The sequence below is a fragment of the Lentzea rhizosphaerae genome, assembly GCF_042649515.1.
Taxonomy (GTDB): domain Bacteria; phylum Actinomycetota; class Actinomycetes; order Mycobacteriales; family Pseudonocardiaceae; genus Lentzea; species Lentzea aerocolonigenes.
Genome location: NZ_JBHRZI010000011.1, coordinates 1,222,096 through 1,277,837 on the forward strand (window position 1 = coordinate 1,222,096; position 55,742 = coordinate 1,277,837).

At 68.3% G+C, this 55,742-nt stretch carries 54 protein-coding genes (1 of these 54 running past the window's edge); 26 read left to right on the forward strand and 28 right to left on the reverse strand.

The annotated features are described in order from the left end of the window. Positions 1 to 475: 475 nt before the first annotated feature. The 4 genes from ACFOWZ_RS13610 (at position 476) to ACFOWZ_RS13625 (ending at position 2,686) form a co-directional block, all read left to right on the forward strand. Positions 476 to 1,102, forward strand: coding sequence for a hypothetical protein (locus ACFOWZ_RS13610; protein WP_382372221.1), 627 nt, complete (start codon positions 476 to 478; stop codon positions 1,100 to 1,102). After that, positions 1,096 to 1,512, forward strand: coding sequence for a roadblock/LC7 domain-containing protein (locus tag ACFOWZ_RS13615; RefSeq protein ID WP_382372222.1), 417 nt, complete (start codon positions 1,096 to 1,098; stop codon positions 1,510 to 1,512). The genes ACFOWZ_RS13610 and ACFOWZ_RS13615 overlap by 7 nt, the downstream gene beginning before the upstream one ends. 221 nt (positions 1,513 to 1,733) lie before the next feature. Beyond that, positions 1,734 to 2,105 (forward strand): hypothetical protein, encoded by a 372-nt coding sequence (locus tag ACFOWZ_RS13620; protein WP_382372223.1) that lies wholly within the window; start codon positions 1,734 to 1,736, stop codon positions 2,103 to 2,105. 86 nt (positions 2,106 to 2,191) lie between these two features. Then, on the forward strand, positions 2,192 to 2,686 hold the full coding sequence (locus tag ACFOWZ_RS13625) for a DinB family protein (protein WP_382372224.1): 495 nt from the start codon (positions 2,192 to 2,194) through the stop codon (positions 2,684 to 2,686). Here the strand turns inward: ACFOWZ_RS13625 and ACFOWZ_RS13630 are convergent. Beyond that, entirely contained in the window at positions 2,672 to 3,088 is a 417-nt protein-coding gene (locus ACFOWZ_RS13630) for a hypothetical protein (protein WP_030465786.1), read from the reverse strand. The genes ACFOWZ_RS13625 and ACFOWZ_RS13630 overlap by 15 nt on opposite strands. Positions 3,089 to 3,178: 90 nt before the next feature. Between ACFOWZ_RS13630 and ACFOWZ_RS13635 the strand changes: the two genes are divergently transcribed. Further along, a complete protein-coding gene (locus tag ACFOWZ_RS13635) occupies positions 3,179 to 3,634 on the forward strand; it encodes a hypothetical protein (protein ID WP_382372225.1) in 456 nt (151 codons plus the stop codon). Here ACFOWZ_RS13635 and ACFOWZ_RS13640 read toward each other — a convergent pair. Continuing rightward, positions 3,529 to 5,040, reverse strand: coding sequence for a sodium:solute symporter family protein (locus ACFOWZ_RS13640; RefSeq protein ID WP_382372226.1), 1,512 nt, complete (start codon positions 5,038 to 5,040; stop codon positions 3,529 to 3,531). The genes ACFOWZ_RS13635 and ACFOWZ_RS13640 overlap by 106 nt on opposite strands. 243 nt (positions 5,041 to 5,283) lie before the next feature. On the opposite strand from ACFOWZ_RS13640, the gene ACFOWZ_RS13645 reads away from it, so the two are divergent. Further along, complete coding sequence (locus ACFOWZ_RS13645; protein ID WP_382372227.1) at positions 5,284 to 5,922, forward strand: response regulator transcription factor; 639 nt, start codon at positions 5,284 to 5,286, stop codon at positions 5,920 to 5,922. Here ACFOWZ_RS13645 and ACFOWZ_RS13650 read toward each other — a convergent pair. After that, positions 5,884 to 6,462, reverse strand: a complete 579-nt coding sequence (locus ACFOWZ_RS13650) for a TetR/AcrR family transcriptional regulator (RefSeq protein WP_382372228.1) — start codon at positions 6,460 to 6,462, stop codon at positions 5,884 to 5,886. The two genes, ACFOWZ_RS13645 and ACFOWZ_RS13650, sit on opposite strands and share 39 nt — an antisense overlap. Positions 6,463 to 6,544: 82 nt before the next feature. Here ACFOWZ_RS13650 and ACFOWZ_RS13655 point away from each other — a divergent pair, with 82 nt between their 5' ends. Together ACFOWZ_RS13655 and ACFOWZ_RS13660 are read left to right on the forward strand one after the other, a co-directional pair. Beyond that, positions 6,545 to 7,582, forward strand: coding sequence for an FAD-dependent oxidoreductase (locus ACFOWZ_RS13655; protein ID WP_382372229.1), 1,038 nt, complete (start codon positions 6,545 to 6,547; stop codon positions 7,580 to 7,582). Positions 7,583 to 7,733: 151 nt separating this feature from the next. Continuing rightward, positions 7,734 to 9,569 (forward strand): acyl-CoA dehydrogenase, encoded by a 1,836-nt coding sequence (locus tag ACFOWZ_RS13660; protein WP_382372230.1) that lies wholly within the window; start codon positions 7,734 to 7,736, stop codon positions 9,567 to 9,569. A 67-nt stretch (positions 9,570 to 9,636) separates the two neighbouring features. Here the strand turns inward: ACFOWZ_RS13660 and ACFOWZ_RS13665 are convergent, their stop codons facing one another. The 6 genes from ACFOWZ_RS13665 to ACFOWZ_RS13690 form a co-directional block, all read right to left on the reverse strand. Further along, positions 9,637 to 10,365, reverse strand: coding sequence for a DUF1206 domain-containing protein (locus ACFOWZ_RS13665; RefSeq protein ID WP_382372682.1), 729 nt, complete (start codon positions 10,363 to 10,365; stop codon positions 9,637 to 9,639). Between the two features lie 109 nt (positions 10,366 to 10,474). Continuing rightward, positions 10,475 to 12,259, reverse strand: a complete 1,785-nt coding sequence (locus ACFOWZ_RS13670; protein WP_382372684.1) for a VanW family protein — start codon at positions 12,257 to 12,259, stop codon at positions 10,475 to 10,477. A 285-nt stretch (positions 12,260 to 12,544) separates the two neighbouring features. Continuing rightward, entirely contained in the window at positions 12,545 to 12,838 is a 294-nt protein-coding gene (locus ACFOWZ_RS13675; protein WP_081901890.1) for a GroES family chaperonin, read from the reverse strand. A 36-nt stretch (positions 12,839 to 12,874) separates the two neighbouring features. Continuing rightward, positions 12,875 to 14,740: an NHL domain-containing thioredoxin family protein gene (locus tag ACFOWZ_RS13680; protein WP_382372231.1), complete on the reverse strand. Its 1,866-nt coding sequence runs from the start codon at positions 14,738 to 14,740 to the stop codon at positions 12,875 to 12,877. Next, a complete protein-coding gene (locus ACFOWZ_RS13685) occupies positions 14,740 to 15,141 on the reverse strand; it encodes a DUF4259 domain-containing protein (RefSeq protein WP_382372232.1) in 402 nt (133 codons plus the stop codon). Before ACFOWZ_RS13685 ends, ACFOWZ_RS13680 begins: the two co-directional genes overlap by 1 nt. Positions 15,142 to 15,415: 274 nt before the next feature. After that, positions 15,416 to 15,943, reverse strand: a complete 528-nt coding sequence (locus ACFOWZ_RS13690; protein WP_382372233.1) for a hypothetical protein — start codon at positions 15,941 to 15,943, stop codon at positions 15,416 to 15,418. Positions 15,944 to 16,058: 115 nt separating this feature from the next. On the opposite strand from ACFOWZ_RS13690, the gene ACFOWZ_RS13695 reads away from it, so the two are divergent. Continuing rightward, positions 16,059 to 17,078: an NAD(P)-binding domain-containing protein gene (locus tag ACFOWZ_RS13695; RefSeq protein ID WP_382372234.1), complete on the forward strand. Its 1,020-nt coding sequence runs from the start codon at positions 16,059 to 16,061 to the stop codon at positions 17,076 to 17,078. Here the strand turns inward: ACFOWZ_RS13695 and ACFOWZ_RS13700 are convergent. Continuing rightward, the gene (locus ACFOWZ_RS13700) at positions 17,075 to 17,743 is read right to left on the reverse strand and encodes a dienelactone hydrolase family protein (protein WP_382372235.1); all 669 of its coding nucleotides are present in this window, start codon (positions 17,741 to 17,743) and stop codon (positions 17,075 to 17,077) included. The two genes, ACFOWZ_RS13695 and ACFOWZ_RS13700, sit on opposite strands and share 4 nt — an antisense overlap. Continuing rightward, the gene (locus ACFOWZ_RS13705; protein WP_382372236.1) at positions 17,727 to 17,978 is read right to left on the reverse strand and encodes a hypothetical protein; all 252 of its coding nucleotides are present in this window, start codon (positions 17,976 to 17,978) and stop codon (positions 17,727 to 17,729) included. Before ACFOWZ_RS13705 ends, ACFOWZ_RS13700 begins: the two co-directional genes overlap by 17 nt. A 390-nt stretch (positions 17,979 to 18,368) precedes the next feature. Here ACFOWZ_RS13705 and ACFOWZ_RS13710 point away from each other — a divergent pair, with 390 nt between their 5' ends. Beyond that, positions 18,369 to 19,142: an HAD family hydrolase gene (locus ACFOWZ_RS13710; RefSeq protein ID WP_382372237.1), complete on the forward strand. Its 774-nt coding sequence runs from the start codon at positions 18,369 to 18,371 to the stop codon at positions 19,140 to 19,142. Positions 19,143 to 19,343: 201 nt separating this feature from the next. Here the strand turns inward: ACFOWZ_RS13710 and ACFOWZ_RS13715 are convergent, their stop codons facing one another. The 5 genes from ACFOWZ_RS13715 to ACFOWZ_RS13735 all read right to left on the reverse strand — a co-directional run bounded on the left by ACFOWZ_RS13715 (position 19,344) and on the right by ACFOWZ_RS13735 (position 23,696). After that, positions 19,344 to 19,685: an NTP pyrophosphohydrolase gene (locus ACFOWZ_RS13715; RefSeq protein WP_382372238.1), complete on the reverse strand. Its 342-nt coding sequence runs from the start codon at positions 19,683 to 19,685 to the stop codon at positions 19,344 to 19,346. A 15-nt stretch (positions 19,686 to 19,700) separates the two neighbouring features. Beyond that, entirely contained in the window at positions 19,701 to 21,071 is a 1,371-nt protein-coding gene (locus ACFOWZ_RS13720) for a S28 family serine protease (RefSeq protein ID WP_382372239.1), read from the reverse strand. A 52-nt stretch (positions 21,072 to 21,123) separates the two neighbouring features. After that, on the reverse strand, positions 21,124 to 21,975 hold the full coding sequence (locus ACFOWZ_RS13725; RefSeq protein ID WP_382372240.1) for an NAD(P)-dependent oxidoreductase: 852 nt from the start codon (positions 21,973 to 21,975) through the stop codon (positions 21,124 to 21,126). A 230-nt stretch (positions 21,976 to 22,205) separates the two neighbouring features. Next, complete coding sequence (locus ACFOWZ_RS13730; protein ID WP_167969512.1) at positions 22,206 to 22,352, reverse strand: hypothetical protein; 147 nt, start codon at positions 22,350 to 22,352, stop codon at positions 22,206 to 22,208. 150 nt (positions 22,353 to 22,502) lie between these two features. After that, the gene (locus ACFOWZ_RS13735) at positions 22,503 to 23,696 is read right to left on the reverse strand and encodes an AAA family ATPase (RefSeq protein WP_382372241.1); all 1,194 of its coding nucleotides are present in this window, start codon (positions 23,694 to 23,696) and stop codon (positions 22,503 to 22,505) included. A gap of 142 nt (positions 23,697 to 23,838) precedes the next feature. On the opposite strand from ACFOWZ_RS13735, the gene ACFOWZ_RS13740 reads away from it, so the two are divergent. Further along, positions 23,839 to 24,453 (forward strand): SIMPL domain-containing protein, encoded by a 615-nt coding sequence (locus tag ACFOWZ_RS13740; protein ID WP_382372242.1) that lies wholly within the window; start codon positions 23,839 to 23,841, stop codon positions 24,451 to 24,453. A gap of 106 nt (positions 24,454 to 24,559) precedes the next feature. Here the strand turns inward: ACFOWZ_RS13740 and ACFOWZ_RS13745 are convergent, their stop codons facing one another. Genes ACFOWZ_RS13745 through ACFOWZ_RS13755 form a run of 3 tightly spaced genes read right to left on the reverse strand, consistent with a single transcriptional unit; the run spans position 24,560 to position 27,124 of the window. Next, positions 24,560 to 24,838, reverse strand: a complete 279-nt coding sequence (locus tag ACFOWZ_RS13745) for a hypothetical protein (RefSeq protein ID WP_382372243.1) — start codon at positions 24,836 to 24,838, stop codon at positions 24,560 to 24,562. Between the two features lie 48 nt (positions 24,839 to 24,886). After that, positions 24,887 to 25,858 (reverse strand): serine hydrolase domain-containing protein, encoded by a 972-nt coding sequence (locus tag ACFOWZ_RS13750; protein WP_382372244.1) that lies wholly within the window; start codon positions 25,856 to 25,858, stop codon positions 24,887 to 24,889. Positions 25,859 to 25,918: 60 nt separating this feature from the next. After that, positions 25,919 to 27,124 (reverse strand): acetyl-CoA C-acetyltransferase, encoded by a 1,206-nt coding sequence (locus tag ACFOWZ_RS13755; protein ID WP_382372245.1) that lies wholly within the window; start codon positions 27,122 to 27,124, stop codon positions 25,919 to 25,921. 53 nt (positions 27,125 to 27,177) lie between these two features. Here ACFOWZ_RS13755 and ACFOWZ_RS13760 point away from each other — a divergent pair, with 53 nt between their 5' ends. Next, positions 27,178 to 28,413, forward strand: a complete 1,236-nt coding sequence (locus tag ACFOWZ_RS13760) for a 3-oxoacyl-ACP reductase (protein ID WP_382372246.1) — start codon at positions 27,178 to 27,180, stop codon at positions 28,411 to 28,413. Beyond that, the gene (locus ACFOWZ_RS13765) at positions 28,413 to 29,174 is read left to right on the forward strand and encodes a MaoC family dehydratase (RefSeq protein ID WP_382372247.1); all 762 of its coding nucleotides are present in this window, start codon (positions 28,413 to 28,415) and stop codon (positions 29,172 to 29,174) included. The genes ACFOWZ_RS13760 and ACFOWZ_RS13765 overlap by 1 nt, the downstream gene beginning before the upstream one ends. Here the strand turns inward: ACFOWZ_RS13765 and ACFOWZ_RS13770 are convergent. Continuing rightward, the gene (locus tag ACFOWZ_RS13770; RefSeq protein WP_382372248.1) at positions 29,163 to 29,798 is read right to left on the reverse strand and encodes a TetR/AcrR family transcriptional regulator; all 636 of its coding nucleotides are present in this window, start codon (positions 29,796 to 29,798) and stop codon (positions 29,163 to 29,165) included. The two genes, ACFOWZ_RS13765 and ACFOWZ_RS13770, sit on opposite strands and share 12 nt — an antisense overlap. A 101-nt stretch (positions 29,799 to 29,899) precedes the next feature. Here ACFOWZ_RS13770 and ACFOWZ_RS13775 point away from each other — a divergent pair, with 101 nt between their 5' ends. Then, complete coding sequence (locus ACFOWZ_RS13775) at positions 29,900 to 30,529, forward strand: SCP2 sterol-binding domain-containing protein (protein ID WP_382372249.1); 630 nt, start codon at positions 29,900 to 29,902, stop codon at positions 30,527 to 30,529. A 15-nt stretch (positions 30,530 to 30,544) separates the two neighbouring features. Continuing rightward, positions 30,545 to 31,759, forward strand: a complete 1,215-nt coding sequence (locus ACFOWZ_RS13780; RefSeq protein ID WP_382372250.1) for an acyl-CoA dehydrogenase family protein — start codon at positions 30,545 to 30,547, stop codon at positions 31,757 to 31,759. 45 nt (positions 31,760 to 31,804) lie between these two features. Here the strand turns inward: ACFOWZ_RS13780 and ACFOWZ_RS13785 are convergent, their stop codons facing one another. After that, the gene (locus ACFOWZ_RS13785) at positions 31,805 to 32,200 is read right to left on the reverse strand and encodes a hypothetical protein (RefSeq protein ID WP_382372251.1); all 396 of its coding nucleotides are present in this window, start codon (positions 32,198 to 32,200) and stop codon (positions 31,805 to 31,807) included. Between the two features lie 113 nt (positions 32,201 to 32,313). Between ACFOWZ_RS13785 and ACFOWZ_RS13790 the strand changes: the two genes are divergently transcribed. Next, a complete protein-coding gene (locus ACFOWZ_RS13790) occupies positions 32,314 to 33,039 on the forward strand; it encodes a thermonuclease family protein (protein ID WP_382372252.1) in 726 nt (241 codons plus the stop codon). Between the two features lie 98 nt (positions 33,040 to 33,137). Then, the gene (locus ACFOWZ_RS13795; protein ID WP_382372253.1) at positions 33,138 to 33,638 is read left to right on the forward strand and encodes a hypothetical protein; all 501 of its coding nucleotides are present in this window, start codon (positions 33,138 to 33,140) and stop codon (positions 33,636 to 33,638) included. Here the strand turns inward: ACFOWZ_RS13795 and ACFOWZ_RS13800 are convergent. From ACFOWZ_RS13800 to ACFOWZ_RS13810, 3 genes are all read right to left on the reverse strand, one after another. Then, on the reverse strand, positions 33,635 to 33,961 hold the full coding sequence (locus tag ACFOWZ_RS13800; protein WP_382372254.1) for a hypothetical protein: 327 nt from the start codon (positions 33,959 to 33,961) through the stop codon (positions 33,635 to 33,637). The two genes, ACFOWZ_RS13795 and ACFOWZ_RS13800, sit on opposite strands and share 4 nt — an antisense overlap. Before the next feature lie 68 nt (positions 33,962 to 34,029). Then, on the reverse strand, positions 34,030 to 34,950 hold the full coding sequence (locus tag ACFOWZ_RS13805) for a helix-turn-helix domain-containing protein (protein ID WP_382372255.1): 921 nt from the start codon (positions 34,948 to 34,950) through the stop codon (positions 34,030 to 34,032). A 44-nt stretch (positions 34,951 to 34,994) separates the two neighbouring features. Beyond that, positions 34,995 to 36,500 (reverse strand): carboxylesterase/lipase family protein, encoded by a 1,506-nt coding sequence (locus tag ACFOWZ_RS13810; protein ID WP_382372256.1) that lies wholly within the window; start codon positions 36,498 to 36,500, stop codon positions 34,995 to 34,997. Between the two features lie 243 nt (positions 36,501 to 36,743). On the opposite strand from ACFOWZ_RS13810, the gene ACFOWZ_RS13815 reads away from it, so the two are divergent. Both ACFOWZ_RS13815 and ACFOWZ_RS13820 read left to right on the forward strand, forming a co-directional pair. Further along, complete coding sequence (locus ACFOWZ_RS13815; protein ID WP_382372257.1) at positions 36,744 to 37,376, forward strand: hypothetical protein; 633 nt, start codon at positions 36,744 to 36,746, stop codon at positions 37,374 to 37,376. A gap of 9 nt (positions 37,377 to 37,385) precedes the next feature. After that, positions 37,386 to 38,648 (forward strand): pentapeptide repeat-containing protein, encoded by a 1,263-nt coding sequence (locus tag ACFOWZ_RS13820; RefSeq protein WP_382372258.1) that lies wholly within the window; start codon positions 37,386 to 37,388, stop codon positions 38,646 to 38,648. Here ACFOWZ_RS13820 and ACFOWZ_RS13825 read toward each other — a convergent pair. The 3 genes from ACFOWZ_RS13825 to pdhA are packed head-to-tail and all read right to left on the reverse strand — an operon-like array spanning position 38,642 to position 42,260. Further along, positions 38,642 to 40,024 (reverse strand): dihydrolipoamide acetyltransferase family protein, encoded by a 1,383-nt coding sequence (locus tag ACFOWZ_RS13825; RefSeq protein WP_382372259.1) that lies wholly within the window; start codon positions 40,022 to 40,024, stop codon positions 38,642 to 38,644. The two genes, ACFOWZ_RS13820 and ACFOWZ_RS13825, sit on opposite strands and share 7 nt — an antisense overlap. A gap of 14 nt (positions 40,025 to 40,038) precedes the next feature. Beyond that, positions 40,039 to 41,064 carry an alpha-ketoacid dehydrogenase subunit beta gene (locus ACFOWZ_RS13830; RefSeq protein ID WP_030465748.1) on the reverse strand — a complete coding sequence of 342 codons (1,026 nt, stop codon included), beginning with the start codon at positions 41,062 to 41,064 and terminating at the stop codon, positions 40,039 to 40,041. Next, positions 41,064 to 42,260, reverse strand: a complete 1,197-nt coding sequence (gene pdhA / locus ACFOWZ_RS13835) for a pyruvate dehydrogenase (acetyl-transferring) E1 component subunit alpha (protein WP_382372260.1) — start codon at positions 42,258 to 42,260, stop codon at positions 41,064 to 41,066. Before pdhA ends, ACFOWZ_RS13830 begins: the two co-directional genes overlap by 1 nt. A 354-nt stretch (positions 42,261 to 42,614) precedes the next feature. Here pdhA and ACFOWZ_RS13840 point away from each other — a divergent pair, with 354 nt between their 5' ends. Beyond that, the gene (locus tag ACFOWZ_RS13840; RefSeq protein ID WP_382372261.1) at positions 42,615 to 44,033 is read left to right on the forward strand and encodes a M20/M25/M40 family metallo-hydrolase; all 1,419 of its coding nucleotides are present in this window, start codon (positions 42,615 to 42,617) and stop codon (positions 44,031 to 44,033) included. Here the strand turns inward: ACFOWZ_RS13840 and ACFOWZ_RS13845 are convergent. After that, entirely contained in the window at positions 43,984 to 46,035 is a 2,052-nt protein-coding gene (locus ACFOWZ_RS13845; RefSeq protein WP_382372262.1) for a hypothetical protein, read from the reverse strand. The two genes, ACFOWZ_RS13840 and ACFOWZ_RS13845, sit on opposite strands and share 50 nt — an antisense overlap. Before the next feature lie 136 nt (positions 46,036 to 46,171). Here ACFOWZ_RS13845 and ACFOWZ_RS13850 point away from each other — a divergent pair, with 136 nt between their 5' ends. The 6 genes from ACFOWZ_RS13850 to ACFOWZ_RS13875 all read left to right on the forward strand — a co-directional run. Further along, entirely contained in the window at positions 46,172 to 48,826 is a 2,655-nt protein-coding gene (locus ACFOWZ_RS13850) for an MGH1-like glycoside hydrolase domain-containing protein (RefSeq protein ID WP_382372263.1), read from the forward strand. 241 nt (positions 48,827 to 49,067) lie between these two features. Then, on the forward strand, positions 49,068 to 49,880 hold the full coding sequence (locus ACFOWZ_RS13855; RefSeq protein WP_382372264.1) for a basic amino acid ABC transporter substrate-binding protein: 813 nt from the start codon (positions 49,068 to 49,070) through the stop codon (positions 49,878 to 49,880). 76 nt (positions 49,881 to 49,956) lie between these two features. Further along, positions 49,957 to 50,760 (forward strand): amino acid ABC transporter permease, encoded by an 804-nt coding sequence (locus tag ACFOWZ_RS13860; RefSeq protein ID WP_030465743.1) that lies wholly within the window; start codon positions 49,957 to 49,959, stop codon positions 50,758 to 50,760. Further along, positions 50,757 to 51,524: an amino acid ABC transporter ATP-binding protein gene (locus tag ACFOWZ_RS13865; protein WP_382372265.1), complete on the forward strand. Its 768-nt coding sequence runs from the start codon at positions 50,757 to 50,759 to the stop codon at positions 51,522 to 51,524. The genes ACFOWZ_RS13860 and ACFOWZ_RS13865 overlap by 4 nt, the downstream gene beginning before the upstream one ends. 5 nt (positions 51,525 to 51,529) lie before the next feature. Next, positions 51,530 to 53,632 carry a hypothetical protein gene (locus ACFOWZ_RS13870; RefSeq protein WP_382372266.1) on the forward strand — a complete coding sequence of 701 codons (2,103 nt, stop codon included), beginning with the start codon at positions 51,530 to 51,532 and terminating at the stop codon, positions 53,630 to 53,632. 63 nt (positions 53,633 to 53,695) lie between these two features. Beyond that, positions 53,696 to 55,742, forward strand: partial view of an NEW3 domain-containing protein gene (locus tag ACFOWZ_RS13875; protein WP_382372267.1) — the 5' portion only. Its footprint extends 122 nt past the window's final position; 2,047 of the gene's 2,169 nt are visible here — the first part of the coding sequence; its start codon is at positions 53,696 to 53,698; the stop codon falls past the right edge of the window.

Below are 55,742 nucleotides of genomic sequence, written 5' to 3' on the forward strand. Positions count from 1 at the left end.
CGGCAGCTGGCGGTGGGGCATCAGCCTTGTGCTGACCGACGGCTCGAGCGTGCCCCCTCGGTATGGCGCCGACTCGCCACAGCCACCCTCATGGCCGATCAGATTCATTTATTTGGAATGAACGTTCCGTCGTGGCGTTGTCAGCAAAACGTCCGTCCGGCTTTTTGCTGCGCGAATTGGAATGTTTCACTCGATCCGGTGACGTGCGTCTCAGATGGGCACTAACGACAGGTAAGAAGTACGCCTGGCGTCGCTCTTTCGATAACGCTGAAGTACTCAGTCGGATGGTTCGCCAGTTACCGCTCTGTAGGCCCGAATTAACCGGGAGTGACCTCTGAGACCCGACGATCGAGCCTCGTTCGGCGTCCTCGCGGACGCCCTGGCGCAGGCCCACGCAGATCGAATCACCGGCGCGTTGTGCGTTGCCGGAAACGCAGGCGGATTTTTCCATTTGCGCGACGGCGCGGTGGTCGCGGTGGACAGCCCCGGTTCCCCCGGAGCGGACGTGCTGCTGGTGAGCTCGGGAACGATCGGACGAAGCGACTGGACCGCGGCCCTGGTGGACAGTGTCGAGTTGCGGTCGCTCGAGGCGGCGCTCGTCTCCAGGGGGATCGCAGCCACCGAGGTCCAGGACATCGCTGCGGCCGCCGTCCGGGACGGGACGTTCGCCGTTGCGGCCGGCGACATCGAGCGGTGCTTCGTCGACGAGTCCGTCGACGAACCCCTGCTCCCGGTGTCGACCGGCGTCGCCCCGGACGTGCTGCTGGCGGAAACGGCCGTCCAGCTGGACGTTCTGGTCTCGGTGTCGCCCTACCGGGACCGCGTGGTGGCCACGCCGGAGCGCAGCGGCTCGACCGAGGAGGAGCGCGAGATCATCGCGCTCGCCACCGGCAGGCGCAACGCGCGGGACATGGCCTTCGCCCTCGGGCGCGGCCTCCACCCGGTGACGGTCGCGATCGCCGGGATGCTCGACGACGGACTGCTGGAAATCGCCCCACCCGACACATCGTTCAGTTTTTCGCATTGGGGGCTGGCTGCACTGCGTCCTCGGACAGGAGCGGAGCTCCTGCCCCACCCCAGGCCGCGGGAGGTGGAATGTTAGTCCTGAGCGGTTCGGCTTTTCCAATTCAGGAATGGAGTGAGTTGAACTACGACGCCCTGGGCGCCGAACTCCAGAAACTTCGAGAAAACGTTGCCGGAGTGACCGACACGGTGCTCGCCGCGTCCGACGGAATCCCCATCCTCGCCGACGTGGCGAAGAACGTCGACCCCGCGCACATCTCCGCACTGGCCGCGGCCGGCCTCGGAATCGCACGTCAGACCACGGAGGTGGTCGGCCTGGGCGCACTCGGCCAGACCGTTGTGTTCGGCAGCGAGGGCTACATGGCCGTGTACGCCATCGGCAGGCTGTCGCTGATGGTCGTGCTCGGGGACAAGGGGCTGAACCTCGGCCGCCTTCTCCACGAGTCCCGCCCCGTGATCGAACGGGTCGGCGCGATCCTGGCCGCCTGAGGCCGGGTTCTCGCAACGCTCCAATTCGGCGAAAATTGGGAAGCTCTCAACCGGCGTCAGGTGCACACAACTCCGAAAAATGGTCGCAGCACATGTCCACGCTTGGTTCATTGCTCTCAACAAAGATTTTTTCCGCCTGGAGGCGTGTCCGCATGCCATCGAGACACCGAAAAGCGGCCACGCCGTCCCAACCACCAGTTGACTCAGGGAAGTGGGTTTTGATGAACATCGATGTCGCGTTGAAAGAGGCCATGTCCATCTCCGGCGCCGTTGGTGTCGCGCTGGTCGACCACGACAGCGGAATGTCGCTCGGCACCAGCGGCGGGGGCGACTGGCTGAACCTGGAGATCGCGGCGGCCGGCAACACCGAGGTCATCCGGTCGAAACTCCGGGTGATGCAGGCGCTCGGCCTCAACGACAGCATCGAGGACATCCTGATCACCCTGCACCGCCAGTACCACCTGATCCGCCTGATGGGCGGTGTGAAATCCAGGAGTTCCCTCTTCCTCTACCTCGTGCTGGAAAGGGATGTCGCGAACCTCGCGATGGCCCGGCACCAGCTCAAGCGCATCGAATCCGACCTCCAGGTTTAGGCGCATCGGCGCGGAAAAGGCTGACAGACCTCCTGGTGACGGTCGTCAGCCTTTTTCGCTTGCGCTGACCGGATAGTTTCAGGAGCGTGACCGTTTCCCAGCGCGACCTCTTGCACTGGCAGTGCGACCTGACGTGGTCGCTCTTCGAGTACCACCTCGACCTGCTCGACCCGGCCGACCTCCTCTGGGAGCCGAAGAGTCCCCACGTCTTCACGATGCGGCACGACGGCACGACGTGGGAGCGGGACTGGCCGACGCCCGAGCAGGAGTCCGCGGGCGTGGCGACGATGGCCTGGCTGACCTGGCACATCGGCTGGTGGTGGACGGCCGCGATCGACCACGTCCGCAACGACGAGCCGCGCGAGGTCGTCTGGCCGGGACCGGATGGAGCCGTCGGCTGGCTGCGCGGCCTGCACGAGGAGTGGCGCGAGGCGCTCGACGGCGCGGATCTCGACGCGAAGACGACCTACCCGTGGCCGGACGGCTCCCTGACGGTGGCGCACACCGCCGCGTGGGTGAACGCCGAGCTCATGAAGAACGTGGCCGAGATCGGTCAGCTGCGACGCCTAGTCGACCGGTAGGCCCCACGGCCGCCGGTCGAGCTCCACCCAACCCCCGCCCCTGGCCAGCGCCGCCCTCACCCCGGCCACGTGCTGGGCGAACGACGCGAGATCGCCGTGCAGCAGCTCCGCGCGCTCCACGTCCAACGGGTGCGTGTCGTCGTGCCAGAGATCGACCGGGAACGAAGCCACGAACGGCATCGACTGCAACAGCTGAAGAAGAGCCACCGAGGGTCGCGTCGACTCGGCGAGGTAGTCCAGCCGGATCGACTCGCAGGCCGCGAGCAGCTCGCGCACCTGGCGAATGGCGTCGGCCGGCGTGCCGTTCCACGACGGGTCCGGCCACACGCGGTCGCTCAGCTCCAGCCAGAGCCGCCAGCCCGCGGCCAGTTCCGCGTCATCCGCGGGACTCCACTTACCCATGCATCCACTGTGCATGCGTGACCGCGCATGAGTCTCGTGACGATGACGCACGCCACGGAACCATCGCGCCACACACGCGTCTTGAAGCGCATGACGAATACGTGGCAAGGACGAACTGCGCTGCGGAGTCTCGCCATCGGGCTCGCGCTGGGGACGGTCCTCACGCTGCTCGCCCTGCCGGCGCTCAAGTACGAGATCGCCGACCACGCCAACCTGCTGACGCGGGTGCTGGCCTACGGCTTCCTGCTCGTGCCCGTCGCCGTCATCACCGTGCTGAAGAGCGACAGCCCCATCACGCACACGACCGGGCTCGTGGCCGGTGCGACGGTGGTGCTGGCCACCACCGCCCAGACCTACACCGGCACGCCGATGCCCTACGTGTGGCTCGCGGCGACGACCCTGTTCGGGTGCGCCGCCGCGAGGATCATCAGGAACGAGCGTTACGCCTTGACGGCCGCGACGTCGGGCTCGTCGGCCTTCAACGAGTCGATCAACGCGTCGCGCTCGGCCGTCGGTTCGGGCTTCGCGAAGCCGATCACCAGGTAGAGCACGAGCGAGACCAGCAGCGGCGTCGAGACGATCAGGGCCTGCGAGACCGTGAAGTCCTTCAGGAACTGCTGTTCGACGTAGAGGAACACCCAGGTCGCCAGGCCGCCGACGGTCGAGGTCAGTGCGGCGGTCGGGCCGACCTTGCGGAACCACGGCAGCAGGCCGAGCATCAGCGGGATCGCGATCGGGCCCATCGTGGCCGCCACCAGGGCGATCACGACCTTCAGCACGAAGCCCTTGGTGTCCGCGGTCAACGCGATGGTCATCGACAGACCGATGAACAGGAACGTGGTGATGCGCGCCAACCGCAGTTGTGCGTCTGCGGTCATCGTCCGCGCGCCCTTCCAGATGCGCGGGAGGATGTCACGGGTGATCACGGCGGTGATGACGTTGGCGTCGGAGGAGACCATCGCCATCGTGTGCGAGAAGAAGCCGGCGAGGACGAGGCCCACCATGCCCGCGGGGAGCATGGCCTTGCCCATCTCCACGTAGGCCTGTTCCGCGTTGGCCTCCATGCCCGGCACGATCAGCGGCGCCGCCCACATCGGGAAGAACAGCACGAGCGGCCACACCAGCCACAGCGCCGCGGACAGCAGGGCCGAGCGCTTCGCGGCGAAACCCGACGGGGCGGCCATGTAGCGCTGGGCCAGGTTCCACATGCCGCCGTTGTACTCGAGCGTCTTGATCAGGAAGAGCGCCATGAAGAACGTCAGCGTGTAAGGGCCGGTCAGCGGGTCGCTGTGGCTCTCGGGGAGCTTGTCCCAGATCGTCCACATGAAGTCGATGCCGCCGAAGTGCGACGCGACCGCGAAGAACATCGCGAAGCCCGCGAGACCCTGGATGATGAACTGGCCGAAGTCGGTCAGCGCGTCGGCCCAGAGGCCACCGAGCACCGAGTAGACCATCGTGACGACACCGACGAGCGCGATGCCCCAGCCGATGGGAACGCCGGCGAAGCCCTGCAGCAGCAGTGAGACCGCGACCCACTTGGCCGCGATGTCGACGACCTTCAGGCCCGCGCCCGCCCACGCCATGACCTGCTGGGTCGGCACGTTGTAGCGGATGGCCAGGTACTCGAGCGGCGACTTCACGTCGTGCTTGGCCCTCAGCCGGTTCCAGGCGGGCGCCCACAGGAACGCGCCGATGCCGACACCGAGACCGATCGTCAGCGACCACCAGATGTAGACCGTGAGGCCGAGCCGGTACGCCTCCGCCGCGAACGCGACGAACATGACGGCGCTGTACCCGGACATGTGGTGGGAGATGCCCGACAACCACCAGGGCATCTTGCCGCCGGCGGTGAAGAAGTCGGCGATGTTGTTGATCCGCCCGCGGGACCAGAGCCCGATGCCGACCATCACCACGAAGTAGCCGGCGACCACGACCCAGTCGAGGGTGCCCATGTGACCTCCTTGCGTGCACACACGTGTGCCCGCGAGAGCACCAGGCCTCATGGCGGCGGGAACCTGGCACATCCGCACGGGATATGTGACGTAGGTCTTACGAGACTGTTGCCGTGGGACGGAAGACCTTCGCCGGTCTTGAATCACATTCGTGACCCTTGTTCATCTACATGAACCGACTATTCCGCGTCACACGTCCGAGGGAACGACGTCTCACCTCCGGATGCACGAACGGAGGTGCTGATGCTCCCGCCCAGCCGGCCTGCTCCCGGCGTCGCGCTGATCGACCCCGTACCGCTCTACCGCGAGGGCCTGTCCGCTCTGGTCCGGCGGACCGCCGGCCTGCGCTGGCTCGGTTCGACGGGCGATCTGCACGCCGCCGTTCGCCTGCACGAACGACTGCGCCCCGACGTGCTCCTCGTCGACTCCGTGCTCGATCCCGTCGGCCACCTGGCACGGCTCCTGGTCGAACGCGACCCGACCCTGCTCGTCATCGGACTCGTCCGGGACGCGCACTCGCACGCGAACTACGTGACGACCGCACTGGAGGCCGGTGTCCGCGGCGTCGTGCCGCGCAGTGCCCAGCCGGAGCAGATCGTCCGGGTGATCGCGGAGACCTGCCGTTCCCGCGGCTACGTGCACCCCGACCTGCGCCCCAAGGAACGGCCGACGCTCACCCGGCGCGAGTACGAGGTCCTCACGCTCATCGCGGACGGCCTGGAGAACCAGCAGGTCGCGGACGAGCTGATCGTGTCCGTCGAGACCGTGCGGACCCACGTGAAAGGCATCCTGCGCAAGCTCAGCGCGCGCGACAGGACGCACGCCGTGTCGCTCGCTTACCGGTCAGGACTCCTGATCGGCCGCCCAGCCGTGCTCGAGTAGGCCGAACACCTCGTCGGCCGCCTGCTCGCGGTCCTCCCGATCGAAGATCACGTCACGTGACTCCAGAGCGAACCGGGCCAGCGCGACACACCTGACGTCGTCCGCCGGCACCCCGACTTCCTCGGCGATGGCGCGAGCCAGCCCCTCCTGGTGGCGCATCCACATCTTGTGCTCGTACGTCCGCAACGCCGGTGTCTCCTGCACCAGCCGGTTGAACGCGCCGAACAGCGGATGGTCGACGTGGCCGTACGACATCCGCACGAAGTGGTCTCGCAGCGCCCGCGGGATCGACTGCCCCGCCGGCCGGTTCCGCACCGCGCCCACCAGCTCGGCCTCCTGCTGCTCGTCCTCGTCGAAGAGCAGCGACTCCTTGCTCGGGAAGTGCTTGAACAGCGTCGTCACCGACACGTCCGCGCGGTCGGCGATCTCCTTCACGCCCACGTCGTCGAACCCGCGCGCCAGGAACAGCTCCAGCGCCGCGTCGGCGATCGACTGGCGGGTCTGCAGCTTCTTGCGCTCACGGCGGCCGAGTTCGGTCACCGCACGATCGTAGCGCACCGGTGTAACCACTTCAAAAGTTGAGTGATTGCACTTTTGTAGTCGATGCGCTTTCATCGACGGCATGACCACACCACGCATCGCCATCGCGGGAGCCGGCCTCGGCGGCCTCACCTGCGCCCGCGTCCTCCAGCTGCACGGCCTCACCGACGTCACCGTCTTCGAACGCGAGAGCTCGCCCGACGCCCGCCAGCAGGGCGGCACCATCGACCTGCACGCCGGCAGCGGCCAGGAGGCCATCCGCGCCGCAGGTCTGTTCGACGAGTGGCGGGCGCTCGCCCGTTTCGAAGGCCAGGAGCAGCGCAAGGTCGACCACGCCACCGCCGCGTTGATCGAGCACGAGCCCGCGGAGGGCGACTTCCGGCCGGAGATCGACCGAGGCCAGCTCAGGAACCTGCTGCTCGACTCGCTCACGCCGGGAACCGTCAGCTGGGGCCTCGGCATCAGCTCCGCGGCGCCGGGCGGCGAAGTCACGTTCCTCGACGGGTCGACCGCGACGTTCGACCTGGTCATCGGCGCGGACGGCGCCTGGTCACGGGTGCGCCAGGCCCTGTCGCCGGCCGTGCCGCAGTACACCGGCGTGATGTTCGTGGAGACCCGTCACGACAACGACGAACGCCTGCTCGACCTCACCGGCCAGGGCACGATGGTCGTGGACCACGAGGGCCTGATGCTGTGGGCGCAGCGCAACAGCGGCAATCACATCCGCGCGTACGCCTGCATGCGCGCGCGTGAGGATTGGAGGCCCTCCAACGCCGAGTTGCTCGACCTGTACGCGGACTGGCACCCGGACCTGAAGGCGTTCCTCGCCGGCGAACTGATCCACCGGCCCCTGTACGCGCTGCCCGTGCCCCACACGTGGGAGACCACGCCCGGCGTGACGCTGCTCGGTGACGCCGCCCACCTCATGCCGCCGCTCGGCGTCGGGGCGAACCTCGCCATGGAGGACGCGGCCGAACTCGCGGTCGCGATCGCCGAGCACGGTGTCCGAGACGGCGTGCGAGCCTACGAATCGGTCATGTTGCCGCGCGCGACCGACGCACAGGAGCGCACGAACGCAGGTCTTCTGGACATGGTCCCCGAGCGCCCGATACGCGTCTGACCGGCACTCATGCCCGATTCAGGTCGCCAGGAGGACTGTCTACTTCGCCACCAGTGGGTGGTCGCCCTTGCCGGGGTTACTGTCGAGTAATACCCTGTTGTTACCGGTCAGTAGGCGACCCCGCCGCGACCCTGAGGAGTGAGCTGACGAGATGGGCCACTACAAGAGCAACGTCCGGGATCTCGAATTCAACCTGTTCGAGGTCTTCAACGTGCAGGACCACCTCGGCAAGGGGCCGTTCGAGCAGTCCGACGAGGACACCGCGCGCGGCGTTCTGTCCGAGATGAAGACTCTCGCGGAGGGTCCGCTCGCGGACTCGTTCGCCGATGCCGACCGCAACCCGCCGAAGTACGACCCGGCCACGTTCTCGGCGACCCTGCCGGAGTCGCTGAAGAAGTCGTACCAGGCGATCTGGGACGGCGAGTGGTACCGCATGTTCCTGCCCGAGGCGCTGGGCGGCTTCGGCACGCCGCCGTCGGTCGCGTGGGCCGCGTCCGAGATGATCCTCGGCGCCAACCCGCCGATCTACATGTACCTGGCCGGCCCGAGCTTCGCGACGGTCGTCTACAACAACGGCACCGAGCGCGACAAGCACTGGGCGCAGATCATGATCGACCGCGGCTGGGGCGCCACGATGGTGCTGACCGAGCCGGACGCCGGTTCGGACGTCGGCGCGGGTCGCACCAAGGCGATCAAGCAGGACGACGGCTCCTGGCACATCGAGGGCGTGAAGCGGTTCATCACGTCCGGTGACCAGGACCTCACCGAGAACATCATGCACATGGTGCTGGCGCGTCCCGAGGGCGAAGGCATCGAGGCGAAGCCGGGCACCAAGGGCCTGTCGCTGTTCCTCGTGCCGAAGTTCCACTTCGACCCGCAGACCGGTGACCTGGGCGAGCGCAACGGCGCCTTCGTGACCAACGTCGAGCACAAGATGGGCATCAAGGCGTCCACCACGTGCGAGCTGACGTTCGGCCAGCACGGCGTCCCCGCCAAGGGCTGGCTGCTGGGCGAGGTGCACGACGGCATCGCGCAGATGTTCGACGTCATCGAGTACGCCCGCATGATGGTCGGCACCAAGGCCATCGCGACGCTGTCGACCGGCTACCTGAACGCGCTGTCCTACGCCAAGGAGCGCGTCCAGTCCGCCGACCTGACGCGCATGACGGACAAGACCGCCCCGCGCGTCACCATCACCAACCACCCGGACGTGCGCCGCAGCCTGATGCTGCAGAAGGCGTACGCCGAGGGCCTGCGCGCCGTGTACCTCTACACCGCGACGTTCCAGGACAAGGTGATGCTCGGCGGCGACGACGCCAAGCTCGCGGCCCAGGTGAACGACCTGCTGCTGCCGATCGTCAAGGGCGTCGGCTCGGAGCGCGCGTACGAGCAGCTGGCGCAGTCGCTGCAGACGCTGGGCGGCTCGGGCTTCCTGCAGGAGTACCCGATCGAGCAGTACATCCGGGACTCGAAGATCGACTCGCTGTACGAGGGCACCACGGCCATCCAGTCGCTGGACTTCTTCTTCCGGAAGATCATCCGCGACAAGGGCCAGGCGCTCGCGTTCATCAACGGCGAGATCCAGTCCTTCCTCGACAACGAGGGCGGCAACGGTCGCCTGAAGGAGGAGCGCGCGCTGCTCAAGCAGGGTCTCGAGGACCTGCAGGGCATGCTGGGCGCCCTGGTCGGCTTCCTGACCTCGTCGCAGGAGGACGTCCGCAACCTCTACAAGGTCGGCCAGAACTCGGTCCGCCTGCTGATGACCGCGGGTGACGTGCTCGTCGGCTGGCTGCTGCTGCGTCAGGCCGAGGTCGCGCTGCAGAAGCTCGACGGCACGCCGTCGGCCAAGGACAAGGCGTTCTACGAGGGCAAGATCGCCGTGGCGTCGTTCTTCGCGAAGAACGTGCTGCCGGAGCTCACGTCCCGCCGCAAGATCGCCGAGTCGACCGACAACGCTCTGATGGACGTGGACGAGAGCGTCTTCTAAGAATTTTCAAGCGCTGCAAGGACAACGGGTCCCCGCACCTCCTGCCCGAGGTGCGGGGACCCGTTTCTCATTCCTTGAGGGCGCGTGCGGCGACGAAGCAGTAGACGCCGAACGCCGCGATGCCGATCGCCACGGCGGTCAGCAGGAACACGCCGAAGGGCTGTGCTGCCAACGTGTGCAGCGCCTTGTCCATACCGCCGGACTGCTCCGGGTCCGCGTAGATCGCCGCGAGTCCGACGAGGACACCGATCACGCCGTACGCGACGCCCTTGCCGATCCAGCCGGCCCGTCCGACCGGCTCGATCCACGACGGTGCGCGGCTCATGTCGAGGTCCTTCTCGAAGGACTTCTTGATTCCTTTGTAGACGATCACGCCCGCGGTGATGAGCACGCCGATCGCCACCGCGCCGACGAGCAACTGGCCGCCGGGCCACGCCAGCACCTGCGCGGTCAGTTCCTGTTGCTGCTCCGTGGCGTCGCCGGCGGAGCCGCTGGTCGTGTACTTGAACGCACCCAGCGCGATCGCGGTCGCCGTGATGGCACGGGCAGCGGAACCGATGCGCTTGGAGATCCGCTTCCGCTTCTTCTCGACGTAGGTGTAGCCCACACAGGCCAGGATCAGCTGCCAGATCGCGAAGAACACCAGACCGATGCCCACCGTCCACAACAGCCAGGCACCGTTCTCCGCGAGCTCCGTCAGCGCGCCCTTGGAATCCGTCCGTTCGGCGTCGCCGCCGAACGCGACCTGGAGCGCCAGCCACGCGATGAGCACGTGGACCGCCCCGTACACAACCATCCCCACCCGCCCCAGAGTCTGGACGACGGGGTGTCTTCGCGCCTCATGCGCAACAGTGGCCACGAACGGGTGAATACCCGCGCGTGGCCACTGTGAACCGGGCTTTGTCTCAGCCGCCGGGTGGCGGCTCACAAACGATCTTGTACTGCGGGTCGTAGCGAACCGTGCGCGACTCGCTGCGGGTCTGGCCGGTGCGACGGTCCTTGATCGTGCGGGTGTCCGTCACCGAGAAGCCGGGGACGCCGTTGCTCGGCGAGCAACCGGCCTTGTTGACCTTCTTCTCCTGCGGCTGGGTCGGGTTGAACTCGCCGCTGGTGGAGCCGGTGACGTCGTAGTTCTTGGTGCCCCACAGCTTGATCGTGATCGAGGACGGGGTCCAGATCGTCTGGATGGCGACGCCCGTGTCGTCCGGGTTCGTGAACGCGATGTCGATCAGGCTGTTGCCCGCGCTGTCCATGAACACGGTGGCCTCACGACCCTTCGGGTACCGCGTGATCCAGTAGCTGTGCTCCTTGTGGCCCGCGTCCTTCATGCCCGCGTTGTAGCCCGCGTTGTAGAGCGTGGTCGCGAACTGCGAGATGCCGCCACCGACCGCCTTGTCCGGGATGCCGTCGTTGATGATGCCCGCCTCGACGTAGCCCTGCGCGGTGCCGCGGGGGCCGGTGTACTTGTTGAGGCTGAAGGTCTCGTGCGGCTTGACGATCGCGCCGTTGACCTTCTCGGCCACGATCCGGATGTTGGTGCCCGAGGTCGCGGCGAAGCCACCGGTGGTGAACTCGCCGATGACCTCCTTGATGCCCATCTTGTTCGCCTGCTCGGTGGTGACCTTCGCGGGCGTGTGCTTGTACTCGAACTTGAGCTCGCGCGCGTCGGTCTTCTTCAGCACGTCGAAGTAGGGCTGGAGGTTCTTGTCCCAGTCGACGCCGAGGCCGTCCACCGACTCCTTGACGACCGGCTTGCCGCCCTCGAACACGATCTGGGCGTCCTTGCCCTCTTTCTCCGTGCTCTTGAGCTGCGGGCCGACCGCCTCGACGAGCTTGTCCTTGTTCGGCGCGACGTTCAGCGCACCGCCATCACCGGGCGTGAACGCCAGCGTGGCGCCGATCTGCTCCGGAGTGAGCGTCGCGTCCTTGCCCTCGCCCTTGATCGTGACGGGACCGGACACGGCCGTATTGACGACCTCGTTGAGCGCCTTCTCGACGCCTTCCTTGGTCGTCTTCACCGGCGTGAAGTCCATCGGGATCTCGACCGGGTTGCCGGACGCCCAGTTCGCGACGACCGCGCCGGCGGCCTGGTCGGCCTTGAGCTTCTGGCCGTCGTGCGGGTCCACGGCGACGGGCTTGGCGCCCTCGAACTTGATGGTGCCCTCGATGGGGTCGTGGTCGAGCTTCGGCCGCAGGGCCTCGAGCGCGCTGGTGACCTTCGCGTTGTCGCCCTTCGTCGCGACACCGACCTCACGGCTGGTGAAGAACGAGGTGACGCGCGTGACCGGGCTGAGCGGCTGGCTGCCCGCGCGGTCGATCGTGGCGTCCCAGTCGAGCTCCAGACCCGCGGCCTTGGGGTCGAGCTCGGCGTTGACGTCGCCGGCCTTGAGCGCGACGGGCTTGCTCAGCCGCGGGCCGATCTCGTCGCGCAGCTTCTTCTCGGCGTCGTCGTGGCTCATGCCGCCGACGTCGACGCCCGCCACGGTCACGCCGCGGGGCACGTTGCCGCTGGACACGAGGATGTCGAGGCCGTAGAGCAGGCCGAACGCGCCGACCACGGCCGCGGCCACGATCAGCGCCTTCTTCTTCGTATTCTTCGGCGGGGTGTCGTCCTCGCCCGGCTCGATCATCACGGGCCCGTAGACGCCCGAGTCCTCCGGCTGCGGCGCCGGCGGTGCCACCGGCCGCATGTACTCGGTGGCGTCCTCGCTGGCGGGGAACCCGACGTTGGGCACGGCCGCCGTGACGGTCGGCTCGCTGGTGTCCGGCTCCTCCGACGGCCACGCGTCGGTGGCGGCGTCCGCCTGGACCGGGTTGATCTTGGTGGTCTGCTCCGAGGACGTGCCGCCGGGACCCACCGGAGGCATCGCTCTCGTCTTGTCAGCGTCGTACGGCACAGCTCTCCCCGTTGCCCTGTCTCTACTGAGGTGGCATATGTGTGTGTAGCTATCAGGCGCAGATCACGAACCGGCGGCTCATAGGTACAGACCAGTACCGTGCTCGGTGAGCTCCGATGCAACGGCGTGCAGGTCGCGTTCCTTCATCACGAGATACGTGGTGCCCTGCACCTCGACCTCAAGCTGATCTTCCGGGTTGAACAGAACCCGGTCGCCGACCTTCACGTGCCGCACGCTGGTACCGACTCCGAACACATCACCCCACGCCAACCGCTTCGCCATCTGGGCCGTAGCGGGGATCACGATGCCTCCGCTGGAACGCCGCTCGCCGTCCTCCGGCGAGATGCGCACCATGACGCGGTCGTACAGCATCTGGATCTCGAGCTTGACATCAGGCACCCGCAGAGTCTACGTGGCCTCCCGACCGGCTTCGTCCATGCCGCCCATGAGCAGGGGCAAGCGGGTAGGTGCATCGGCAACAACTCGAACTGGCACCCCCCAGTCCTGCCTGGTCAGACGGCAGACCGGGTGTTCGTCGGAAGGATCGTCACTGCAACTGGCCGCCTGCGCTACGACGTGCAACACGCCGTTCGTGACCTGATCGTTGATCCGCAACGCCCGTACCAGATCGGTGCCGACGCCCGCACCCTCCAAGATCAGCTCGGGGGGTGAGCTGGTGATCTCCAGACGAGTGGACGGTCCGTACCTTTCGTCCAGTTTCGCCCCTGTGGGCGGCGTGAACACGACAGCGAGCTCGAACGCGCCCGCGGCGATGTCCGTGCTCGGCCGCTTCACCTCGTGGGCCTCACCGTCGATCTTGGTGGCGGCTGCCGCGAACCGTTCGAGCCGGTGGGCAGCACTCGCCACGACGACCAGTTCGCCGTCGACGAGGAGCGCGTCGGACGGCTCGGCGATGTCGGTGGCGATGGTGGACAGCGTCCTGGTCTCGGGGTCGTAGCGCCTGATCGCGTTGTTGTAGGTGTCCGAGATGACGACGGAGTGGTCCTTGAGGACGGTGACGCCCAGCGGGTGCTGCAGGAGCGCCTCGTCCGCGTCGCCGTCCTTGTGCCCGAACGCGAACAGCCCCTTGCCGATGACCGTGTGGACCTCGCCGTTCTCGAGGTAGCGCAGTGCGCTGGTCTCGGAGTCGACCATCCACAGCCTGTCGCCGTCCGCGGCCAGCCCCGACGTCTGCGCGAAGAAGGCCCCTTCGGCCGGACCGTCGTTGATGCCCTCGACGGTGGTGCCGGCGAGCCTGCTGACGGTGCTCGTCGCGGGGTCGAAGAAGCCGAGCGTGTGGTTGCCGGCCATGGCGATGGCCACGCCACCGTTCCACCAGGCGACGTCCCAGGGGCTGGTCAGGTCGATCTTGTCGGCGGACCCGTCCGTCTCACCGTCCCGCCACTGCTCACCGGTGCCCGCGAGCGTCGTGACCTCACCCGTTTCGAGGTCGATGCCACGCAGGAGGTGGTTGACGGTGTCCGCGACGACGACGTCGTAACCGCGGGTCCTGGGGACCAGCGTGAGGCCCGCAGGCTCGGAGAAGGTGGGGTTCAGACCGTCGGCCCGGCCTCGCTCGCCGGTGCCGATGCGACGGATGACCGTCTCGCCGTCGGCCTCCAGCTCCACGATGCTGTGGTGGGCGGAGTCGCTGACCAGGATCGTGTTGCTCGGCGTGACGACGGCCTTCGCGGGGAACCTGAGCGTGGTGTTCGTGGGCTCGGGCGCGACGTACGGACCGGTGCCGCGGTGCAGCGTGCCCTTGGCGTCGTGCTCCTCGACCAGCTCCCCGATGATCGTCCTGAGCGCCTCGACGTGCCCCTCACCAGCGGCGACGTGCACGACGTAGCCCTCGGGGTCGACCAGCACGAGGGTCGGCCAGGCCTTGACCGCGTAGTTCTGCCAGGTCGTGAGCTCCGGGTCGTCGAGAACGGGGTGGTGCACCTCGTAGCGCTCGACGGCGGCCTTGAGCGCCTCCGCGTCGGCCTCGTGGACGAACTTCGGCGAGTGCACGCCGATCGTGACCAGCACGTCCTCGAACTCGCGCTCGAGGGGCCGCAGCTCGTCGAGGACGTGCAGGCAGTTGATGCAGCAGAACGTCCAGAAGTCGAGCAGCACGATCTTGCCGCGCAGGTCCTTGAGGGCGACGGTGGTGTCACCGGTGTTCAGCCAGCCGCGTCCTACCAGCTCAGGGGCACGGACACGGGCACGGCGCTGCACAGTCGTCACGGCCGTATCCAACACTGTGGACAGTCGCGGTGTTCCGACGTCCATCAGTTGAGAAGGACGGCTCTGAGGTTCGCGACGCTCTGCCTCCACGCCGGCCCGTGCTCGGTGTCGTCCCACAGTTCCGGCAGCTCCGAGTCCGGTGCCAGCACGCGGTCCAACGCCTCGACCGCCAGCGGGCGCAGGTCTGCCGAGAAGGTCGGCAACGGCTTCTTCGGCGCGTACGCCGTGGTGATCGGGGTGCCGCCGGGGCACTGCGCGGCGATCAGCGCGGCGGAGGCGAGCACTTCGCACGCGTCGCTGCTGTCCAGGTACCCGTCGGTCTCGATCGTGCGGATCAGTGCGGCTCTGATGAGGTTCTCGCGCTCGTTCTCCGGCGCGTCGTCCAGGTCGCCGCCGAAGTCCGCGGCCGTGTCGTTGTCGAAGTGACCGATGTCCCACGTTCCCATGGCGGGGATCATGGCAGCCGCCACCGACAATCACGGCAGCTTCAGTTCCGGCCGCTCACGACAGCGGCACGAACTGGACGCTGTTGAAGTGATCGAAGTCGACGTGTGTTCTCGACCGGATGCCACATCACCAGCGGCTGCTCGGAGCCGGTCCAGCCGGAACCACTCCGTCGGCTCGGTGTTCGCCACCGTCAGCGGTGGTGTCGAACAGCCCGCGACCACCACCACCATCAGCAGCAGCGCCCCGGAAATCTCCCCATGGGCCGACGGTGACTCAGGTGCTGGAGTCCCACCGGAAGATCACGTTCGGCGTCACGTCCCCCCAGTGCACGACCACGCGGGTCTGCCCGCCCTTCGTGTGCCGCATTGTCAGCGTGAGCGGCGCCCACGTGCCGCCCGGCTCCGCGGTGCCCGGCGTCGTGCAGGCGATGTCGCGCCCGCCCTCGCACGTCCACCCGTCGCCGCCGACGGTCAGGTCGCCCTCGCCGTCCATGTCCTCGACGACGAACCTGATCCTGGCGCCCGTCTGCGTTGTGCTGGCGGTGTTGCGCGGCTTCAGCGTGAAGTCGACGGGTTGCGACCGGTATACGAACCCCATCTCCTGCGGGGAGTTCTGCCAGTCGCGGACTCCGTTGACGTCCGTCTCGATGTCGAACGGCTCCTGCCTGGGCGGCGTCGGCGGCATGGTGGTGGGCTCGCTCGTCGGCTCGGTGGAGGTGGGCTCGGGGGTGGAGGCCGGCTCGGACTGGGAGGAGCAGGCGGCCAGCAGCAGAACCAGTGCCGGTACCGCGAAGAACCTCATCACCTCAGCGTAATGGCGCTGGCCCGAACTCGCCGGTAGCCGTCATCATGGACGCAGACCGCCCGTCTGAACCTTTTCGCCGTGTTCGGCGTAGAGGAGGCCGGGAGGGTGCGTGATGGTTGATTACCTGGTGATTGGTGCGGGACCGGCCGGTCTGCAGATGGGGCGTTTCCTGCACAGGGCGGGCCGCGACTACGTGATTCTCGAGGCAGAGCCCGAACCGGCGAGCTTCTTCCGGACGTTTCCCCGGCACCGCGTCCTTTCGACGGACGACAACTCGCTGTTCGACGGAGTGCCGTTCTCCAGGTACAGCAAGCGTTCCTTCCCCAACGCGGACGATCTGGTGCGCTACCTGGAGGACTTCGCGCGGCCGTTGAACGTCCGCTACAACACCCCCGTCACCGACCTGGAGCCGTACCAGGCCGGGCACGTCATCATCGCCACCGGCAAGAAGCCGCACGTGCCAAGCATTCCGGGCATCGAACACGCCGAGACGTACGCGAGCGCCAGCACCGACCCGACCGCGTACGCGGGCAAGCGGGTGCTGATCATCGGGCGCGGGCACAGCGCGTTCGAGACCGCCGACAACATCTCGACCACGGCCAGACTGACGCACACGGTCGGCCGAACGGTCCAGCGAATCATCAAGCAAGGCAACGAGTTCGTGGCCACGATCGACGGCACCGGCGAGCTGCGGTACGACAAGGTCGTCGTGTGCGCGGGCTTCCGCAGGGACACCTCGCTCGACGTGCCGCACGCCCACGTGATCAGCGGCGACTCGATCAAAGCGATCAGGCACGCCGCGAGGTCGTTGCACCGCACGCTGGAAGCCCAGCACCACGGAGTGCCGTGGCCGCACCGCAGGCTGCGCAACCGCCCGGACGCGCTGGCCGCCACCATCGCCACGCGCGCCAGCGAGATCCCGGACGGCCTGGCGGACGTCGTTGTGCCACAAGGAGGACACGCGCTGCTCTACGACGAGATGCCCACGACCGAACGCAACGGGTTCGTCGTCACGAGCACCCAGGTCAGCCACTACCGGCGCAACGAGCTGATCGCGGTCGAGCGCCGACTGCACCGCAAGCCGCTGGAGAGGTTCTTCTCGCAGCAGCTCGCGGTGCCGTGCATCTCCTAGGCGGGCAACGTGCGCGCGAGGAACGCAGCGGTCAGGTCCCAGGCCCGGCCGGCGGCCTCCTCGTCGTACCAGGGGCCGAGGTGGTTGAGGAACGCGTGGCCCGCGGGCTCCAGGTGGATCTCGGCACCCTCGTGCGCGGCCACCGCGTCCACGACCTTCTGATACCCGGTGATGAACGAGTCCTCGGTGCCGAAGTGGAACAGGATCGGGCAGGACACCTGGTCCAGCGTCCCGATTTGGTCGGGCACACCGGAACCGTAGAACGAGACGGCGGTGTCGGGGTCCGACGCGACGGCCGCCGAGTAGGCCAGAGTGCCGCCGAGGCAGAAGCCGAGCACGCCGACGCCACCGGTGACCTCGGGCAGCCCGCGCAGGTACTGCACCGACGCGACGACGTCCTGCACGGCCAGCGGGAAGTCGAGGTTGCCGACGACCTCCATCGACTTCGCGATGCCGGCCTCGTCGTGCTCACCGACCCAGCCGGGCTGGAAGCGGTGGAAGAGCTCGGGCACGGCCACGACGTAGCCGAGGGCGGCGAGCTTCTCCGCGACGCCGCGCAGGTAGCCGTCCAGGCCGAAGATCTCCTGGATCAGCACGATGCCGGGGCCTGAGCCGGACTCGGGGAGCCAGACCGGCAAGGGCATGTCGTCAACTCGATGGGTCATGACCCGATCCTGCCTGATGATCGTGGGTGGCCGGCAGCGACTTCGCCCTGCTCGTCCTGGGCGAAGGGCCGCGGCCGCGCCTGGCCGCGCTGATCAGGTCGGCCAGGGCGCGGATGATTTCGGGGCGCTGGCTCGGATCGGTTCCTCGAAGGGCGATCAGGCTGACGACCATCAGCACCAGAGCAGGTATCGCCACCGTCAGAGCAATCCCGATGCCGAGTGAGGTAAGACCCACCGGACACACCTCGCGTTCCTCGCTCCGGTCGAGCAAGGCGCGCAGGCGTCAGCTCGACCAGTCCGTTGACTGGTGAAGCTGAGCAACCTGCCCGGCGAGGTTCTCAGGCAGGACCATCGGCCCTGTCGTGCGTCCGACGATCTCCCGGGACGGAAGGGCGTGCTTCCGTCGTGACGCGGAGGTCTCCTCCAGCCGCTCGGAAACGGCCACCGTCACCGGGAACGCGGCTCGGGGGACAACGCCGGGTTGCCCACCTGCGGTTCCTCAACTGACGACAACGGTGCTCAGGGAGTACTCCCCTCCGGATTGCACGTTCGAGTATGCCGCCCTCCACGGATGCGAAGAGGCGACCGTTCGAGTGAATCGGGATCCCTGCCCGATAATCGGCCGATGATCCGGCTGATCGCGACCGACCTCGACGGCACGTTGCTGCAACCGGGCGGAGTCCTCAGCGACCGCACCCGCGCCACCCTCAACGCCGTCGACGCCGACGTCGTGGTCGTCACCGCGCGGCCGCCGCGGTTCGTGCAGGACCTCGAGCTCACCGGCACGGCGATCTGCTCCAACGGGGCGATGATCTACGACCTGACCAACCGCGAGGTGACCCACGCGCAGACGGTGCCGCTCGACGTCGTGCGCAAGGTGTCGGAGGCCCTCGCGAACGTCATCCCGGAGGTCGGCATCGCGGTCGAGACCGGGCTGGAAGTGCTGTGCGAGCCCGGGTTCAAGGGGTTCAGCGCCAATAATCCACACAGGACACTGGAGTTGCTCGACCACGTTTTCGAAGAGGCGCACCAGGTCGTGCAGATGCTCGCGTGGGCTCCGGACGCCGAGGCCGACCACATGATGGAGATCGCCAGGGAGGCCGTCGGGCAGCACGTCACGGTCACCCACTCCGGTGGGCTCGGCCTGCTGGAGATCAGCCCGCCGGGCGTGTCGAAGGCGGTGACGCTGGAATCCCTTTGCACGGCAAGGGGAATCACCAAGGAGGAGGTCATCGCGTTCGGTGACATGCCCAACGACCTGTCGGTGCTCGGCTGGGCGGGGACGGCGTACGCGATGGGCAATGCGCACCCGCTCGTGAAGCAGGCCTGCACCAACCACGCGCCGCCGAACACCGAGGACGGCGTGGCCCAGATCCTCGAAAGCCTCTTCCGGCTCTGAGCACCAGGCCAAAACTCCTGTCCGCACCGTCGCTGCCCCGGTTTTGGCGCGAAAAGCACGTTCGGGCCGCTAGATCGCCCGAACGTCACGTTCGCTCCCCAGGCCCGTTTGGCGCGAACGTGACATTGGGGCCGATAGATGGCCCGAACGTGCTTTTCGCGCCAAACAGGAGCAGTAGCGGACGGACTCTTGGCAGGACGCTCAGCGGCGCGGCACCGAGGTGGGACCGGCCACCTCGGCGCCCAGCGCCATCACCCGCTGCCGCAGCGCTCGGTCCGCGGTCACCACGGTCACGGCACGTCCCGCCGCAGCACGCACCACCTCGACGATCGCGTCGTCGCCGTTGCCGTCAGCGGCGACCACGCGGACGTCCTCTACTCCGGAAACGTTGCGCGCCTTGCCTTCCACGACCAGGACAACCTCCTCGTCACGGCCGCGCAGGGCGTCGCGGAGACGTTCGGCCGCGCCCGCTCGGTCGCGCCACCACCCGTCGGGCACCGATCCCACGACGTTGGCTGCATCGACCACGAGCAACGGCTTCACGCCCCACAGCGTGCCTCAGCCCCGCCGCGCCCGCAGCGCGTCCAGCGAGTCCGGGCCCTCGTCGTCAACGCCAAGGGCACCAGCAGGAGCGGAGACGCCGGCCCACCGCAGGACCGCCGCCGTCGCCGCGGCGCGTTCCTTCTCGGGCAACTTGGTGATGTTGGCGCCGTGGTTGCCGCTCGGCACCACGAACGACAGCGAGTCGCGCGTGCCCGGCCCGAGGCGGAACGGTTCCGCGCTCCACGGGTCGTTCTGCCCGTTCACGAACAGCAGCCGCGAACCCTGGTGGCGCACCCAGCGGTCGACGTCCTTCATCGCGTGCCGGTCGAAGCGCGGGAACTCGATCGACGCGGGCACCATCGTGCGCGGCACGCTGGAACCGGGGTAGCGCAACAGGTCGCGCACCGCGGACTCGTCGGCTTCCGGCCAGCCGAGCTGCGTGCCCGCCTGGTAGTAGTACGTCTCGTAGGGCGCGACACCGGCGTCGGTGTAGAAGTCCCAGCCGACGGTCTTGTCGATGAACGTCCAGAGGTCGTCGACCGACGCACCCGCGCCGGGCACCAGGGCGCACTGGTCCTGCGTGCCGTACTGCCAGAACGTGAACGGCGTGTCCAGCACCAGGACTTCCAGCGCCCGGTGCGCGCTGCCGAACTGCTTGTACGTGTAGCCCGCGGCCTCCAGGCGGGAGACGATCGCGTCGCGGTTCTGCAGGATCTGCCGCTGCACGCCCTCCAGCCGCCGGTTGCACGACGGGTCGTTGCCGACGTTGCGGATGAACTCGCCGTAGACGTCGCGGTCGTTCACCACGTCGTTCGGCGCGACGTACGCGATGGTCGCGTCGACGTCGCGCGGGAAGAACCTGCGGTGGTAGACCGACGTCATCCCGCCCTTGCTCGCACCGGTCGAGAGCCAGCGAGCGCCGTAGATCTTCTTGAACGCGGCGACGATCCGGTGGTGGTCGTTGGCCGCCTGCCAGATGTTCAGGTCGTCCCAGTCCGCCGGCGACGGCCGTGACGGCGTGAAGAACCGCTGCTCCACGCTGATCTGGTTGCCGTCGACGAGCCGGGCGGGCTCGGACGCGCTGATCGTGCCGGGCAGGTGGTAGCCGGAGGTGTGCAGCACCATCGGCTTCGACTCCGCCTTGTGCAGCAACGAGAAGCGCTGCTCGAACCGCTGGCCGCGCGGCCTGCGGTGGTCCGCCGGCTGCTGAATGCCGAGGACGAACGTCCGCGCGGTGCCGGACGTTCCCTCGCTGATGATCCGCACTCCGGGGATCGCCGCGATGCGGTCCTTGATGTCTTCTGCCGCGGACACGACCGCGGCCGTGGCGATGACCTGCGCCGATACCAGGCCGAACGCCAGCAGGGAGCGTACGAGTCTGTTCACCAAGCCACGTTATTGAGCCCGCACGCCCCGCCGGACCGGCCGATCGTCGGGCTTATTGATAGCTGGCGTAATAAGAAGCTGCCATGTCCTCGTCGCCGTGGCCCTTGGTGACCGCGCGGTTCAGCCGGGCGCTGGAGGCCTGCGCCACGTCGAGCTGCACGTTGGCCAGCACGGCCGCCTCGTTGACGAGCAGCGCGTCCTTCAACGCGGTCTGCACGGTGAAGGCGGGTGGGAAGGACCGTTCGATGATCGCGTTGCCCTTCATCTGCAGGTACGCGCAGTCCATCGCGCCACCGGACACGGCCTCCAGGAACAGCTTCGGATCGAGCCCCGACGACTCCGCCAGCGCCACGGCCTCACCGACAGCGGCGGTCAGCGCGAGCACCCAGCTGTTCGCGACGAGCTTCAGCTTCGAGGACGCACCGGCCTCGCCGACCCACATCGTGCGGGCGCCGATCACGTCGAAGACCGGCTGCACGCGGTCACGCAGCTCCTCCGCGCCGGACGCGAGCACGACGAGCTTGCCCTCCTGCGCCGGTTTCACGCTGCCCAGCACCGGGGCGTCGACGAACTCGAGCCCGAGCGAACGGGCGAGCGCGATGTGATCCTCCGTGGCGGTGACACCGACCGTGGACATCTGGATCCACACCACGTCGTGCGACAGCGAAGGAGCGGCCTCCTGCATGACCGCGGTCACGGTGGGGCCGTCGTTGAGCATCGTCAGCACGATCTCCGCGCCCTCGACGGCGGCAGCGGGCGTGTCGGCGACGGTGACGCCCTGAGAGGCGAGCGGTTCGGCTTTGGCGCGCGTGCGGTTCCAGACCCGGACCTGGTGTCCGGCTGCGGAGAGGTTGGCTGCGATGGGGGCACCCATGAGGCCGGTGCCGAGCACGGCGATCTCCATGTCCCCCAGCAAACAAGAAACCTCGCAGTGCTGCCAGGTCGGGGGTCCGACAGCACTGCGAGGTCAACCGTGACATCGGCGGACCGACGTGCACTGTTACAACGCCATCATACTGTGGCGTGGATCACGTTTGACAGATTGAAACCCCTGGAGCGCGGGAGGTGCTCCAGGGGTTTCCGTTGGGGAGGCACTCGCGACAGGGCGCTGTCGAGCGAGTGCCGGGTCGTGAGTCAGCGCAGGGTGGTGACCTGAGCCTGGGCGATGGCCATCAGCTCGTGACGCATGGCCGGCGTGGTGGCCATGTCGATCGCGCGAGCCACGGCCTTCCGGTTGCGCGCCTCGGCACGACGGGCGCGGAGCTTCGCTGCGAAGTTCATCTCGGTCTGCACTTCCCTCTCGGAGGTCTGTTCTCTGTTGGTGACTCAAGTATGCACCCTTCTACCCACGAACGCACGCGATTATCCGGTGAGTTGGGGCACAGGCCGATGAATCATCGGTCGACAACGTGAACGACCGGACAACAGCAGTCAGTCCTCCCTGCCGAGCAGGAACCGCCCGAAGTGCGGCACGGTGAAGGCGATCTGACCCCGTTCCGCGCTGTAGACCAGGCCTTTCTTGATGAGCGAGTCCCGCGCGGGCGACAGCGACGAGGGCTTGCGCCCCAGGTGGTCAGCCACCTGGGCGGTGTTGACGCCCGCATCCTTTCCGTCGGTCAACTCGGCCATCGACCGGAGATACTCGCGTTCCGCGGGCGTCGCACGCTCGTATCGGGAGCCGAAGAAGCCCACGGCCAGCTCCGCGTCGGCCTCCGGAGCGGCGACGGTGACGTCCAGCGCGCTGATCGGATCGGTCGGCGCGGCGTCCCAGGCGGCCTTGCCGTAGGCCTGGATGAAGTACGGGTAGCCGCCACTCGCGTCGAACAACGCGTCCAGCGCCTCGTCCGTGATGCCGGCGTCCTCCCGTTCGACCGGCGCCAGCACGGCGCGGTCGGCGTCCTCGCGGCTGAGCCGGTCGATGCGGACGTAGCGGAAGAGGCGCTCCGAGTACGACTTGCTCGCTGAAAGCACCGCAGGCAGGTGCGGAAGTCCGGCACCGACCACGACGAGCGGCGCCCCGAGCTGCGAGAGCTCGTGGCACGCCGCGCACAACGCGCTGATGTCGTCGGGCTTGAGGTCCTGCATCTCGTCGATGAGCAGCGCGACGCCCGTTCCGACGTCCTGCGCGAGCTCGGCGACGTCGGTGAAGAGCTCGACCAGGTCGATCTCGATGTCACCGGAGTCCGCGCGCCCGGACGCCGCCGGCACGTCGATGCCGGGTTGCCAGCGATCGCGCAGCTTGGCGCCATCCGGGGCGGCCCTGAGCGCGAACGCCTTGAGGATGCCGAGGATCGCCTCGACCCGGTCGGGAGCGCGGTGACGGACCGCCAGGTCGCGGATCGCCCGGTGGAGCGCGGCCGACAGAGGCCGTCTGAGGTCGGCGTCCGGCCGTGCCTCGACCTTGCCCGCACCCCAGCCGCGTTTGACCGCCATGGACCGCAGCTCGCCGAGCAGCACCGTCTTGCCGACACCCCGCAACCCCGTCAGCACGAGGCTGCGTTCGGGACGGCCGCGGGCCACGCGTTCGAGCACCACCTCGAACGCTCCGACTTCCTTGTCCCGGCCGGCGAGCTCAGGAGGCCGCTGGCCTGCACCGGGGGCGAACGGATTGCGCACCGGGTCCATGGCTCGCACCGTATCCGCGTTTCTAGTGCTCGCCGTAGAGACGCGCAGACGAACGTCGACTGGATCTGTATCCAGCTTTCTAGGATTGAAGCTATAGAGCCTAATAGTTGCGGATGGAGTGGTGTCCCGGTTGGCTGGCCACGTGGCTGAAGTCGTGACGAAGGGGACCGGCGAGGTCGAGCGAACCGCCGACCGCGCCCAGGTGGACGTGACGTTCGAGGCTCTCGGCGCCGAACGCTCCGAGGCGGTGAGCCTGCTCAACCAGCGCATCTCGGCCGTCGAGCCGCTGCTGGAGAGCTTCGAGGTGCGCTCGCGGCAGCTGTCCGTGCACGACGACTGGGACAACAACCAGCGAGTCGGCAGCCGCGCCTCCCAGCAGTACGTGATCTGGGTGTCCGACCTCGACAAGCTCGACGAGCTGCTGGGCGAACTGGTGCAGGCCGAGCCGTCGTGGATCAACGGACCGACGTGGACGCTCGTCGACGACACCGAGGCGATCCGCGAGGCGCAGAAGGAGGCCGTCGCCGACGCGCTGCGGCGTGCCGAGGGGTATGCGGCAGCGCTGGGGCGGCGGCTCGGGCCGTTGCTGCGCATCGGGGACGCCGAGGGTGGCGTGGGGTACTCGCCGCGGATGATGAGCGGGGCCGCGTCGTTCGAGATGGCTGGGCCGGCCGGGATGGTCGACCAGTTGAACCTGAAGGCGCAGCAGATCACGGTGGCGGCGGCGTGCACGGCCGCCTGGTCACTGCTCGACTAACCGAAAACCCCGTCCCCGTTCTTATGGCGCGAAAAGCACGTTCGGGCCATCTATCGGCCCGAACGTGCTTTTCGCGCCATACCGGCCAGCGACGTTGCGGACCTGACTAACTGGCCTGCAACGTCTCCACCGCCGCGTGCACGGCCTCCGCGTCGCGGTCGCCCGGACGCGCTTCGAGCCACTTCTGGAGCCACGTGCCGCGGCGTGCGGCTGCGGTGGCCAGGGTCAGGGTCACGTAGGCGCGGCGTTCCCACTCCCGCGCCGACGCCATCGCGTCGGCGGCGGGGCGCCAGTCGTCTCGGATGGTGCCCGCCAGCGCTCTGGCCAGCACCGGGTCTTCACCTGGATCGACGTCTGCGAGCATCAGCCCCCCCAGAACCGCCACGTCGCGGTCCAGAGAGTGTGCCTGATTGACGGTTCAATTACACAGCTTTTAACGCGCCGCGCAGCGCCAGAAGTCGCGCATGATCGCCAGTGGCGCCGGGCTCGTCATGGCCGTGCGGGTCAACAGGATCGTGACCAGGTCAGCCGACGGGACGACGTGGGCCGCCGTGCCGGAACCGCCTACCCAGCCGTAGCGGCCCTGCACGTTCCACGGGTCGATCTCGGCGATGTCGACGCTGCCGCCGAGGCCCCAGCCCTGGCCCTCCAGAAAGATGTCCGCGGCCTCGCGCTCGGCGGCCGAGGTGGTGTCGGTCGCCAGTTCGGGCAGCAGGTCGCTCGACAGCAGGAACCGGTTGAACGCCAGCAGGTCGTCCACAGTGGACTTCAGGCCGCCCGCGCCGGACGGCAGGACCTGGCTGATGAAGCTGGTGTTCTTCATGCCGAGCGGGCGGTACAGGCGATCGGCGAGGAAGTCCGGGAGCGAGCCGGTGACCCGGTCCAGCAGCACGCCGAGGACGTCGTAGGCCGTGTTGTAGAGCCAGCCGTCGCCCGGCTGGTGCAGCAGCGGGACCTCCGCGAGCTGCTTGAGCCACTCGTCCGGTGCCGGCAGGTCCTCGCGGCCGTGCAGGTGCGCGTTCTCGAAGAGCTTCTGGGTGGCGGGCAACGAGAAGTCCGCCGTGAAGCCCCAGCCGGTGCGGGACGCCAGCAGGTGCCGGACGGTGATCGGCTTCGTCGCGGGGACCACGTCGTCGACCGGGCTCTGCGGAGTGCGGACGACCACCGGGTTCGCGAGTTCGGGCAGCCAGTTCGCGATCGGGTCGTCGAACGCGATCGTGCCGTCCCGCACCAGCATCAGGCCGGCCGTGGCGACGATCGGCTTGGTGACCGAGGCGATCGGGAAGACCGACTCGCGGGTGTCGGCGCCGACCGACGCGAACTCGACGTCTTCACCCCAGGCGATGAGCGCGACCGCGTCGGGCACGGTCTCGCGGTGAGCCTCCAGAACCGCCTGCAAAGTCATGGTCGTCATCCTTCTCCGAAGTGGGGGTTCGGAGGGTTTGACTTCACGGAACCGCGGAACTCATCGCTCCAGGATCGCCGTGATTCCCTGACCGCCTGCCGCGCACACCGACACGAACCCGCGCCCGCTTCCCTTCTGGTGCAGCAGCTTCGCCAGCGTCGCCACGATCCGGGCGCCGGTCGCGGCGAACGGGTGGCCTGCCGCGAGCGACGAGCCGTTGACGTTCAGCTTCGACCTGTCGATCTCGCCGAGCTCCTTCTCCCACGCCTTCAACGTCGCGAGCACCTGGGACGCGAACGCCTCGTGCACCTCGTAGAAGTCGAAGTCCTGCAACGAGAGGCCCGCCTTGCCGAGCATCCTCGGCGCGGCGTGCACCGGGGCCATGAGCAGGCCCTCCTCGCCGTGCACGTAGTCGACGGCGGCGGTCTCGGCGAACGTCAGGTACGCCAGCACCGGGAGGTTGCGCTCCCGTGCCCACTCCTCGGTCGCCATCAGCACCGCGGAGGCGCCGTCGGAGAGCGGGGTCGAGTTGCCCGCGGTCATCGTGTCGCCGAAGACCGGCTTGAGCTTCGCGAGCTTCTCGACGCTGCTGTCCGGACGGAGGTTCTGGTCGCGGGTCAGGCCGAGGTACGGGGTGACGAGGTCGTCGAAGAAGCCCTCGTCGTAGGCCCGCGCGAGGTTGTGGTGGCTGCGCGCGGTGAGCTCGTCCTGGTCCTCGCGGGAGATGCCGTACTCGGCCGCGGTGATGGCCGCGTGCTCGCCCATCGACATGCCGGTGCGCGGTTCGCCGTTGCGGGGCAGGTGCGGCACGACGTGGCCGGGGCGCAGCTTGGTCAGCAGGCTGACCTTGCGGGTGCGGTTGAACTCCAGCAGCAGCTTGCGGAAGTTCTCGTTGACGCCGATCGGCGCGTCGCTGGTGGTGTCGACGCCGCCCGCGATACCGGCGTCGATCTGACCGAGCGCGATCTTGTTGGCGACCGCGATCACCGCCTGCAGGCCCGTGCCGCACGCCTGCTGGATGTCGTACGCGGGCGTCTCCGGGCTGAGCCTGCTGCCCAGGACCGACTCGCGGACGAGGTTGAAGTCGCGCGAGTGCTTGAGCACGGCGCCCGCGACCACCTCGCCGAGGCGTTCTCCCTGCAGGCCGAAGCGGCTGACGAGGCCGTCCAGCACCGCGGTGAACATGTCCTGGTTCGACGCGGTGGCGTACGGGCCGTTCGAGCGGGCAAACGGGATGCGGTTGCCGCCGATGATCGCTACTCGCATGCCGCCATACTACCTACTAGCGGGTAGACTTACTAGCGAGTAGGTTGTGTGACGTGGACAGGTACCAGAAGTTCGCATCGTCGGGGCTGGGACGCCAGCTCGTGCGCAGGCTCGGCCTGCCGAACCCGCACCCACTCCGCCGCGACGCCGCTTTGGCCACACCCGTGCTGGTCGGTGGGGCTTCCCGGCTGTCGTTCCTGAAGCAGCTCGAGACAGGTTCCGCTCCCCACGGCGCGCTGGTCTTCGACGCGTCGGACATCTCGTCGGTGAGCGACCTGCGGCAGCTGCACGACTTCTTCCACCCGGTGATCACCCAGCTCGGACCGTGCGGGCGGGTGATCGTGATCGGGCGCTCGCCGGACTCCGTCGCGCAACGGGCGCTCGAAGGCTTCGTCCGCTCTGTCGGCAAGGAACTGCGCCGAGGTGGCACGGCCAACCTCGTGTACGTGGCCGACGGCGCCGAGGACGGGGTCGAGTCGACGCTGCGGTTCCTGCTGTCCGGACGGTCCGCGTACGTGTCGGGGCAGGTCATCACCGTGTCCGCGGCGTCGCCGACCGGCACGCTGGAGGGCAAGGTCGCGCTGGTCACGGGTGCTTCGCGAGGCATCGGCGAGGCGATCGCCACGGCCCTGGGCCGCGACGGCGCGCACGTGATCTGCCTGGACGTGCCCGCGGCCGGCGAGGACCTGTCGAAGGTCGCGAACGCCGTCGGCGGGTCCGCGTTGCAGCTCGACATCACCGGTGATCCCGCCCGGTTGACGTCGTACCTCCTCGAGCGCCACGGCGGCGTGGACGTCGTCGTGCACAACGCGGGCATCACCCGCGACAAGACGTTGGCGCGCATGGACTCCTCGCTGTGGGACTCGGTGCTGGAGGTCAACCTCGCCTGCCAGGAGCGGATCAACACCGCGCTGCTGGAGGGTGACGTGCTGCGCGCGGGCGGACGGATCGTCGGCGTGTCGTCCATCGCCGGCATCGCGGGCAACGTCGGCCAGACCAACTACGCCACGTCGAAGGCCGGCGTGATCGGGATGGTCAACTCGCTGGCGCCCGTTCTGGCTGCTCGCGGGGCCACGATCAACGCCGTCGCGCCCGGTTTCATCGAGACGAAGATGACCGCGGCCGTCCCGTTGATGACACGGGAGGTCGGACGCCGGATGAACAGCCTCTCGCAGGGCGGGCTGCCGGTCGACGTCGCGGAGACCGTGGCGTGGTTCGCCTCGCCCGGTTCCGGTGGCGTGAACGGCAACGTCGTGCGGGTGTGCGGACAGATGCTGCTGGGGGCCTGATGTTGCTGCGTGCCGCCCTGACGTCGTTCCGGCGCGGGGAAACCCTGGCCGCCCAACCGGTTTCGGCCTCCTTCGACGTCTCGTTGAAGCACCTGACGGCGTACAACGCGGTGTGCGGGTTCGGGTTGCGCGACGTGCTGCCGCTGACGTACCCGCACGTGCTGGGCTTTCCGTTGCAGATGAAGCTGATGACCGGCTCCGGGTTCCCGTTCCCGTTGCCCGGTCTCGTGCACGTCGCGAACCGGATCACGCAGTCGCGGCCGCTGACGTTGGACGAACCGCTGGAGATCACGGTGTCCGCGCGCGATCTGCGGCCGCACCCCCAAGGCACCCAGGTCGACGTGGTGACGTCGGTTTCCGGTGTGTGGGAAGGGGTTTCGACCTACCTGCGCCGGACCGGCGGCTCGTCGGGCTCTGGCGAGGAGCTCCACCGGCCGGTCGGCTCTGCGGTGTGGAAGGTGCCAGGGGACATCGGACGGCGGTACGGCGCGGCGTCGGGCGACCGCAACCCGATCCACCTGTACCCGTTGAGCGCCAAGCTGTTCGGCTTCAAGCGCGCGATCGCGCACGGCATGTGGACGAAGGCGCGCTGCCTCGCCGCCCTGGAGGGACGGCTCCCCGAGGCCGTCTCCGTGGACGTGAAGTTCAAGAAGCCGTTGCTGATCCCGGGGCGCGTCGAGTTCTCGGCGCACGAGAACGGCGTCGGCTGGGAGTTCGCCGTGTGGGGCAAGGGGCCCCACCTGCTGGGCTCAACGACGTGACGGTGGATGCCAGACGTTGCCCTCGACGAGGTCGCCGAAGCCCATCCAGACGAGGTTCATGAGGCGGGCCGCGACGACGCCGGCGGGTTCCTCGGGGTGGTCGAGCCACCACTCCGCGAGCGACTCGCCGGCCCCGACCAGCGCGGCGGCCAGCGACTCGGCCTCCAGCTTGGTCGCGGGAGCTTTCGTCGACTGGGTGAGCAGCGCCGCGACCAGCGACACGGCCCGGCTGCGCATGTCCGTGAGCTCGACCGCGAACGGACCGCCCTGGTTCGATGCCTGCCGGTGCAGCACCATCCAGCTCGCCCGGTTCTCGCCGACGAACCCGAAGAACGCCCTGAGCCCGCTCCACAGCTGCACGTCGGGTTCCTGGTCGGGCTCGACGCCGGTCGCGATGGCCTCCATCATCCGCGTGGCCTCACGCCGGATGCAGGTCGCGAACAGCTCGTCCTTCGAGCCGAGGTAGGCGTAGAGCATCGGCTTGGAGATGCCGGCGACCTCGGAGATCTCGTCCATCGAGGCCGCGTGGAAGCCGAGCCGCGAGAACACGTCGACGGCGGCGTCCATGATCTGCCGCTCACGCACCGCGCGTGGCAAGCGCTTGGCTCGACCTTCTGTGCGCATCACTACCCCTCGGTTCGGAGGAACAAGATTATCCGATCGGGTTGCCGGTCTACCTACTCGCCAGTATTCTTACTCGCGAGTAGGTACCAGGAGGTGTGTCAATGACGCTCGACCTCACCACCGAGGCGATCGCGAAGCTCAGCCCTGCCGAGCTGATCAGCACGCTGCAGCAGGTCTCGCCGGACGACCCGGCCCTGGCCGGCGTCGACATCGACGTCATCGCCCGCGGCATCGACCCGAAGAAGCTGGGCAAGGACGACTTCGCGGCACTTCTGACCGCGTTGGGCCGGCTGGCCGACGGTGGCGCTGACCTCGACCTCTCGAAGATGGACCCGTCCAACTTCGCCAGGATCATCTCGCGCGCCTCGAAGGACCAGATCGAGGCCGTGGTCGCCGATCCCGCGCTGCGCGTCCGGGTGCTCGACGAGGTGTTCCGCCGCATGGAGGTCCACTTCCGCGCGGACCGTGCGGGCGCGACCCGTGCCGTCGTGCACTTCCACGTGCTGGAAGACGTCTACGAGGCCATCATCGAAGACGCTCAGTGCACCATCAACAAGGGCGTCACGCGCGAGGCCCGCGCCATCGTGACGCTGACGCCCGCCGACTTCCTGAAGCTCGCGACCGGCAACGCCTCCGCCCCCGTGCTGTTCATGACGGGCAAGCTGAAGGTGAAGGGCGACCTGGGGTTCGCGGCCGGGTTCATGAGCCTGTTCAACATCCCGAAGGCCTGACGGAGAGGTTTTGCAGTGGGTGGCTTCTCGCTCGAACTGAACGAAGACCAGACCGACCTGCGCGACTGGGTGCACGGCTTCGCGAAGGACGTGATCAGGCCGGCTGCCTCGGAGTGGGACGAGCGCGAGGAGACGCCGTGGCCGGTGATCCAGGAGGCGGCGAAGATCGGCCTCTACGGCTTCGAGGCTTTGGCGACCTGGTTCGCGGACCCCATCGGGTTGTCCCTGCCGATCGCGACCGAAGAGCTCTTCTGGGGTGACGCCGGCATCGCGCTGTCGCTGATGGGCACCGGCCTGGCCGTGGCGGGCATCTTCGCGGGCGGCGAGCCAGAGCAGCTGGCCGAGTGGGTCCCGGAGTGCTTCGGCGACGAGTCGGACCCGAAGCTCGCGGCGTTCTGCGCCTCCGAACCCCAGGCGGGCTCGGACGTGGCCGGCTACCGGACGCGGGCGCGTTACGACGAGGCCACCGACGAGTGGGTCCTGAACGGCCAGAAGGCCTGGGCCACCAACGGCGGCATCGCGAACGTGCACGTGGTGACCGCAGTGGTGGATCCCTCGCTGGGCGCCCGCGGTCAGGCCGGCTTCATCGTGCCGCCCGGCACGCCGGGGTTGTCGTCGCCGGGGAAGATCAAGAAGCACGGCATGCGCGCTTCGCACACCGCTGACGTGTTCCTGGACGACGTGCGCGTGCCTGGGCGTTGTGTGCTGGGCGGTAAGGAGCGGTTGGACGCTCGGCTGGCGCGGGCACGTGAGGGACTGCGCGCGGGCGGCCAGGCCGCGATGGCGACGTTCGAAACCACGCGTCCGACCGTGGGCGCGATGGCCGTGGGTGTCGCACGGGCCGCCTACGACTACGCACTGGAGTACGCGAAGGACCGCGAGGCGTTCGGCCGGAAGATCATCGAGAACCAGTCGATCGCGTTCGACCTCGCGAACATGCGGATGGAGATCGACGCGTCGCGGCTGCTGGTGTGGCGGGCGGCGTGGATGGGGCGCAACAACGTGCCGTTCACCGCGGGTGAGGGCTCGATGTCGAAGCTCAAGGCGTCCGAGGTGTCGGTGTGGGCGACCGAGCGGGCCATCCACATCCTGGGTGGGGCCGGGTACACGCGGGAGCACCCCGTGGAGCGGATGCACCGGGACGCGAAGATCTTCACCATTTTCGAGGGGACTTCGGAGATCCAGCGACTGGTGGTGTCGCGGATGATCTCCGGGATGCAGATCAAGTGACGTGAGGTGGGCCGGGGCGTGGTGCCCCGGCCCGTTCCGTTTCGCTCAGCAGGACAGGCCGCTGCGGCCGGTCAGCGATTCCTCGGTCGTCCGCAGGGTGGCCTCCGCTGCCGTGCACTTGTCGTTCAGCGCCTTGCTGAACGTCCACACGTCGCGCTGGCCCCGTGCGCCCTGCGTCGGCGGGGTGAACGAGCCATCGCCGACGAGGCGGATCGACGCGCGGTACAGGTTCGCGCCCTGGATGCGGACGTGGCCGTACTTGCCGCCGCAGCCCTCGAACTGGGTGATGGTGGCCATGGTCGTGGCGCCGCGTTTGACGACACCGGTCGAGCCGATCTGCACCGCGCTCGGGCAGGTCGGCGGGGTCGGTTCTGCTGCTTGCGCTGTTCCCCCAAGAAGCAGGGCAACGCCGGTCGTGACGATTCCCAGTTTGATCAGCACGTGGTGAACGTAGGTCGCGCCGGTTAGCCGACGGTAAATCCTCGAACGCGTGGAGTAACGCGCGGGCCCGCTGCTCCGATCAGCTCAGTGGATCGGCGTTAGGGGGAATCGTGATGCTCCCGAATGTGTACCTCATGGCCGCCGCGGTTCTGGCCGGTGCCGCGAGCAGTGCCTACGTCGTGACGGTCGTGGACCGTCCCGCACCGGTCGCCGTCAGTCATGTCGTGCGCGTGGTCGACGCGGAGACCGTCGAGGTGCGCGAAGGCGATCGCGTCGCGGTGGTCAGGCTCGTGAACGTCGACGCGCCCGCTGCGGGCGAGTGCCTGCACGAGGAGTCCAGGAAACGGCTCGGCGAGCTGTTGCCGGAAGGGACTCCGGTCACCGTCGTGAAAGAAGGCCAGCTCGCGGCTCTGTCCACACAGGACGGTCTGGTCAACGCCGCCCTGATCGCCGACGGGCTGGCGGTGCCGGTCGTCAACGGCACGCACTTCCTCGACAGGGTCAAGGAAGCCAACCACGCGGCCGCCGAGAAGCAGAAGGGGCTGCATTCGCCCGAGGTGCCCTGCACGTTGCCGGGGCAGGTCAAAGCGATCACCGAAGCGGCGGCGGTCGTGGAAGCGCAGCCGCTCAGGGCGAGCAAGGCGGAGCTGACGGTGGCGGCGGACACGGCCAGGACCGCGATCGGGCTGGTGGATCAGCTGGCCAAGCCCGGCGGGCTGACGTGGGACGCGGTGGCGCCGGTCGACCAGACGATGTTGCTGTCGAAGGTCACCAAGGCGGTGCCGACGTTGTACCGCAAGGAGGCCGAGCTGCGGAACGTCGTGAAGGGACTGAGGTGAGTGGCCCGCCGTTCCCCTGCGCCGGCGGGCCTGACACACCATCACGTTTTGCGGTAATGGCTCGGTAAACGTCCTGGTTGGACCTATTCTCCCGGGCCATGAAGCTCTTGCCGTCGCAGCAGGCCGCGATCGTGCTGATCGCCCTCGACGCGATCGTCGTCGTCTCGGGGGTGGTGACGGGCGCGGCGCTGCTGCCGGGGTGGGCGAACCTCGTGATGGTGCTGGCCTCCGCGGCACTGCTGGTGCTGCTGCTGGTGCAGACGGGCGGGTCGTTCCGCGTCGACGGGCTCGCCACGGCGTTCCGGCTGCTGCGCGAGACGTTGCCGAAGTGGGCGATCGGGCTGGCCGCCGTCGCGTTCTACGGCGGGTGGCTCCTCGCGTTCATCGGACTGTCGAGCGACAGCACGGCCGGAAACCTCAACTACGAGAACGGGAAGTACACGTCCACACAGCGCAAGGTCGTCCGTGAGCTCACCAAGGAGCAGTACGAGGCGGCTCAGACGGCCAACCAGCGCATGTGGGCGGGATTCGGCCTCGCGTTCGCCGGCGGTGTGCTCGGGTTCGCCGGGATCGCTGCGCGGGCCAAGGAGAACCGCTAGAGCGGCAGCTTCAGGACCGCGCCCACGCGCTTGAGCTCGCGGCGGTGCACGGCGAGCAGCACGACGTCCTCGGCACGGCGGAAGTGCAGCACCACGAAGTTCGGGTGCGGCGGGTCCTGGTCGACGATCTGCTCGACCCAGCCCTCGTCCTTGCTGAAGACGATCCGCTCGTCCCAGATGATCTTGGTGGGGCCGAAGAACAGCTCGCCCTCCTGCCATTCACCGTCCAGGAACACGTCGCCGTCTCCGCGCGAGTGATCTTCACCGGTGGGCCCGAAGGCTTCGGCGATGGCACCACCGAGGATTTCGAACAGTGCAGACATGATCATCCCCCTTCGTTGCTACAGGAACGAGCTGGGCGCCCAGCTGGTTCCCGTCACTGCGAAGTGGATCAGCCGAAGGGCTGTCCGGCGGCGCGCAGCCAGGCCCGCTCGCGCGAGTGGTCCGGCATCGCGGGCCAGCCGTTGATCTTCGCGATCAGCACCCAGTACCGCTCGGCACGCGGGTCCGCGAAGTCGGAGAACGTGCGCAGCCGCTCGACGACGCGTTCGTCGTTCGGCACGCCCAGCGCCTCCGCCCAGTTGGCGTTCACGCGGGCCACGACCTCGCGCGCGGCGTCCGACTCCGGCGCGATGCCGGCCTCGAGCGCCTCCCGCGCCTGGGTGATCGCGAAGTTGAACGCCTCCATCTGGTTGTTGTCCGGCGGGCTCATGTCCGTGCCGCTCCGCCGCTGTTCCTCGTGCTGCTGGGACATCCGCTTGACCGACGCGCGGAAGTCCGGGTCCTGCACGAGCTTCGCGAGCTCGACCCACGCCTCCAGCTGCTCGGTCGTCGGGTCGTCCGGCAGCTCGACCCGCACGGACCGCATGCGTTGCTCGAACTGCGGATCCAGCTCGTACGGCCCGAACACCTCCTCGAAGAAGTCGTCGAGGATGCGCTGGCGCTCCTCGTCCGACATGCGTGCCAACTCGTTCATCAGTTCCATCTCCCCTCCTTTGGCGACGGCGCGCAGGACGGCACGGCGCAGCCGCAACGTCTTCATCTGCGCGTCGATCGCTTCCGCGTGTGCACGCGCCACGTCGGTCACCGTGACCTCGCGGGCGAGAACCCGCCCGGCGGTCGGCAGGTCGACTCCCAGGTCCCGCAGTGTGCGGACGAGCTTGAGCTTCGCGACGGCCTCACCGTCGTACGTCCGGTAGCCGCCGACCGTTCTGGACGTGGGCGGGATGAGCCCCTGGTCGGAGTAGAACCGGATCGTTCGGACGGTGAGGCCGGTCATCCTGGCCAGCTCGCCGATCTGGTAGCGCGTCACGGGGACAACTCTGAACCCTCCAGTGACTGGAGAGTCAAACCCGATTAACCGATCGAGTTCCAGAACGAGCAGTTGTGCCTGGTCAGGGCGTTGATCTGGCCAACGTGTCCCAACGAGTACTCCTGGACGTTGCCCCTCGAGTACCGCGACCAACCCGGCTTGCCGGTCCGGGCGAACGTCGTCCAGTCGCGGATCATCGTCGACGCGAGCTGCTGCTGCGCCGGGTTGAGGTCGAACGTCGGGATGTCGAAGAAGTAGGAGAGCTCGAACGAGTGCGCGGCGCCGCCGGGGAAGCCCTCGGGGAAGAAGTCCTTGAACCAGCCCACCGGCGCGGTGCGGTCGGCGAACTCGTAGCCGTACGTCGGCGTGAAGCGCGACAGCAACCGATCGTCGGCGAGCTGGTTGCACGCCCAGACGCTGTCGGTGAGCACGGCACCGTACGCCAGTCGCGCGTTCCCGTACGCGCTCACCGGGTACTCAGCGATGATCTCGGCTGCCTTCTCCTGCCCGAACCCCTGCTCCAGCAATCCCCGGTAGTCGAACGGTTCCGGCACGGTCGCGGACGTCAGCCTGCCCTCGTCACGGGTGTTGCCCCAGATCAGCGGCACGCGGTTGAACCGGCCCGACCGCACCGCGTCGACAGGACTCACCGGCAGCACGCTGTTGCCGGTCACGACCGGAGTCTCGCCGCGGTCGATCGCGGTGAAAGCCGTGGGAGGCAACGCACGCAGGCACGCGACGTCCGAGCACCCGAGCTGAGCGGAGAGGGCCACGGCTTCGGCTTCGGCTGCGGGCTTCGCGATCCAGGGGGCACCCGCGGGCTTGCCGTGGATCACGCCGTTGGCACCCCACGTCGTGGAGCAGCCGCCGCTCTGCGCGATGGCCTTCTGGAACAGTCCACGAGAGCGCGGCGACGTCACGTGCGCGCACACGTCGAACGCACCACCGGACTCACCGAAAACCGTGACGTTGCGCGGATCCCCGCCGAACACGGTCGCATTGCGCTGCACCCACTTCAGCGCCGCCTGCTGGTCCTCGATGCCGTACGCACCCGAGTCCGGCAGGTCCGGGTGCCCGAAGAAACCGAAGAATCCCAACCGGAAGTTCATGGTCACGACCACGACGTCACCCTGCACGGCCAGGCGCCGCGGGTTGAACCCGTCGCCCGACAGGTAGCTGTTGCCGCCGCCGTGGAGGTAGACCATGACCGGCTTGCGGCCGTGCCGGGAAGGCGTGGTGACGTTGAGGTACAGGCAGTCCTCGTTGCTGCTCGGCTGGCCGGCGCCCGCTGCCTGAGCGCAGGCGGAGCCGGGCTTGGTGGCATCACGCGGTGTCGTCCACGGCGTGACGGGCTGCGGCGAACGCCACCGCAGTTCACCAACAGGCGGCGCCGCGTACGGAATCCCTTGGTACAGCTGGTGATCAGCGAGAACCGTGCCGCGGACAGGGCCGGAGTCGGTCCGCACCAGGCCGGGCTCGCCGGCCTGTGCCACACCGATCGGGCTCGCCAGCAAGGCTGCGGCGATCAACGAAGACAGTCGCTTGCGCACGTCGTGTGTCCCCTCAGTAGAAGCGTTGACACACCTGCGTCGAACGGGCAGCCCGGATTCGACATCCGCGCGCACGCTCACATACCGAGCCGTCGAGTTGGTCCGAACGTACTAGTGACGAAGCCGTGTGACCTGTGGAAACGTGGATGGCGTCGGTATCGCCTGGGGGGCAACCATCGATTGACGGCCTTCGTCGAAGGCCTTGCTCGGTGTGCGCCGACCCTGTTGGTTCTGGGGGAATCAATGCGTTCGTTTTCGCGTGCGGTGAAAGCCGCGCTTGGCACTGTCGGGCTTGTCGCCGCGCTGCTCGGCGCTGTGGCCGCGCCTGCCAACGCCGAGGCGTCCGGCCCGGCGGCCACTGCGGAGGAGGCACTGCGGCAGGCAGGCGGCATCAGTCCGGGCCTCGACCTGCCCCTGCCGCCCGAGATGGTCGGCAGCGCCACCCCGACGATCTGCTTCAGCGGCCACGTCCAGAACGTCGGCTGGCAGCACCTGGAGTGCTACGAAGGCGACGACAGGCACAGGGCCTACGCGGGTACTGAAGGCCGTGGCCTCCGGCTCGAGGCGCTCCGGGTCGTCGCCACGAACACGGGCGGTACGACCTGCGTGCAGGCACACGTTCAGAACGTGGGCTGGCAGAACCCGAAGTGCGTCGTCGACAACAGCACGGCGGAGATCGGCACGTTCGGCCAGAGCCTGCGGATGGAGGCGTTCGGGCTCAGCAACAGCAACAAGAACCGGACCGTGTGCGCAGAGGCCCACATGCAGGACCACGGCTGGCTGGGCGAAAAGTGTGAGTCGCTCGGCAACAGCACCGTCGTCGGCATCGCGTCCCACGGCCTGCGGATGGAAGCCCTCAGGGGCAAGCTCTACTAGAGGCCGGAAATGAGGTCGTGGTTCGAACGCGCGTTCGCCACTTACTGGCCTCCCGTGCTGACAGCGCTCGTGCTGTTCTGGGCCTATCGGCTGGGGAAGCGGGCCCTGGCCATCTGGGCAGGGCACGACGTCGACTTCCCGGCCTCGAAGCCGTCCCAGGAGGCCGCGCCGGGCGTCAAGGGATCGATGGCCTGGGCGGTCGTCAAGTGGCTGACGCTCGCGATCGTGCTGGCGTGCGCGACCGGCTACGGCCTCTTCCTGGTGCTCGGCAGTCCCTCCCTTCCGGACCGGAACACCTTCACCACGAGTGAGCTGCTCGACCTCATGAAGATCGGGCTCGCGGTGGTAGGTGGTCTCGGCGCGGTCGTCGCCCTCGCCGTCGCCTACCGCAAGCAGCAGGTCTCCGAAGCGGCTCACCTCATGGCCGCCGGTCAGGAGCTCCGCGAACACACCAAGTTCTTCAACGAACGCTACGTGAGTGCCGCGGAACAGCTGGGGCACGAACGTTTCGCCGTGCGGCTGGCCGGGGTCTACGCCATGGTCGGACTCGCGGACGACTGGCCGGAGGGACGGCAGACGTGCGTCGACGTGCTGTGCGGTTACCTGCGAACCCCCTATCCGGAGGGTGATCCGACCGACCGGGAGGTGCGGCAGGAGATCATCAAGACACTGCTGGACCACGTCTGGGACTACGAGAGCGGAGAGCGGCCGGTCCGGATGGACTTCAGGAAGGTCGAGTTCGAGGACCTCGACCTGTCCCGCCGGAAGTTCAGTGCTGAGATGGATTTCGAGAAGGCCGTCTTCCACGGCAGGCTGACGAACTTCTCCGAGTGCCTCTTCACCGGCGTTGTGAACTTCTACGGAGCGGCTTTCAAGTCGAGGGAGACGTCCTTCGCCGACTCGAACTTCCGCGACGCCACCGTGAGCTTCCATCGGGCACAGTTCAGCGGAGGGCTCGTGCACTTCACCGACGCCGTGCTCTTGAAGAGCGATCTCAACTTCACGGAGGCGAAGGTTGCGGACGGCACAGCGAACGGAACAACCCTCAGGTTCAACGGAAGCAAGATCAACGACACGACTCTGTCGATCGACCGCGCGCGGTTCATCGACTGCACCATCGACCTCGAAGGCCTCGAGCTGATCAGAACAGATCTCCTCACGCAGGGCGTGACTCCACCCGAGGCAGCCACAGCGTTTCGCAGACTCGGTGGCGCCATGCAGAAGGCCCCCGCGCCGCAGCACGAGGGCCTTCGTCAGGACGAACCTCAGTAGGTCATCGCGACGCCCGGCTCGGCCAGCAGCGCGCCGACGTCCGCCAGGAACTGCGAGCCCTGCTGCCCGTCGACCACGCGGTGGTCGAACGAGAGCGCGAGCTGGCAGATCTTGCGGATCTTGATCTCGCCGTCGACCACCCACGGCATGTCGCGGATCGCGCCGAGCGCGAGGATCGCGGACTCGCCGGGGTTGAGGATCGGCGTGCCGGTGTCGACGCCGAAGACGCCGACGTTGGTGATCGTGATGGTGCCGTTCATCATGTCGGCCGGCGAGGTCTTGCCATCACGGGCGACGGTGGCGAGCTCGTCGAGCGCGACCGCCAGTTCCTTCAACGACATCCGGTCGGCGTCGCGGACCTTCGGGACCACGAGGCCGCGCGGCGTGGCGGCCGCGATGCCCAGGTGGACGTAGTCCTTGTAGACGATCTCCTGGGCCGTCGCGTCCCACGTGGCGTTGACGTCCGGCGTGCGGCGCGTGGCGAGGACGACCGCCTTGGCGCAGAACGCGAGGGGCGTCAGCTTCACGCCGCGGAACTCCGGCGCGTTCTTGAGCTTCGCGCGCAGTTCCATCATCGGCGTCACGTCGACCGTCAGGAACTCGGTGACGTGCGGTGCGGTGAACGCGCTGTCCACCATCGCCTGCGCGGTCGCCTTGCGGACGCCCTTGATCGGCACCCGGCGTTCGCGCGAGCCGTTGTCCACGAAGGACGGTGCTGCCGGAGCGGCAGCCGGGGCCGACACGGCGCTTTCCACGTCCTCGCGCGTGATCACGCCGTCGGGGCCGGAACCCGTGAGCGCGTACAGGTCGACGCCGAGGTCCTTGGCCAGCTTGCGCACCGGCGGCTTGGCCAGCGGCACGTACCCGCCGGGAGCCCGCACCGGAGCCGGCGCGGCGACCGGTGCCGCAACAGGAGCGAGGGCGGGCGCAGGTGCGGGCGGGGCCGCCACGGCAGCGGCCGGAGCAGCAGCCGCGGTGTCCTTGCGCGCACGACGCTTGGCCGCACCGGACTTCGGGCCGTAGCCCACGAGCGTCGCGATGCGTCCGCCCGGCATCTCCTCGCCGATCTTGCCGGACGAGGTGCCGTTCGCTTCTGCCGCAACGGGAGCGGGAGCAACGGCCGCGCCACCGGGGTCGGTGTCGATCGTGATGATCGGGACGCCGACCTCGACGGTCTGGCCGGGCTCGGCCAGCAGCTCGGTCACGACGCCCGCCCACGGACACGGCAGCTCGACGGCCGCCTTGGCCGTCTCGATCTCGACGATGATCTGGTTGACCGTGACGGTGTCACCGGGCTTGACGTGCCAGGTGAGGATCTCGGCCTCGGTCAGCCCCTCTGCCGTGTCGGGCAGGGGGAATTGCTTGTACTGCGGCATTTCCGTTGTTCCCCTTACCAGGCGAGAGAGCGGTCGACGGCGTGCAGCACCCGGTCGAGGTCGGGGAGGAACTCCTCCTCGAGCTTCGACGGCGGGTACGGGGTGTCGAAACCGGTCACCCGCAGCACCGGTGCCTGCAAGGAGTAGAAGCACTCCTGCTGGACCTTGGCTGCAATCTCGCTGGCGATCGAGGACTCGGACGGCGCCTCGGACACGACGACCAGCCGGCCGGTGCGGCGCACCGACTCGAACACGGGCGCGAGGTCCAGCGGCGACAGCGTGCGGAGGTCGATGACCTCCAGCGACGTGCCGTCCTCAGCGGCCGCGTTGGCGGCGTCGAGAGAAGTGCGCACCATCGGGCCGTACGCGACCAACGTGGCGTCCGTGCCGGAACGCAGCACGCGCGACTCGAACAGCTTGCCGGGCTGGGCCGTGGTGTCGACCTCGCCCTTCTCGTAGTAACGGCGCTTGGGCTCGAAGAACAGCACCGGGTCGTCGCAGTCGATCGCCTGCTGGATCATCCAGTAGGCGTCGGCCGGGTTCGAGCACGAGACGACCTTGAGGCCGGCGGTGTGCGCGAAGTACGACTCGGGCGACTCCGAGTGGTGCTCGACGGCACCGATGCCGCCGCCGAACGGCACGCGGATCACGATGGGCATCTTGATCTTGCCCTGCGTGCGGTAGTGCAGCTTCGCGACCTGCGACACGATCTGGTCGAAGCCCGGGAAGATGAAGCCGTCGAACTGGATCTCGCACACCGGGCGGTAGCCGCGGATCGCGAGGCCGACGGCGGTGCCGATGATGCCGGACTCCGCGAGCGGCGTGTCGAGCACGCGCTGCTCACCGAAGTCCTTCTGGAGGCCGTCGGTGATTCGGAAGACACCACCGAGCTTGCCGATGTCCTCGCCCATCATGATGACCTTGGGGTTGGCCTCCATGGCCGCCCGCAGGCCCATGTTGAGCGCCTTCGAGATCGTGAGCGTCTGCACCGGGGTCGCCGGGGCAGCAGCGGTCGAACGATCCATCGTCGGAGCAGCCATCAGTGCTCACCTCCAGCAAAACCCGAGACGTAGTCGAGGAACTCATCGCGCTGCGCTTCGAGGTTGGGGTTCCCCTCCGCGTACACGTTGCTGAAGATCCGTTCCGCGGGCGGGTCGGGCATGTTCGTGCAGAACTCCCGCAGCTCCTCGCCCAGCTTGTCCGCGTCCGCCTCGACGCCGTCGAAGAACTCGCTGTCCGCCCACTGCTGGCGCACCAGGTAGACCTTGACCCGCTCGATCGGGTCCTTGAGCTTCCACATCTCCAGCTCGTCCGACAGCCGGTAGCGGGTCGGGTCGTCGGAGGTGGTGTGCGCGTCCATCCGGTAGGTGAACGCCTCGATCAGGATCGGGCCGTTGCCGTGGCGGCACTCGTCCAGCGCCCACTTCGTCACGGCCAGCGTCGCGAGGACGTCGTTGCCGTCGACCCGGATGCCGGGGAAGCCGTAACCGCGGGCGCGCTGGTACAGCGGCAGGCGCGACTGGCGCTCGGTGGGCTCGGAGATGGCCCACTGGTTGTTCTGGCAGAAGAAGACGAGCGGCGCGTCGTACACAGCCGCCCACACGAAGCCCTCGTGCACGTCACCCTGGCTGGTCGCACCGTCGCCGAAGAAGCACATGGTGGCTTCTCCCTCGTCGTCGCCGACCTTGCCGTCGAACTTCTGGCCCATCGCGTACCCGGCCGCGTTGAGGACCTGGTTGCCGATGACGATCGTGTACGGGTGGAAGCGCTTCTCGACCGGGTCCCACGTGCCCTGGTCGGTGCCGCGGAAGATGCCGAGCAGCTCCGTCGGGTTGATCCCGCGGGTCCACGCGATGCCGTGCTCGCGGTAGCTCGGGAAGGCCATGTCGGTCTCGCGCATCGCGCGGCCGGCGCCGATCTGCGCGGCCTCCTGACCGAGCAGCGGCACCCAGATGCCGAGCTGGCCCTTGCGCTGCAGCGCGTTCGCCTCGCGGTCGACCCGCCGGATCAGGACCATGTCGCGGTACAGACCGCGCAGCTCCTCCGGCGTGATGTCGATGTCGAAGTCGGGGTGCGTGACGCGCTCACCCTCGGGGGTGAGGAGCTGCACCAGGTCGGCGCCACCCTCGTCTGTCGCTCGCAAGCCTGCGATCACCTGTTCCGCTGTCGGTTTTGCGGCAGTGGCGGCCGGCGCTGCGTCCGGCTCAGGGTGCGTCCATTGCTCAGGGGACGACATGCGCCTTCTCCTCTGTCTCTCCGACCGCCTGGTCGCTCGTGACGACCTCGTGCGGCGACGTCGGCGGTCGCCGCCAACCCTGTGGGGCCGGAGGCAGCCGTCGACGGTGACGGTGGCTTACGACCACATCCTGACACGGCCTCACCCGTGTTGGTGAGACCCGTCCCACTTCGTAACACACGAGTCAACGTTCTGATCAGCGACAACAGTCGGAGGTTCGACCTTTTGTCCTCCAACTAGGCCGTCCGATTACCGGACGTCGTTGTCCCGGTTACCGATCGTTAACTTCGCTAGGGGCCTCCTGGGAAGAGCCTAAGGACGCGAGCAGAGCCGGAGTCGTGACAGGATCGAGAGGTGGACCGCTCAGTTGTGACCAGCACTGTCAGGGCGCTCTGGGACGACGACATCGTCCCGAGCCTGTCTCAGCTCGTCGCCGTGCCGGCGATCTCGCCCGCGTTCGATCCCGCCTGGGAGGAACACGGCGAACTGGCCGCCGCGATCGAGCACGTGCGGGCCTGGATCGCCTCCCGCGACCTGCCCGGCGCGACCCTGGAGGTCGTCCAACTGGCGGGACGAACGCCGCTTCTGGTGGTCGACGTGCCGGCGTCCGGTAACGCGGCCGACGACACGGTGTTGCTCTACGGACACCTCGACAAGCAGCCGCCGGTGGGTGGCTGGAGCCCTGGGCTCGGCCCCTGGACCCCGGTGCTGCGTGACGGACGTCTCTACGGCCGCGGCTCCGCGGACGACGGTTACTCCGGATATGCCGCAATCGCCGCGATCGAGGCCGTGCGCGCGGCGGGCGGCTCGCACAGCCGGTGCGTCATCCTGCTGGAGACCGGCGAGGAGTCGGGTTCGCCCGACCTGCCGGCGTACCTGGAGCACCTGTCGGACCGCTTGGGCCGCGTGTCGCTGGTCGTCTGCCTGGACTCGGGCGGCTCGGACTACGAGCGCATGTGGCTGACCACGTCACTGCGCGGGTTGGTGCAGGTCACGCTGACCGTCCGCGTGTTGGACGGCGGCCTGCACTCGGGCATGGCGTCGGGCATCGTGCCGTCGTCGTTCCGCATCGCGCGAATCCTGCTGGACCGACTGGAGGACTCCACGACCGGCGAGATCCTCGTGCCGGAGATGCACGTCGAAATCCCGGCGCACCGCCTGGCCGAGGTCCGCGAAGCCGTCGAGGCCGCACCGGGCGCGCTGTGGGGCCCGGTGCCGCGCGTGGGCGACCTCCAGCCGATGTCGTCCGACGAGGTGGAACTCGCCCTGAACTCCGGCTGGCGCCCCACCCTGTCGGTGACCGGCGCGGACGGCCTGCCCGCCCCCGACGACGCCGGCAACGTCCTGCGCCCGTTCACGACCCTCGTCCTGTCGTTCCGCCTGCCGCCGACGGCTTCTTCGGCGGACGCCCTGGAAGCCGTGCGCCAGAAGCTGACCACCGACGTCCCCTACGGCGCGACCGTCGAACTCTCGCGCGTCGAGGCAGCAGACGGCTGGAACGCGCCGGAGCTGGCGCCGTGGCTGTCCGCGGTCCTGGACGACGCGGGCAAGGAGGTCTTCGGGTCGCCGTGGCGGACCGTGTCGCTGGGCGGCTCGATCCCGTTCATGGGGCTGCTGCACGAGGCTTACCCGGAGGCGCAGTTCCTGGTCACGGGTGCCGTTGGACCGGACTCCAACTGCCACGTGCCGGACGAGTGGTTGCACCTGGCGCACGCGGCTCGGGTCACGGAGGCGGTGGCGCTGGTGCTGGACGCCCACGCGTCTCGGCGCTGAGCTCTTCCAGCAGCGCTAGGCCTGTGGCCGGGTTGCTCCCCGCGTAGCGCCGTGCTCTCGCGAGTGCGTTGATCTGCGCGGGGACCACCTCGGTCAGGTCGTCGGTGAAGTAGTCGCGGACGATGGCGAGGAACTCGACACGGGCCGCCGCGAGGTCGCGGAGGTTTCTGACAGCGGTGTCCTCGCCGTCGTAGGCGGCCTGGATCGCTTTGCGGTAGTCGCGCAGGTCGTCGGCCTCGGGTTCGACGAGCACCCGGAGCAGGCCGGTCACGTCCTCCTCCGTCTCCGCGGCGGTGAGCGCGTCCCCGGTCGTCTTGCACACGCGGTCCAACTCGTCCTCGATCAGCGTTGCCGCGACGGTGGCCAGCGGGGTGCCCTGCTCCTGCCGGACGATCGCCCGCGCCGACCTGATCAACTGCCGCGCCACCCCGCCGGAGAAGGCGTAGGCGAGCGCCACGAACACTTCCGGGAACTCCTCGACGGACCGGCTGATCAGTGCCCTGGCCAGCTCGTGGTCGAGGTAGTCGACCCGCACGACCTCGTCGAACGAGCTGTCGAACACGCTGCGCAGGCCGACACCCGCCAGTTCGAAGTCGTGCTGGGCCTCCGTCGACACGGACATCAGGTAGTAGCAGCCGGGGACGTCGAAGATCGCCTTGATCTCGTTCAGGAACCGGCGGGCCTGCTCGCCGGCGCCGATGCGGTCCATCTCGTCGATGATGATCACGAGCCGTTCGGGGTCCAGCGCCGCCGCCGTGTCCGCCACGAACGTCCGGAAGTCGTCCACCAGCTCGGGGAACGTGGCGGGGCGCCCGGCCAGGCTGACGCCCTTCTTGTAGCTGAGCTCCGCCCCGCGGAAGCCGAATTTCCCGCTCGCCTCCCCGGTCTGCGTCCGCACGTAGGCGATCGACTCCAGCCCTCGCAACGCCGCTCGGACCGCCGTCACGGCCTCGTCGGGGGCGTCACGCCACCACCGGTCGCGCCGACCCGCCCTCTTCAGCGCGTACGGGTCGACCAGCTCCGCGTACGACAGCACGGCTCGGCAGGCGCACGCATACAGGTGGAGCACGAACTCCCTCGGCACGTAGTCCACCGGCGCGGCGACCATGACCACCAGGTCGAGCGGTTGCTTCGGTTCGAGATAGGCGCCCTGCCGGAACGCCTCCAGCAGGCTCGTCTTCCCGGCACCACGCGGGCCGGCGAGGGCGAAGCTTCCCCCGTCGAGGGTCCGGACCAGGTCGGCCAGCCTCCGACCGGCCGGGACCGGTTGGTGGCTGATCAGCGAACCACCCTTCTGCAGGCCGCCCGCGTGGCGATACCTGAGTTCGATGCCCGGCACCCTCTCCCGGCTGCGCAGTTCCGCGCGGAGCACGGGCAGCACCCCTCGCTCCAGGACCGCCGTGCGCCACTCCCGCAAAGCCGCATCGACAGCCTCGATCGCACGTGTGATCTCCCGGGTGGGCAGGACGGTGGCCACCGCGTCGGCGAGCACCATCGCGACGCCCATCCCGGCGAACGCGGCCACCAACAACCGCCAGTCGTTCCAGCCGACGAGACGGGCGAACTCCATTCCCGCGACGAACATCGGCGCCGCCAAGCCTCCCCACGCCCAGACCCTGCCGACCCACCTGCCCACTGATCCGAGCCGGGACATCCAGAGCGCCACCAGCGAGATGCCCAGACCGATCGACGACCAACTGAGGAAAGCCAGGGTCTTCGTCTGTGACAGCAGGGCGGCGGCCACGGTCGCCACCACGGGCAACACCACGACGAATGTCCACTGCCAGAACACCGGGTGTTTTCCTGCCCAGCGCACGGTCTTGATCTCGGCCTGCGTGACTTGCTGCGCGTGTTTGCGCTGCAGTTCCTGTGCCTGCGCGATCACCCACGGCCTGGCGACCTCCGCCGCGGCCCGCAGCCGCTTCGGGTCGGCTCCCTCGCGGTCCCTCATCGAGTCGAGGGCCGCGTCGACGGCGTGGTCGAAGACCTCGTCATCGGTCATGCGTGCATGGTGCGCTCGTTCGACCCCGATCGAAATGCGCCGATCAGGTCACACCCCACCCGTCGTCGAGTGAGGTGCAACTCAAACCACACCTGGACGCCACCGGCCGTCCGAGAAGGTGTCTCACACTGGGCCGATGGGCGAACAAGCGGAACGTGCGCGTCTCGCGGAGTCGGACACACCGACTTCGCCGTGGCGGCTGTGGGGGCCGTACCTCTCCGGTCGCCAGTGGGGCACGGTCCGCGAGGACTACTCGCCCGAGGGTGACGCCTGGGCCTCGTTCCCGTTCGACCACGCACGCAGCCGCGCCTACCGGTGGGGTGAGGACGGCATCGCGGGCATCTGCGACGTGCACGGGTTCCTCAACCTCGCCGTCGCGCTGTGGAACGGCCGGGACCCGATCCTCAAGGAGCGCTACTTCGGTCTCACCAACAGCGAGGGCAACCACGGTGAGGACGTCAAGGAGCACTGGTGGGTCACCGACGGGACGCCCACGCACTCCTGGATGCAGGTCGTCTACCGCTATCCACAGCGCGAATTCCCCTACGCTCAACTCCGGGAGATGGCTCGGAGCGCCGGCAGGGAGAACCGCGAGCCCGAGCTGAGCGACACCGGGGTGCTCGACGAGAACCGGTTCTTCGACGTCCAGGTCACCTACGCCAAGGCCGACACCGACGACATCTGCGTCGAGATCACGGCGACCAACCACGGGCCCGAGGACGCGCCGCTGCACCTCCTGCCGCAGCTGTGGTTTCGCAACACCTGGGCCTGGGGGCGGGACCAGCGGCCCTGTCAGCTCATCGCGAGCACCACGACCGGGCGCAAGGTTACGGCCGACCACGGCAACCTCGGGCGGTACACGCTGCACCTGGACGACTCGCCGTCGCTGCTCATGACGGACAACGAGACCAACGAGGTGGCGCTCTTCGGGGCCGAGCGCAACCCCTCGCCGTGGACCAAGGACGGCATCTGCGACTACGTGATCAACGGAAACACGTCCGCGTGCCAGGTCGTCGGACCGAACGACGCCGGGGCGGCGGGCACGAAGTTCGCGGCCTGGTACTCCTTCGACCCCGTGGAGCCGGGCGAGACGGTGACCGTCCGGCTGAGACTCGTGGGCGGCGACGGGCACGTGGACCCGTTCGGGCCGAGTTTCCAGGAGACCCTGGACGCCAGGAAGCTCGAGGCCGACGAGTTCCACGACGCCATCGCACCCGAGAAGAACGCGGAAGAGAAGCACGTGCTGCGGCGTGCGCTGGCCGGGCTGATGTGGACCAAGCAGCACTACCGGTTCCGCACGCGTGACTGGCTCGACGGCGACCCGACCAAGCCGGAAGCACCCAGTTCCAGGCGCACCCCCGAGGCGCGCAACGTGCACTGGCGGCACCTCGACGTGGCCGACGTGATCTCCATGCCGGACGAGTGGGAGTACCCCTGGTTCGCCGCGTGGGACCTCGCGTTCCACACCATCCCGTTCACGCTGGTCGACCCGGCGTTCGCGAAGGAGCAGCTGCTGCTGTTCTGCCGCGAGTGGATGATGCATCCCAACGGCCAGATTCCGGCCTACGAGTGGGAGTTCGGCGACGTCAACCCGCCCGTGCACGCGTGGGCGGCGTTGCAGGTCTACCGCGCGGACGGCAGCAGGGATCGGCAGTTCCTCGCGAAGATCTTCCACAAGCTGCTGCTGAACTTCTCGTGGTGGGTGAACCGCAAGGACGCCGGCGGCAGCTACCTGTTCGAGGGCGGGTTCCTCGGCATGGACAACATCGGGCCGGTCAACAGGTCCGAGCCGATGCTGGGCGAGTGGCGGCTGGAGCAGTCCGACGCCACGTCGTGGATGGCCGCCTACAGCCTGCACCTCATGCAGATCGCGCTGGAGCTCGCGCGCGGCGACGAGTCCTATGAGGACGTGGCGACGAAGTTCGTCGAGCACTTCCTGTCCATCGCGGAGGCGTTCACGCACTTCGGGTCGCACGGCGGCGGCATCTGGCACGACGAGGACGGCTTCTGCTACGACCGGGTCTCGCGGCGCCGCCCCGACGGCAGCGTCGAGTCGGAGCCCGTGCGCGTGCGGTCGATGGTCGGCCTCATCCCGCTGCTGGCGAGCGCGGTGCTCGAACCGTGGGTGCTCAGCGACCTGCACGGCTTCACGAGCCGGCTGGAGCACCTGCTCAAGCGCCGGCCCGAGCTGCGGCAGTTCATCACGTTCCACTACGAGCGCGGCGCGTTCGTGTCGCTGCTCGACGAGCACAAGCTCAAGCGCGTCCTGCACCGGATGCTCGACGAGCACGAGTTCCTGTCGCCGCACGGCATCCGCAGCCTCAGCGCCGCCCACCGCGAAGGCCTGGAGGTCAACGTCGCGGGCCAGGAGCACCGGATGGGCTACGAACCGGGCGAGTCGCACACGCCGATGTTCGGCGGCAACTCGAACTGGCGCGGCCCGATCTGGCTGCCCACCAACGCGCTGCTCGTCGAGGCGCTGCGCACGGTCTGCGCCTTCCACGACGGCACGTTCGCGGTCGAGATGCCGACGCACTCCGGCCGCCTGCTCACCGCCGGGCAGGTCGCGGACGAGCTGAGCGACCGGCTCGTCGGGCTGTTCCTGCCCGACCACGACGGGCGCAGGCCGTCGGACGGCAAGCGGATCGAGTCCTCCGAGTCACCGCTTTGGCGCAACCACGTCACGTTCAGCGAGTACTTCGACGGCGACACCGGTGAGGGACTCGGCGCGACCCACCAGACCGGGTGGACCGCTCTGATCGCAGGCTTGCTGACCGAACGCACGCGCTGAGCAGCACCGTCGTGATCAAATCCTGATCAAGGACGCGCTCGCACATCGTCACCATTCGGGTGCAATACGTGCAGACGTTGTGTGATCTAGGGCATTTCGCACAATAATCTGCGCCTGTAAGACAGATTTCACGCAAAGTTGTTGCAACGCAGTGGCCTGTAACACGCACGTGCTGTCCACCACGTCACCCGAGTGGCAGGATCCCGTTCACTCGTCCGCAACAGTTACGAGGAGTGACGCAGTGGCTCGTCGAACCAGGCAGTTGATGGCCATGGTCCCGGTCCTGGGGCTGGCCGTGATGGCAGCATCGGGCTGCGCGACTCCGGTGAACCAGGGTTCGGGCGGTTCGAACATCCCGTTGGTGCAGAGCGGCAAGCTCGTCACCTGCACGCACCTGTCCTACAAGCCCTTCCAGTTCAGCGAGGGCGACAAGACGGTCGGCTTCGACGTCGACCTCGTCGACCTGATCGCCAAGGACCTCGGGGTCACGCAGCAGATCTTCGACACCCCGTTCGAGACGATCACGTCGGGAACGTCGTTCAACGCGAACCAGTGCGACCTGGCCGCAGCGGGCATGACGATCACCGACGAGCGCAAGCAGGCGATCGACTTCTCCGACCCGTACTTCAACGCCGAGCAGGCGCTGCTGGTCAAGAAGGGCTCGAACCTGAAGTCCCTCGCGGACCTCAAGGGCAAGAAGCTCGGCGTCCAGCAGGACACCACCGGTGAGAAGTACGCCAACGACAACGCGGCCGCCAACGGCTACACCGTCGTGCAGTTCGAGGACCTGCCGCTGTCCGAGACGGCCGTCCGCACCGGTGCCGTCGACGCGGTGATCAACGACAACGGCGTGCTCTACGACTACGCCAAGGAGTTCCCGGACACCGAGGTCACGACCGAGTTCAAGACCGACGAGAAGTACGGCATCGGTGTCAAGAAGGGCAACACCGCCCTGCTGAACAAGATCAACGAGGTCCTGAAGAAGGCCAAGTCGGACGGCACGTACGACACGATCTACGAGAAGTGGTTCGGCAAGAAGCCGACGTCGAAGTAGTCGCTTCTCCGGGGCCGGCAGCGCTGCGTCGCGCCGGCCCCGCCGCTTGTCCGAACCACATTTGCTAGGAGCCGCAATGGCCATGTCGAAGCGCAAGCGCGCGGAGTACATCCGCTACGCGCAATACGGCGTGCTCATCGTCGTCGTTCTCCTGGTCGCCTTCCTCGCGGACTGGGGCCAGATCAGGCGGGCGTTCTTCAACACCGAGATCGCCGCGTCGATGTTCCCCAACGTCATCACCGTGGCGTTGAAGAACACCATCATCTACACCGCGCTCGGCTTCGGGTTCGGACTCGCGCTGGGCCTCGTGCTCGCGCTCATGAAGCTGTCCTCGGTCGCGCCGTACCGGTGGATCGCGACCGTCTACATCGAGTTCTTCCGCGGTGTGCCCGCGCTGCTGGTGTTCATCGGCATCTACTACGGCGTGCCGATCGCGTTCCAGGTGCAGTTCCCGCCGCTGACCACGGTCATGCTGGCGCTCGGTGGCGTCGGTGCGGCCTACATGGCGGAGACGATCCGCGCCGGCATCCAGGCGGTGCCGAAGGGTCAGGTCGAGGCCGCCCGGTCGCTCGGCATGTCGCAGGGCCGCGCCATGATCACGGTCGTGATCCCGCAGGCGTTCCGGATCATCCTGCCCCCGCTGACCAACGAGCTGATCCTGCTCACCAAGGACTCCTCGCTGATCTACATCCTCGGCCTGTTCCGCGAGCAGTACGAGCTCACCAAGTTCGGCCGCGAGACGCTGAGCCGCAGCCCCTCGCTGACCCCGATCCTCATCGCGGGTCTGTGCTACCTGATCATCACGTTGCCGCTCGGCTACCTGTCGCGGTGGCTGGAACGCCGCGGTACCACCGGTAGCAGGAAGAAGGTGTCCGCATGAGCGAGACGTGCGTCGAGATCACCGGGCTGAAGAAGTCGTTCGGCCCGCTGGACGTCCTCAAGGGCATCGACCTGCAGGTCAACCGCGGTGACGTGGTCTGCATCATCGGCCCGTCCGGTTCCGGCAAGTCGACGTTGCTGCGCTGCGTGAACCTGCTGGAGGAGCCGAACGGCGGCAAGATCGTCGTCAACGGCACCGAGCTGACCGATCCCGACGTGGACATCGACAGGGCGCGCACGAAGATCGGCATGGTCTTCCAGGGCTTCAACCTGTTCTCCCACCTCAACGTGCTGGCCAACCTCACGGTGGCGCAGCGCAAGGTGCTCAAGCGCTCGGAGCAGGAGTCGAAGCGGGTCGCTCTGCACAACCTGGAGCGCGTGGGCCTGAGCGAGAAGGCCTACTCGATGCCCGCGCAGCTCTCCGGCGGCCAGCAGCAGCGCGCGGCGATCGCCCGCGCGCTGTCGATGAACCCCGAGGTGATGCTGTTCGACGAGCCGACCTCGGCGCTCGACCCCGAGCTCGTGGGTGACGTGCTCGGCGTCATGCGCCAGCTCGCCGACGAGGGCATGACGATGCTGGTCGTGACCCACGAGATGCAGTTCGCCCGCGAGGTCGCCGACAAGGTGATCTTCATGGACGGCGGCTACATCGTCGAGGAGGGACCGGCGGCCGAGGTGATCGGCAACCCGCAGGAACCGCGCACCCAGGAGTTCCTGGCCCGCGTGCTCGACCCGACGCACCACGGCCCGAGCGATCCGGTCTAGGTCGCGTGGCCAGGGGGAGGGTCGCCGCGGCGGAGGTGCTGCGGGGGCTGTTGGGGGAGAACGACGGAGCGGGCGGGTGGAGGTTGCCTCGGCGCAGGCCGAGCACCCCACCCGTCATCCGCGTGGTGGACCGGGTGGTCACCGACGTGCTCGACCTGCGCGCGGTCGAGGTGCCGTACGTGCTGGAGTTCGAGCGCTGCCAGTTCGAGGCGGCACCGGACCTGAGGCAGGCGAACCTCGCCGGTGTCTCGTTCACCGACTGCGACCTGCCCGGCCTGGAGGCGCGCAATCTCAGCAGCAGCAACGACGTTTCGTTGCTCGGCTGCCGGATGACCGACCTCGTCGACCTGACCGACGCCGAGATCGCGGGCTCGGTCCTGTTGCGGGACAGCAGGTTCAGCGTGCCGGGCGGGCTGTGCGTGCACGGTGACCGGCTGACGGTCGCGGGTGCGTTGCTCGGGTTCGGCATCCACACCGAGGGCGAGGTGCGGCTCGCTGGGTCGCGCATCGGCGGCAACGTCAACCTCGGCAGCGCCGTGCTGGAGAACCCCGACGGCTTCACGCTGAACGGCAACGGCATGCAGGTCGGCGGCAACCTGCTCGGCGCGTTCACCTCGCACGGCGTGGTGTTCCTGGCCAACGCCCGGATCAGCTCGACGTTGTCGTTGAGCCGCGCCCAGCTCTCGCGCAGTGACGCGTTCGAGGAGACCACCGATCCGCACACCGACCCGTCCGCGACGCTGGTCCTCGACCGCGTGGACGTGTCCGGCGACCTGGAGCTGGACCGCGGCTTCACCAGCGCGGGCACCGTCCGCGCCGTGAACGCGCGCATCGGCGGCACGTTGTCGCTGGCAGACGCCGTGCTGGACGCCGTGTCACCGCCGTCGGTCGGCACGGACCCGACCGGCTCGGGTCGCGCGCTGCACGTCGACGGCGCGGAGATCGGCGGTGACATCGTCGGGCGGGGCGTGCGGATCAAGGGCCAGCTGCGCATGGTCGACACTCATGTGCGCGGCAGCATCACGCTCGAACGGGCCACTGTGGACAATCCGGCCGCGGACGCGCTGCTGACGAACCGTTCACAGATCGGCAGCAACTTCGTGGTGCGCGAGTCGGAGGTGTCCGGTGGCCTGGAACTGCGCGGCATCACCGTCGGCGCGAACCTCGACCTGCGCGGAAGCCGCCTGATCAAGCCCGGCACGTACCGGCACCAGCCGCGTGAGAAGCCGTCGCTCGACATCGGCGGCGCCACGATCGGCCGCGACCTCATCTGCGCGCGCGGCGAGAAGGAGTTCGTCGCGCACGGCGGTGTCCGGTGCCGGCGCGCGACCATCGGCCGCATGGCGAACTTCAACGGCGCGGTGCTCGGCTACAAGCTCGACAGCCACGCGTTGAACGCCATGGGCATGCAGGTCCAGGAGCTGATGCTCAACGTGGTGTCGCCGCCCAAGGGCCTGGTGACGTTGCGGCAGGCGCGCTGCACGTCGTTGGACGACAACGAGAACTTCTGGAACGCCACGGGTTTCATCGACCTGGACGACTTCCGCTACGACTCGCTGGCCTACCCGATCGACCTGCGCGACGACGCCCAGGTCCAGCAACGGCTGCGCTGGCTGCGGCACGCGATGCGGCGCAGCTACAGCCCGCGCCCGTACGACCAGTTCGCCGAGATGCTGACCTCGTCCGGCAACGAGGAGCACGCCTCGACGGTGCTGATCGAGAAGCAGCGCCTGCGGTACCGCGCGGTCGCCGAGGGCATGCGGTTCTTCGGCCCGTTGGTGCTCTTATGGAGCTTTTTGCAGCGTTCGATGGTCGGCTACGGCTACCGCCCGGCGCGCGCGTTGGGGTGGTTGATCGCGGCGTGGGTGGTGGGCAGCATCTGGTTCCAGTTCAAGGGACCGCTGACGGTGATCAACGACGACGACCACCTGCCGTGGAACGCGTGGCTCTACACGATCGACCTGGTGGTGCCGATCGTCGACTTCGGCAACAAGAACCGCTGGCAGACGCCCGGTGCGTCGCAGTGGATCGCCTCCGGGCTGATCGTGACCGGCTGGGTCCTGGCCACGACCGTGGCGGCCGGCTTGACACGAATGTTGAAACGATAGTGCGGCGCACTACTCCACCATCGGGGTATTTCGTCCAGTACTGAACGATGGTGCGATCGTTCGGTGATCGCCGCCGAGTCCACCGAACTCTTCGTCGGACCTCGGACCGCGCTGCTGCAGGTGGTGCGGGTGACCTCGCCTACGTCGACCGGACCGGTGCACGCGCACGTCTCCGGTCCCGGCCTGCACTCTCCGAGGCACGGCGGAACTGCGGCTCTGGGCCCGTTCGGCTACGAGGTCGCCGTCGACGTCTCCGAGCACTCCCCCGGCGCCGTGGTGCCCGCCGAGGCGGTCCTGCGCTCGGCGTCCGGCGAGGAGAGGTGCACGTTCTCGCTGGTCGTGGGCTCGCCGGGGTGGACGCTGCACCTGGTCGGGCACGTGGCGGCCGACGCGCCGTTCGACGCGCTGCGGGCCCACGTGGACCTGGCGCTGACCGACCCCGCCTACCGATTCGCGGTGACGTCGGTGGAGCTGCTGCAGCCGTACTGGGACACGTTCCCCGAGCACCGCTCGCTGCTCCTGCGGCTGATCTCCGAGGGACGGGTCGAGGTGGTCGGCGCGGAGTCCAATGTGGTCGGTGTGTCGCCACTGCTCGCCTCGCTACCCGCCGGCTCGGCATTGGACGTCTCGTCCTTGGGCGAGGCAGAACGGTCTGTCTACTCGTCGTTCCTGAAGCTGCGAGCCAAGGCCGCCGCCCCGCACGTGATGCTGCCCGTCGGCACCGACCGTTCCGCACCGAACCCGTGGGTGACCGCGATCCACCACGACTGGAGCGCGCGCTACACGTGGCCACGCGTCTTGTGCTCGTTGCCGCGCGACTACTACGTGCGCGGCGCCGTGCCAGTGCCGCGTCCTCCAGCCGACGACTCGCCCGCAGCGGTGTTCGCCTCACACGCCGCCCGGCTGACCGGCGCGGCGTACCCCACCGCTGCTCTCGCACGCGCCGCTGTGGCACATCCCCGCGAAGCCTTCGACCTGCGCTCCGAGGTCGTCTCGCGCTCGCTGGCGGCACTGACGTCCACAGTGGACTCGTCCGTGGTCGCCTGGAACCCGCTTTCAACGTCCTGCACCGACGTCGTGTCCGTGCATCTGCCGTCACCCAGAAACGTGCACGTGGAGTTCGAGGGCGACACACTGCCGACGTTGGTCGACGGCGAGACGGTGACCTTTCTCGCCAGAGACGTGCCCTCCCGCGGATGGCGCACCTACGCGCTCGTAGAAGACGACATCGACCACAGCTGGAAACAGGGCTACGGCACAGAGATCGCCTCCACTCACTACGTCCTCTCGTACGACCCGATCGCCTCCCTCGTAGCCGTAGACGGCCCAGCCCTGGAACCTCCGCGCCTGACGGGCCCGGTGACCGTCTGGCACAGCGAGGTGGGCGAGAAGATGGTCGGCTCCACAACGTTCACGTTGTGGCACGAGGTGCCCCACCTGAACCCCTCACCGCTGGTAGGCGTGCTGGGCACCCGCACACCCTCCTCGGGCACCCTGCCGTCCGTGGCCCCGAAACTGGCCGTCGCCGGCCCACCACTGGGCCCGACAGAACCCACCGTGACCCCGGTGTTCGCGAGGTACTGGCTGCACGAGCCGGCCCCACTGGGCGGCCTGGCGGCAAACGTCCGTCTGGAAGTGCTCAGCCCGACCCGCCTGCGCGTGGTGGCGGTGTCAGACGGCCCGGCCTTCACCGGCGCGGTCCGCCTGACCCTCCCCGACGGCTGGTCGTCCTCCTGGGACACGCTCCCCGTGACTCTCCCCGCAGGCGGCTACACGTCGGCCGAAGTCCGCCTGACTCCACCCAACACTCCAGGCTGCTACCCGATCCGCGCCACGCTGGAGGGCCTCCCGTTCGAGGTCTACGACGTCGCCCTGCTGACCGTGCCGGAATGGGACTTCGAAGACCCGGTCGAGGTCCTGTGGGTGGCCTCAACCCCGTCAACCGTCTCCGTCACCCCAGGCTCTTCCGCCCCGCTCCAGGTGCTCGTCGCGTCCGGCGCCCACGGCGACCTCCCGCTCCAAGCCCGAATCCTGTCCCCACGCGACACCTGGGAGTTGATCACCCCGTTCACCGTCGGCGCACTGCTCCCCGCCCAGGGTCACACGTCGC

Coding starts and splice junctions, on each gene's coding strand:
- ACFOWZ_RS13675 (WP_081901890.1), bottom strand. CDS start 12,838: ATGCTGTACGACCGCGTCATGGTGCGCATCTCGCCGGAGGACGGCGAG.
- ACFOWZ_RS13755 (WP_382372245.1), bottom strand. CDS start 27,124: ATGCGAGTAGCGATCATCGGCGGCAACCGCATCCCGTTTGCCCGCTCG.
- ACFOWZ_RS13685 (WP_382372232.1), bottom strand. CDS start 15,141: ATGGGAACGTGGGACATCGGTCACTTCGACAACGACACGGCCGCGGAC.
- pdhA (WP_382372260.1), bottom strand. CDS start 42,260: ATGTCGTCCCCTGAGCAATGGACGCACCCTGAGCCGGACGCAGCGCCG.
- ACFOWZ_RS13815 (WP_382372257.1), top strand. CDS start 36,744: ATGCGTTCGTTTTCGCGTGCGGTGAAAGCCGCGCTTGGCACTGTCGGG.
- ACFOWZ_RS13800 (WP_382372254.1), bottom strand. CDS start 33,961: ATGTCTGCACTGTTCGAAATCCTCGGTGGTGCCATCGCCGAAGCCTTC.
- ACFOWZ_RS13710 (WP_382372237.1), top strand. CDS start 18,369: ATGATCCGGCTGATCGCGACCGACCTCGACGGCACGTTGCTGCAACCG.
- ACFOWZ_RS13770 (WP_382372248.1), bottom strand. CDS start 29,798: ATGCGCACAGAAGGTCGAGCCAAGCGCTTGCCACGCGCGGTGCGTGAG.
- ACFOWZ_RS13795 (WP_382372253.1), top strand. CDS start 33,138: ATGAAGCTCTTGCCGTCGCAGCAGGCCGCGATCGTGCTGATCGCCCTC.
- ACFOWZ_RS13640 (WP_382372226.1), bottom strand. CDS start 5,040: ATGGGCACCCTCGACTGGGTCGTGGTCGCCGGCTACTTCGTGGTGATG.
- ACFOWZ_RS13645 (WP_382372227.1), top strand. CDS start 5,284: ATGCTCCCGCCCAGCCGGCCTGCTCCCGGCGTCGCGCTGATCGACCCC.
- ACFOWZ_RS13635 (WP_382372225.1), top strand. CDS start 3,179: ATGACGAATACGTGGCAAGGACGAACTGCGCTGCGGAGTCTCGCCATC.
- ACFOWZ_RS13860 (WP_030465743.1), top strand. CDS start 49,957: ATGGCCATGTCGAAGCGCAAGCGCGCGGAGTACATCCGCTACGCGCAA.
- ACFOWZ_RS13680 (WP_382372231.1), bottom strand. CDS start 14,740: ATGGACGTCGGAACACCGCGACTGTCCACAGTGTTGGATACGGCCGTG.
- ACFOWZ_RS13695 (WP_382372234.1), top strand. CDS start 16,059: ATGGTTGATTACCTGGTGATTGGTGCGGGACCGGCCGGTCTGCAGATG.
- ACFOWZ_RS13820 (WP_382372258.1), top strand. CDS start 37,386: ATGAGGTCGTGGTTCGAACGCGCGTTCGCCACTTACTGGCCTCCCGTG.
- ACFOWZ_RS13725 (WP_382372240.1), bottom strand. CDS start 21,975: ATGGAGATCGCCGTGCTCGGCACCGGCCTCATGGGTGCCCCCATCGCA.
- ACFOWZ_RS13825 (WP_382372259.1), bottom strand. CDS start 40,024: ATGCCGCAGTACAAGCAATTCCCCCTGCCCGACACGGCAGAGGGGCTG.
- ACFOWZ_RS13615 (WP_382372222.1), top strand. CDS start 1,096: ATGTTAGTCCTGAGCGGTTCGGCTTTTCCAATTCAGGAATGGAGTGAG.
- ACFOWZ_RS13620 (WP_382372223.1), top strand. CDS start 1,734: ATGAACATCGATGTCGCGTTGAAAGAGGCCATGTCCATCTCCGGCGCC.
- ACFOWZ_RS13730 (WP_167969512.1), bottom strand. CDS start 22,352: ATGAACTTCGCAGCGAAGCTCCGCGCCCGTCGTGCCGAGGCGCGCAAC.
- ACFOWZ_RS13790 (WP_382372252.1), top strand. CDS start 32,314: ATGCTCCCGAATGTGTACCTCATGGCCGCCGCGGTTCTGGCCGGTGCC.
- ACFOWZ_RS13830 (WP_030465748.1), bottom strand. CDS start 41,064: ATGGCTGCTCCGACGATGGATCGTTCGACCGCTGCTGCCCCGGCGACC.
- ACFOWZ_RS13655 (WP_382372229.1), top strand. CDS start 6,545: ATGACCACACCACGCATCGCCATCGCGGGAGCCGGCCTCGGCGGCCTC.
- ACFOWZ_RS13850 (WP_382372263.1), top strand. CDS start 46,172: ATGGGCGAACAAGCGGAACGTGCGCGTCTCGCGGAGTCGGACACACCG.
- ACFOWZ_RS13765 (WP_382372247.1), top strand. CDS start 28,413: ATGTTGCTGCGTGCCGCCCTGACGTCGTTCCGGCGCGGGGAAACCCTG.
- ACFOWZ_RS13665 (WP_382372682.1), bottom strand. CDS start 10,365: ATGGTTGTGTACGGGGCGGTCCACGTGCTCATCGCGTGGCTGGCGCTC.
- ACFOWZ_RS13690 (WP_382372233.1), bottom strand. CDS start 15,943: ATGAGGTTCTTCGCGGTACCGGCACTGGTTCTGCTGCTGGCCGCCTGC.
- ACFOWZ_RS13750 (WP_382372244.1), bottom strand. CDS start 25,858: ATGACTTTGCAGGCGGTTCTGGAGGCTCACCGCGAGACCGTGCCCGAC.
- ACFOWZ_RS13630 (WP_030465786.1), bottom strand. CDS start 3,088: ATGGGTAAGTGGAGTCCCGCGGATGACGCGGAACTGGCCGCGGGCTGG.
- ACFOWZ_RS13670 (WP_382372684.1), bottom strand. CDS start 12,259: ATGCGGCCGGTGGCACCGCCGGCGCCGCAGCCGGAGGACTCGGGCGTC.
- ACFOWZ_RS13775 (WP_382372249.1), top strand. CDS start 29,900: ATGACGCTCGACCTCACCACCGAGGCGATCGCGAAGCTCAGCCCTGCC.
- ACFOWZ_RS13660 (WP_382372230.1), top strand. CDS start 7,734: ATGGGCCACTACAAGAGCAACGTCCGGGATCTCGAATTCAACCTGTTC.
- ACFOWZ_RS13865 (WP_382372265.1), top strand. CDS start 50,757: ATGAGCGAGACGTGCGTCGAGATCACCGGGCTGAAGAAGTCGTTCGGC.
- ACFOWZ_RS13700 (WP_382372235.1), bottom strand. CDS start 17,743: ATGACCCATCGAGTTGACGACATGCCCTTGCCGGTCTGGCTCCCCGAG.
- ACFOWZ_RS13735 (WP_382372241.1), bottom strand. CDS start 23,696: ATGGACCCGGTGCGCAATCCGTTCGCCCCCGGTGCAGGCCAGCGGCCT.
- ACFOWZ_RS13845 (WP_382372262.1), bottom strand. CDS start 46,035: ATGACCGATGACGAGGTCTTCGACCACGCCGTCGACGCGGCCCTCGAC.